51 protein-coding genes (2 of these 51 cut by a window edge) are annotated in these 56,565 nt (G+C 67.2%); 27 read left to right on the top strand and 24 right to left on the bottom strand.

From position 1 onward, the window contains the following. The 3 genes from AC5P8J_RS06485 to AC5P8J_RS06475 all read left to right on the top strand — a co-directional run. Positions 1-1,010 carry the 3' portion of an MFS transporter gene (locus AC5P8J_RS06485; protein WP_155029748.1) on the top strand. Its footprint begins 349 nt before the window's first position, so 1,010 of the gene's 1,359 nt are visible here — the last part of the coding sequence; its start codon lies off the left edge, out of view; its stop codon occupies positions 1,008-1,010. Beyond that, the gene (locus AC5P8J_RS06480; protein ID WP_019660220.1) at positions 1,010-1,396 is read left to right on the top strand and encodes a DUF4440 domain-containing protein; all 387 of its coding nucleotides are present in this window, start codon (positions 1,010-1,012) and stop codon (positions 1,394-1,396) included. Before AC5P8J_RS06485 ends, AC5P8J_RS06480 begins: the two co-directional genes overlap by 1 nt. Positions 1,397-1,609: 213 nt before the next feature. Next, complete coding sequence (locus AC5P8J_RS06475; RefSeq protein WP_494540302.1) at positions 1,610-3,520, top strand: CocE/NonD family hydrolase; 1,911 nt, start codon at positions 1,610-1,612, stop codon at positions 3,518-3,520. A 120-nt stretch (positions 3,521-3,640) separates the two neighbouring features. Here the strand turns inward: AC5P8J_RS06475 and AC5P8J_RS06470 are convergent, their stop codons facing one another. Then, complete coding sequence (locus AC5P8J_RS06470; RefSeq protein ID WP_058981829.1) at positions 3,641-4,594, bottom strand: helix-turn-helix transcriptional regulator; 954 nt, start codon at positions 4,592-4,594, stop codon at positions 3,641-3,643. Between the two features lie 324 nt (positions 4,595-4,918). Between AC5P8J_RS06470 and AC5P8J_RS06465 the strand changes: the two genes are divergently transcribed. The 7 genes from AC5P8J_RS06465 to AC5P8J_RS06435 all read left to right on the top strand — a co-directional run bounded on the left by AC5P8J_RS06465 (position 4,919) and on the right by AC5P8J_RS06435 (position 12,823). Continuing rightward, entirely contained in the window at positions 4,919-5,677 is a 759-nt protein-coding gene (locus AC5P8J_RS06465; RefSeq protein WP_111177316.1) for an SDR family NAD(P)-dependent oxidoreductase, read from the top strand. A gap of 129 nt (positions 5,678-5,806) precedes the next feature. After that, entirely contained in the window at positions 5,807-6,259 is a 453-nt protein-coding gene (locus AC5P8J_RS06460; protein WP_005413774.1) for an MgtC/SapB family protein, read from the top strand. A gap of 222 nt (positions 6,260-6,481) precedes the next feature. Continuing rightward, a complete protein-coding gene (gene lldP / locus AC5P8J_RS06455; protein WP_155029747.1) occupies positions 6,482-8,140 on the top strand; it encodes an L-lactate permease in 1,659 nt (552 codons plus the stop codon). Positions 8,141-8,193: 53 nt separating this feature from the next. Continuing rightward, the gene (lldR, locus tag AC5P8J_RS06450) at positions 8,194-8,958 is read left to right on the top strand and encodes a transcriptional regulator LldR (protein WP_005417039.1); all 765 of its coding nucleotides are present in this window, start codon (positions 8,194-8,196) and stop codon (positions 8,956-8,958) included. A 4-nt stretch (positions 8,959-8,962) separates the two neighbouring features. Continuing rightward, a complete protein-coding gene (gene lldD, locus AC5P8J_RS06445) occupies positions 8,963-10,102 on the top strand; it encodes an FMN-dependent L-lactate dehydrogenase LldD (protein WP_494540303.1) in 1,140 nt (379 codons plus the stop codon). Continuing rightward, positions 10,099-11,805 carry a D-lactate dehydrogenase gene (gene dld, locus AC5P8J_RS06440; protein ID WP_134731511.1) on the top strand — a complete coding sequence of 569 codons (1,707 nt, stop codon included), beginning with the start codon at positions 10,099-10,101 and terminating at the stop codon, positions 11,803-11,805. Before lldD ends, dld begins: the two co-directional genes overlap by 4 nt. Positions 11,806-11,938: 133 nt before the next feature. Next, a complete protein-coding gene (locus AC5P8J_RS06435; protein WP_288040359.1) occupies positions 11,939-12,823 on the top strand; it encodes a hypothetical protein in 885 nt (294 codons plus the stop codon). Between the two features lie 97 nt (positions 12,824-12,920). On the opposite strand, the gene AC5P8J_RS06430 is transcribed toward AC5P8J_RS06435, so the two are convergent. Beyond that, entirely contained in the window at positions 12,921-13,217 is a 297-nt protein-coding gene (locus AC5P8J_RS06430; RefSeq protein ID WP_010485066.1) for an I78 family peptidase inhibitor, read from the bottom strand. A 171-nt stretch (positions 13,218-13,388) separates the two neighbouring features. Here AC5P8J_RS06430 and AC5P8J_RS06425 point away from each other — a divergent pair, with 171 nt between their 5' ends. Both AC5P8J_RS06425 and AC5P8J_RS06420 read left to right on the top strand, forming a co-directional pair. Then, on the top strand, positions 13,389-14,051 hold the full coding sequence (locus AC5P8J_RS06425) for a decarboxylase (protein WP_111099215.1): 663 nt from the start codon (positions 13,389-13,391) through the stop codon (positions 14,049-14,051). Between the two features lie 68 nt (positions 14,052-14,119). Next, positions 14,120-14,896 (top strand): CDP-diacylglycerol diphosphatase, encoded by a 777-nt coding sequence (locus AC5P8J_RS06420; RefSeq protein WP_134731513.1) that lies wholly within the window; start codon positions 14,120-14,122, stop codon positions 14,894-14,896. On the opposite strand, the gene AC5P8J_RS06415 is transcribed toward AC5P8J_RS06420, so the two are convergent. Next, positions 14,893-15,492, bottom strand: a complete 600-nt coding sequence (locus AC5P8J_RS06415; RefSeq protein ID WP_021204478.1) for a GNAT family N-acetyltransferase — start codon at positions 15,490-15,492, stop codon at positions 14,893-14,895. The genes AC5P8J_RS06420 and AC5P8J_RS06415 overlap by 4 nt on opposite strands. 216 nt (positions 15,493-15,708) lie before the next feature. Between AC5P8J_RS06415 and AC5P8J_RS06410 the strand changes: the two genes are divergently transcribed. Next, entirely contained in the window at positions 15,709-18,435 is a 2,727-nt protein-coding gene (locus tag AC5P8J_RS06410) for a TonB-dependent receptor plug domain-containing protein (protein ID WP_495216707.1), read from the top strand. 80 nt (positions 18,436-18,515) lie between these two features. Here the strand turns inward: AC5P8J_RS06410 and AC5P8J_RS06405 are convergent, their stop codons facing one another. Continuing rightward, positions 18,516-19,157, bottom strand: a complete 642-nt coding sequence (locus AC5P8J_RS06405; RefSeq protein ID WP_019660208.1) for a hypothetical protein — start codon at positions 19,155-19,157, stop codon at positions 18,516-18,518. Between the two features lie 182 nt (positions 19,158-19,339). On the opposite strand from AC5P8J_RS06405, the gene AC5P8J_RS06400 reads away from it, so the two are divergent. Then, positions 19,340-20,500, top strand: coding sequence for an amidohydrolase family protein (locus AC5P8J_RS06400; protein WP_049481998.1), 1,161 nt, complete (start codon positions 19,340-19,342; stop codon positions 20,498-20,500). A gap of 78 nt (positions 20,501-20,578) precedes the next feature. Here the strand turns inward: AC5P8J_RS06400 and AC5P8J_RS06395 are convergent, their stop codons facing one another. The 3 genes from AC5P8J_RS06395 to AC5P8J_RS06385 all read right to left on the bottom strand — a co-directional run bounded on the left by AC5P8J_RS06395 (position 20,579) and on the right by AC5P8J_RS06385 (position 22,708). After that, positions 20,579-21,016, bottom strand: a complete 438-nt coding sequence (locus AC5P8J_RS06395; RefSeq protein WP_111099209.1) for a DUF3806 domain-containing protein — start codon at positions 21,014-21,016, stop codon at positions 20,579-20,581. Positions 21,017-21,192: 176 nt separating this feature from the next. After that, complete coding sequence (locus AC5P8J_RS06390; protein WP_494540306.1) at positions 21,193-21,666, bottom strand: DUF3806 domain-containing protein; 474 nt, start codon at positions 21,664-21,666, stop codon at positions 21,193-21,195. 160 nt (positions 21,667-21,826) lie between these two features. After that, positions 21,827-22,708 (bottom strand): LysR substrate-binding domain-containing protein, encoded by an 882-nt coding sequence (locus tag AC5P8J_RS06385; RefSeq protein WP_428708069.1) that lies wholly within the window; start codon positions 22,706-22,708, stop codon positions 21,827-21,829. 122 nt (positions 22,709-22,830) lie between these two features. Here AC5P8J_RS06385 and AC5P8J_RS06380 point away from each other — a divergent pair, with 122 nt between their 5' ends. Together AC5P8J_RS06380 and AC5P8J_RS06375 are read left to right on the top strand one after the other, a co-directional pair. Beyond that, complete coding sequence (locus tag AC5P8J_RS06380; protein ID WP_346470035.1) at positions 22,831-23,532, top strand: ankyrin repeat domain-containing protein; 702 nt, start codon at positions 22,831-22,833, stop codon at positions 23,530-23,532. Between the two features lie 51 nt (positions 23,533-23,583). After that, complete coding sequence (locus AC5P8J_RS06375) at positions 23,584-25,041, top strand: amidohydrolase family protein (RefSeq protein ID WP_494540308.1); 1,458 nt, start codon at positions 23,584-23,586, stop codon at positions 25,039-25,041. Between the two features lie 114 nt (positions 25,042-25,155). On the opposite strand, the gene AC5P8J_RS06370 is transcribed toward AC5P8J_RS06375, so the two are convergent. Then, entirely contained in the window at positions 25,156-26,085 is a 930-nt protein-coding gene (locus AC5P8J_RS06370) for a LysR family transcriptional regulator (RefSeq protein ID WP_206621739.1), read from the bottom strand. A gap of 92 nt (positions 26,086-26,177) precedes the next feature. Here AC5P8J_RS06370 and AC5P8J_RS06365 point away from each other — a divergent pair, with 92 nt between their 5' ends. Further along, a complete protein-coding gene (locus tag AC5P8J_RS06365) occupies positions 26,178-27,371 on the top strand; it encodes an MFS transporter (RefSeq protein WP_111099204.1) in 1,194 nt (397 codons plus the stop codon). A 683-nt stretch (positions 27,372-28,054) separates the two neighbouring features. On the opposite strand, the gene AC5P8J_RS06360 is transcribed toward AC5P8J_RS06365, so the two are convergent. Together AC5P8J_RS06360 and AC5P8J_RS06355 are read right to left on the bottom strand one after the other, a co-directional pair. Then, positions 28,055-28,708 carry a response regulator gene (locus tag AC5P8J_RS06360; protein WP_019659979.1) on the bottom strand — a complete coding sequence of 218 codons (654 nt, stop codon included), beginning with the start codon at positions 28,706-28,708 and terminating at the stop codon, positions 28,055-28,057. Next, complete coding sequence (locus AC5P8J_RS06355; RefSeq protein ID WP_494533717.1) at positions 28,701-31,730, bottom strand: sensor histidine kinase; 3,030 nt, start codon at positions 31,728-31,730, stop codon at positions 28,701-28,703. The genes AC5P8J_RS06360 and AC5P8J_RS06355 overlap by 8 nt, the downstream gene beginning before the upstream one ends. 97 nt (positions 31,731-31,827) lie before the next feature. Between AC5P8J_RS06355 and AC5P8J_RS06350 the strand changes: the two genes are divergently transcribed. From AC5P8J_RS06350 to AC5P8J_RS06320, 7 genes are all read left to right on the top strand, one after another. After that, the gene (locus AC5P8J_RS06350; RefSeq protein WP_019659977.1) at positions 31,828-32,160 is read left to right on the top strand and encodes a hypothetical protein; all 333 of its coding nucleotides are present in this window, start codon (positions 31,828-31,830) and stop codon (positions 32,158-32,160) included. 50 nt (positions 32,161-32,210) lie between these two features. Further along, on the top strand, positions 32,211-32,654 hold the full coding sequence (locus tag AC5P8J_RS06345) for a helix-turn-helix transcriptional regulator (RefSeq protein ID WP_478438316.1): 444 nt from the start codon (positions 32,211-32,213) through the stop codon (positions 32,652-32,654). Further along, a complete protein-coding gene (locus tag AC5P8J_RS06340; RefSeq protein WP_019659975.1) occupies positions 32,651-33,307 on the top strand; it encodes a hydrolase in 657 nt (218 codons plus the stop codon). The genes AC5P8J_RS06345 and AC5P8J_RS06340 overlap by 4 nt, the downstream gene beginning before the upstream one ends. Positions 33,308-33,345: 38 nt before the next feature. Continuing rightward, complete coding sequence (locus tag AC5P8J_RS06335) at positions 33,346-33,735, top strand: DoxX family protein (RefSeq protein ID WP_494539936.1); 390 nt, start codon at positions 33,346-33,348, stop codon at positions 33,733-33,735. Positions 33,736-33,854: 119 nt separating this feature from the next. Then, the gene (locus AC5P8J_RS06330; protein ID WP_494539941.1) at positions 33,855-35,702 is read left to right on the top strand and encodes an amidohydrolase; all 1,848 of its coding nucleotides are present in this window, start codon (positions 33,855-33,857) and stop codon (positions 35,700-35,702) included. Continuing rightward, positions 35,681-36,964 (top strand): alginate export family protein, encoded by a 1,284-nt coding sequence (locus AC5P8J_RS06325; RefSeq protein WP_494533718.1) that lies wholly within the window; start codon positions 35,681-35,683, stop codon positions 36,962-36,964. The genes AC5P8J_RS06330 and AC5P8J_RS06325 overlap by 22 nt, the downstream gene beginning before the upstream one ends. Next, positions 36,958-38,604 carry an MFS transporter gene (locus AC5P8J_RS06320; RefSeq protein WP_494539935.1) on the top strand — a complete coding sequence of 549 codons (1,647 nt, stop codon included), beginning with the start codon at positions 36,958-36,960 and terminating at the stop codon, positions 38,602-38,604. The genes AC5P8J_RS06325 and AC5P8J_RS06320 overlap by 7 nt, the downstream gene beginning before the upstream one ends. Positions 38,605-38,726: 122 nt before the next feature. On the opposite strand, the gene AC5P8J_RS06315 is transcribed toward AC5P8J_RS06320, so the two are convergent. Beyond that, positions 38,727-39,551, bottom strand: a complete 825-nt coding sequence (locus AC5P8J_RS06315; RefSeq protein ID WP_227853808.1) for an alpha/beta fold hydrolase — start codon at positions 39,549-39,551, stop codon at positions 38,727-38,729. Between the two features lie 186 nt (positions 39,552-39,737). On the opposite strand from AC5P8J_RS06315, the gene AC5P8J_RS06310 reads away from it, so the two are divergent. Beyond that, the gene (locus tag AC5P8J_RS06310) at positions 39,738-40,124 is read left to right on the top strand and encodes a hypothetical protein (protein WP_227853809.1); all 387 of its coding nucleotides are present in this window, start codon (positions 39,738-39,740) and stop codon (positions 40,122-40,124) included. 67 nt (positions 40,125-40,191) lie between these two features. On the opposite strand, the gene AC5P8J_RS06305 is transcribed toward AC5P8J_RS06310, so the two are convergent. From AC5P8J_RS06305 to AC5P8J_RS06245, 13 genes are all read right to left on the bottom strand, one after another. Continuing rightward, a complete protein-coding gene (locus AC5P8J_RS06305) occupies positions 40,192-40,905 on the bottom strand; it encodes a DUF2968 domain-containing protein (protein WP_019659968.1) in 714 nt (237 codons plus the stop codon). Positions 40,906-41,004: 99 nt separating this feature from the next. After that, entirely contained in the window at positions 41,005-43,158 is a 2,154-nt protein-coding gene (locus AC5P8J_RS06300) for a TadG family pilus assembly protein (protein ID WP_227853810.1), read from the bottom strand. Between the two features lie 8 nt (positions 43,159-43,166). Further along, the gene (locus tag AC5P8J_RS06295) at positions 43,167-43,625 is read right to left on the bottom strand and encodes a DUF3613 domain-containing protein (RefSeq protein WP_155029726.1); all 459 of its coding nucleotides are present in this window, start codon (positions 43,623-43,625) and stop codon (positions 43,167-43,169) included. After that, entirely contained in the window at positions 43,622-44,512 is an 891-nt protein-coding gene (locus AC5P8J_RS06290; RefSeq protein WP_197575857.1) for a tetratricopeptide repeat protein, read from the bottom strand. Before AC5P8J_RS06290 ends, AC5P8J_RS06295 begins: the two co-directional genes overlap by 4 nt. Beyond that, on the bottom strand, positions 44,512-45,447 hold the full coding sequence (locus tag AC5P8J_RS06285; protein WP_495216704.1) for a type II secretion system F family protein: 936 nt from the start codon (positions 45,445-45,447) through the stop codon (positions 44,512-44,514). Before AC5P8J_RS06285 ends, AC5P8J_RS06290 begins: the two co-directional genes overlap by 1 nt. 25 nt (positions 45,448-45,472) lie before the next feature. Continuing rightward, entirely contained in the window at positions 45,473-46,429 is a 957-nt protein-coding gene (locus tag AC5P8J_RS06280; RefSeq protein WP_019659963.1) for a type II secretion system F family protein, read from the bottom strand. Positions 46,430-46,431: 2 nt separating this feature from the next. Beyond that, complete coding sequence (locus AC5P8J_RS06275) at positions 46,432-47,781, bottom strand: TadA family conjugal transfer-associated ATPase (RefSeq protein ID WP_019659962.1); 1,350 nt, start codon at positions 47,779-47,781, stop codon at positions 46,432-46,434. Continuing rightward, entirely contained in the window at positions 47,766-49,022 is a 1,257-nt protein-coding gene (locus AC5P8J_RS06270) for a CpaE/TadZ family protein (RefSeq protein WP_019659961.1), read from the bottom strand. The genes AC5P8J_RS06275 and AC5P8J_RS06270 overlap by 16 nt, the downstream gene beginning before the upstream one ends. Positions 49,023-49,049: 27 nt before the next feature. Further along, positions 49,050-50,408, bottom strand: coding sequence for a type II and III secretion system protein family protein (locus AC5P8J_RS06265; protein WP_019659960.1), 1,359 nt, complete (start codon positions 50,406-50,408; stop codon positions 49,050-49,052). Positions 50,409-50,426: 18 nt separating this feature from the next. After that, entirely contained in the window at positions 50,427-51,464 is a 1,038-nt protein-coding gene (gene cpaB / locus AC5P8J_RS06260) for a Flp pilus assembly protein CpaB (protein ID WP_494539933.1), read from the bottom strand. 23 nt (positions 51,465-51,487) lie between these two features. Then, positions 51,488-51,964: a TadE/TadG family type IV pilus assembly protein gene (locus AC5P8J_RS06255; RefSeq protein ID WP_494539932.1), complete on the bottom strand. Its 477-nt coding sequence runs from the start codon at positions 51,962-51,964 to the stop codon at positions 51,488-51,490. Further along, on the bottom strand, positions 51,961-52,506 hold the full coding sequence (locus tag AC5P8J_RS06250) for a prepilin peptidase (RefSeq protein ID WP_134731544.1): 546 nt from the start codon (positions 52,504-52,506) through the stop codon (positions 51,961-51,963). Before AC5P8J_RS06250 ends, AC5P8J_RS06255 begins: the two co-directional genes overlap by 4 nt. A 67-nt stretch (positions 52,507-52,573) precedes the next feature. Further along, complete coding sequence (locus tag AC5P8J_RS06245) at positions 52,574-52,765, bottom strand: Flp family type IVb pilin (RefSeq protein ID WP_021204284.1); 192 nt, start codon at positions 52,763-52,765, stop codon at positions 52,574-52,576. Between the two features lie 684 nt (positions 52,766-53,449). On the opposite strand from AC5P8J_RS06245, the gene AC5P8J_RS06240 reads away from it, so the two are divergent. Both AC5P8J_RS06240 and AC5P8J_RS06235 read left to right on the top strand, forming a co-directional pair. Next, complete coding sequence (locus AC5P8J_RS06240; protein ID WP_021204283.1) at positions 53,450-54,430, top strand: AraC family transcriptional regulator; 981 nt, start codon at positions 53,450-53,452, stop codon at positions 54,428-54,430. A gap of 236 nt (positions 54,431-54,666) precedes the next feature. After that, positions 54,667-56,565, top strand: the start of a protein-coding gene (locus AC5P8J_RS06235) for a YadA-like family protein (protein ID WP_495216702.1). The gene runs 3,108 nt beyond the window's last position; 1,899 of the gene's 5,007 nt are visible here — the first part of the coding sequence; its start codon is at positions 54,667-54,669; its stop codon lies beyond the right edge, outside the window.

Below are 56,565 nucleotides of genomic sequence, written 5' to 3'. Positions count from 1 at the left end.
AGGCGGCAGCGTACCGGCAGTGCACGCCCGACCAGCGTGGCGCGCTGACCCGCCGCATCCTGCTGGTTGCGCTGCTGGTACCAGCACTGGCGCCCGCGCTCGGTGGGCTGCTGGTGCAGTGGTTGTCCTGGCGCGGCGTGCTCTGGGCCAGCCTGCCGCTGGCCGTGGTGGCGATTGGACTGGTGCTGGCGTGGATGCCGGCCGATGGCGCGCGCAGTGCGCCGCGCCTGCAGGCCTATGCGCTGTCCACCGCGATGCTGGCGCTGGGCGCGCTGCTGCTGGCGTTGACCTGGCTGGGTGAACCCGGCCATCGGGCCGCCGGTGCCGTACTGCTGTTGATCGCAATGCTGTTGGCGGCGGCCCACCTGCGGTATGCACGGCAGCAGGCGCAGCCCCTGCTGCGCTGGTCGCTGCTGTCCCATCGGGGCCTGCGCCTGGCGATGCTGGTCTATCTGGCAGTGCCCGGTGTGTTCATCGGCAGCCAGCTGGTCAGTACCCTGCAGCTGCACCAGGCCGGTTACAGCGCGGCACGCATCGGCGCGTTGATGCTGCCCTGGGCGCTGGCCTCGGCCGTGGCGATTACTGCCAGCAAACGCCTGCTGGCCGGTTTCGGCCCGGCCACGGTACTACGCGTGGGCATGCTGCTTCAGGCCAGCGGCCTGCTGTTGATGGCGCTGCTGCCACAGCCGGCCTTCGCGTTGGCCGGGCTGCTGTTCGCGCTGATGGGCGCCGGCGGCAGCCTGTGCAGCAGCACCGCGCAGACGCTGGCTTTCCACGGCGTGGAGGGTGAAGCGCTGGGCGATGCCAGTGCCCTTTGGAACCTCAACCGTCAGCTCAGTTTCTGCCTGGGTACTGCCGCCATTGCGCTGCTGCTGGCGCTGGCCATGCAGTGGCTGCCAGCACGCGCCACCAGCGTGGCTCTGGGTCTGGCCGCCGCAATGACGCTGTTGCCGATGGCGTTGCTGCGTCGGCCGCAGAGGATCACCCTTTCGCAACCGGAGAACACTTGATGGCTACGACCGCAGAACATGAAATCCACCACCTGCACGACAAACTGCAGGCCTGGTTCCGGGCCGAGGTGGCTGCGGATGCGCTGGATGATCTGATGGCGCATTTCTGCGCGGACTTCAGCATGGTCGGCATCGCGGGTCGCAGGCTGGACCGTAATGCCGTGCAGGCACTGTTCGCGGGTGGCCATGGCGCGCGGCCGGGGCTGCAGATTTCCATCGAAGCCGTGCAGGCGGTGGATGCGATATCACCGCTGGCGGTGCTGCGCTATCGCGAAGGTCATTCGATCGACGGTGGCGCATCCGCATGGCGGGAGTCGCTGGCGGTACTGAGGCAAGAACAGGGGCGCTGGTGCTGGCTGGCGCTGCATGAGGTAACGGCAGATTGATCGGTGGTGCCGGCCGCTGGCCGGCAACCGTCGTAACGCGCCGCAGGATCATGAAGTTGCCGGCCAGCGGCCGGCACTACCTGTCGTCGGCAAACGTAGCGGCACATGTGCCATCAGTCCTACCCGCATCCACCGCAGAATGCAAAGCCTGCACACACTTCACGGCCCGGGGCAGGAGTAGGCTTGAGGCTTTCCTGCCGGGAGGGGTTGTCCATGCGTGTGCGTGCCGTCGCTGTAGCCATTGCCCTTTGCCTGTCCAGCACCGTGCTGGCCGCCGATACCCCGCCGATGACCCCGGATATCAGCGGCAAGCCCTTCGTTGCCCCGGATGTCGGTCGCGACTACGACAAGCGCGTGGTGATGGTGCCGATGCGTGATGGCACCAAGCTGTATACGGTGATCGTGGTGCCCAAGGGCGCCCACAATGCGCCGATTCTGCTGACCCGGACCCCCTATGATGCTGCCGGTCGCGCCAGCCGCAGTGATTCGCCGCGCATGCGCGACCTGTTGCCGCAGGGTGACGAGGTGTTCGTCGACGGCGGCTACATCCGCGTGTTCCAGGATATCCGCGGCAAGTATGGCTCCGAGGGCGATTACGTGATGACCCGGCCGCTGCGCGGGCCATTGAACAACACCAAAGTCGACCATTCCACCGACGCCTGGGACACCATCGACTGGCTGGTGAAGAACGTGCCGGAGAGCAATGGCAAGGTCGGAATGCTCGGTTCGTCGTACGAGGGTTTCACCGTGGTGATGGCGCTGACCGACCCGCACCCGGCACTGAAGGTGGCCGCACCGCAGAGCCCGATGGTTGATGGCTGGATGGGCGACGACTGGCTCAACTACGGTGCGTTCCGCCAGGTCAACTTCAACTATTTCGCCATGCAGACCGAGAAGCGCGGCAAGGGTACGTCGCTGCCCAGCCTCGGCTACGACGACTACAGCACCTTCCTCCGCATCGGCTCGGCAGGCGACTACGCGCGTTTCACCGGCGTGGACCAGTTGACCTGGTGGAAGAAGCTGGTCGAGCATCCGGCCTACGACGGCTTCTGGCAGGGCCAGGCGCTGGACGCGGTGATGGCAAAGACACCGCTGAAGGTGCCGACCATGTGGCTGCAGGGCCTGTGGGACCAGGAGGACATGTGGGGTGCCAACCACGCCTACCAGGCGATGGAAGGACGCGATAGCGGCAACAACCGCAATTACCTGGTGATGGGCCCGTGGCGACACAGCCAGGTGAACTACAGCGGCAGCGAACTGGGTGCGCTGAAGTTCGACGGCGATACCGCGCTGCAGTTCCGCCGCGACGTGCTCAAGCCCTTCTTCGACCAGTACCTGGTGGATGGCGCGCCGAAGGCCGATACGCCACCGGTGCTGATCTACAACACCGGCGAAAACCACTGGGACCGCCTGAAGGGTTGGCCGCGCAGCTGTGACAAGGGCTGTTCCGCCAGCAGCAAGCCGCTGTACCTGCGCGCCGGCGGCAAGCTGGCGTTCCAGGCACCGGCGGCGGGCGAGGGCGACTTCGAGGAATACGTGTCCGACCCGGCCAAGCCGGTGCCGTTCGTGCCGCGCCCGGTCCGCTTCGGCGACCGCGACATGTGGACCACCTGGCTGGTCAAGGACCAGCGCTTCGTCGATGGGCGCCCGGACGTGTTGACCTTCATCACCGAATCGCTGACCGCGCCGCTGCGCATCGGCGGCGCGCCGGTGGTTCACCTGCAGGCTTCGACCAGTGGCACCGACAGCGACTGGGTGGTGAAGCTGATCGACGTGTATCCGGACCAGGAAGCGTCCACGCCGGAGATGGGGGGCTACCAGTTGCCGGTGTCGCTGGCGATCTTCCGTGGCCGCTACCGCGAGAGCTTCACCGATCCGAAGCCTCTGGCCGCCAACCAGGTGCTGCCGTATCGCTTCGATCTGCCCAACGCCAACCACACCTTCCAGAAGGGCCACCGGGTGATGGTGCAGGTGCAGTCCAGCCTGTTCCCGCTGTATGACCGCAACCCGCAGACTTACGTGCCGAATATTTACCTGGCCAGGCCGGGCGATTACCAGAAGGCCACGCAGCGCGTCTGGCATAGCGCGGCACAGGCGAGCTACATCGATCTGCCGGTGTATTGAGCTGCTCATGATGAAGCCGGGCCATGCCCGGCAGCACGTGGAAGTGCCGGCCGCTGGCCGGCATCCGCGATGGCGCAGGAGCGTGTCGACCAAGGTCGACACCTGCCAGGGCCCGGGCCTTCAGTCCACCTTCGATGGGCCCGTGCGCCAGCGGCTGGGCACCAGTCCGAAACGCTTGCGGAACGCCGCAGCGAAGTTACTGGGATGGCGGTAACCACAGGCCGCAGCGGCCTGTTCAACTGTCCAGCCGTCCTCGCGCAGGCCCTGTTCGGCGTGGCGCATGCGCTGTTCGTGCAGATAGTCGAACACCGAGCTTCCATACTGCTGTGCGAAGTGGCGGCGCAGCGAACTGGGACTCATGCAGGCCAGCTGGGCCAGTTCGATCAGGCTGTGGGCATGGCTGGGGTCGTCATGCAGGTAGGCACGCACGCGCTCCAGCCGCTCGCGCTGGCCGGCGCGCAGTGTGCGTACATGCTCGGTCTGCATATCCTCGGCCTGGAGGCCGACGGCCAACACCTGCAGGGCCACGCCTTCGCGCCACAGCGCATCGATGTCGTCCTGCCAGGGACTGTCGAACAATTGGGCGAGCGTTGGCAGCAAGGCATGCGGAATGGCCCAGTGGCGGCACTGCAGAGGGGAATGAAGGACCCGTTGCAGTGCCGGCAGGCGCAGCATGTCCACGTCCAGATCGGCCGGTACGCTCAAGCTGACCCCGCGCAGGTGGCTGCCACCAGGATGCAGACCGGCCATGGAAACAGGTTCATGGTGACTTGTGGTCATGCCTGTGCCGGCGCGCAGCGTGAACCCCTTGCGACGAGGAAACTGGACATCCACTTCGCCCTGCAGCATCAGGCGGATGGTCAGGCCGGCACCGTGCACAGCGGTGGCCGTGTAGGTGAACCGGTTGTGCACGTCCGAGGCGATCAGGCCCAGGCCACCGCGCAGTGACTGCTCGTGGACGTCGCCACGCCCTGCCCATTGGTCGTCGCGCAGTTCACTCCCTTCGATCCGGTAGTCGTAGCCATGGCGTTCGCCGAAGTGGCGGTAATCAGCAAAAGTGAAATATCGGGACATCGCTCTGCGCAAACACAGGTTGAATTGGATGTGTCGAAGAAACTGGAAGTGTTTCCCATTGTCGCCGCGATTCGCGCGCTTTTGACCTCAATAAGGTCAAAACGATTGGCGATTACGGCCAAAGTGAAAATGCCGCCGAACATACGCCGGCGTTTTGCATGCATATCCGTACGTAATTCCATACATAAACTTCAGTTGAGGTCTTATGGCTGGAACGATCACCTGAAGATGCGATGTCAGCCTGGCCGTCACGGGCGCGCGCGTAGGGTGGGGCGGTTGGCTGTTGCAGGCCACTTAGATACCCCCCACCGACGGAGAACGCAGATGATTGACTACCAACTCACCGGCAAGACCGCGATCGTGACCGGCGGTGTGTCCGGCATTGGTCTGGCCGTGGCGCAGACCCTGGCGGCGTCCGGCGCGCGGATCTCGGTCTGGGACTTGAAGCAGGATGCGGTTGATGCCACCGTGGCGCAGTTGCGCGATGCCGGTGCACAGGCGATTGGCATCGCGCTGGACGTCACCGACGATGCAGCGGTGGAGGCGGCGGTGCAGCGCACCATCAAGGAACTCGACGGCCTGCACGTGGCGGTCAACAACGCCGGCATCAGCGGGCCGGCGGCCAGCAGCGGCGATTATCCGATTGATGGCTGGCAGCGCGTGATCGATGTCAACCTCACCAGCGTGTTCCTGTGCCAGCGTGCGCAGATCCAGGCCATGCGCGCGGCCGGCACGGGCGGCAGCATCATCAACATGGCCTCGATCCTGGGCCAGGTGGGCTATGCCGGTTCCACTGCGTACGTGGCGGCCAAGCACGGCGTGGTCGGGCTGACCCAGACCGCAGCGTGGGAACATGCGGCTGACGGCATCCGTGTCAACGCAGTGGGGCCGGGCTTCATCAGCACACCGCTGCTGGAGAAGATGGACCCGAAGGTGCGCGCCACGCTGGAAGGGCGGCACGCGTTGAAGCGGCTGGGTACGCCGCAGGAAGTGGCCGCGTTGGTAGCCTGGCTGGCCAGCGACGATGCCTCGTTCGCGACCGGCACGTACTACGCCATCGATGGTGGCTACCTCGCGCAGTGATGCGCTGAACGCGGGTTACGGGGTCGCCGGGCATCGCCCGGCGCTACCGGGTGAACGCACTGTGGGGTGGCCTTCACCTCTGTGCCACGCATTCCACGCGACGCTCAGGGAAATTCCCGGAGCCTGCCCATGGAACTTACCCAGGATGTCTCGATCCTGCTGCGCGTAGCCGCAGCGATGCTGTTCGGCGGTGTGCTCGGTGTCGAGCGGGAAATGGGCAAGCACGCCGCCGGCCTGCGAACGCACATGTTGATCGCCGGGGCCGCCGCGTTGATCGTCGGTCTCGGCGACTCGGTGGCCGAACATTTCCAGCAGGAGCGTTACCGCGACCTGTTGCAGGTCGATCCGGTACGCCTGATTGAAGCGGTGGTGGCCTGCGTCGGCTTCGTGGCCGCCGGCACCATCCTGCGCGGCTCACGCGAGGACCAGGTCAGCGGCCTGACCACGGCCAGCTCGTTGATCATGGCGGCGGCCATCGGGATCGCGGTGGGGATCAGCAAGTACGTGATCGCCATCGGCGTGAGCGTGCTGTGCGTGCTGGTGCTGGCGGTGATGCGGCGGTTGGAGAAGCGGATTTCGTAGGGAAGGTCGCGTTGCCGGCCAGCGGCCGGCACTACCATGAAGTTTGTAATGGTCGGACCAATATGAAGGCTAGCCCTATGGTCTAATAGGCTCGTCGTCGGAGTGGCGGTTAAATCTGCTACAAGTGGTCTGATCGAAATCATCAATGGTAATACCAATGATCGACGGCCACGGCGACCCACCGCTTGCGGTGGGCTCCTCCGTTCCCAGTCGAGAATCTTCATGCAGCCCTGGCAACACCTGTACGACCCCGCCGGCAACCTGTGGTTGTCCAGCCTGATCGCGCTGCTGCCGATCGCGTTCTTCTTCGTTGCCCTGGCCGTGCTGCGCATGAAGGGCTGGCTGGCCGGCACGATCACCGTGGCCATCGCGCTTGGTGTGGCGCTGTTGTTTTACCGCATGCCGTTGGCCCAGGCGCTGGGCGCGGCCGGTTTCGGCTTCGTCTACGGCCTGTGGCCTATTGCCTGGATCATCATCGGTGCGGTGTTCCTCTACAAAGTTTCGGTCAAGACCGGGCAGTTCGACATCATCCGCGCTTCGATCCTGTCGGTGACCGAAGACCAGCGCCTGCAGATGCTGATGGTCGGCTTCGCCTTTGGCGCCTTCCTCGAAGGCGCGGCCGGTTTCGGTGCGCCGGTGGCGATCACCGCAGCGTTGCTGGTCGGGCTGGGCTTCAAGCCGCTGTATGCCGCCGGCCTGTGCCTGATCGTCAACACCGCGCCGGTGGCGTTCGGTGCAATGGGCATTCCGATCATCGTGGCCGGGCAGGTCACCGGCCTGGATGCATTCGAGATCGGCCAGATGGCCGGCCGCCAGCTGCCGTTCCTGACCATCATCGTGCTGTTCTGGATCATGGCGATCATGGATGGCTGGCGCGGCATCAGGGAAACGTGGCCGGCGGTGCTGGTTGCGGGTGGCTCGTTCGCCATCGCGCAGTACCTGACCTCCAACTTCATCGGCCCGGAACTGCCGGACATCACCGCGTCGCTGGCGTCGCTGGTGTGCCTGACCCTGTTCCTGCGCCGCTGGAAGCCGGTGCGGATCTTCCGCTTCGATACCGAAACCAGCGCCGAGGCGGCCGCACAGGCACTGGAAGCCCCCCGCTACAGCGTTGGCCAGATCGCCAGGGCGTGGTCGCCGTTCCTGATCCTCACCGCGATGGTCACGCTGTGGAGCATCAAGCCGTTCAAGTCGCTGTTCGCGGGGGATGGCCCGCTGGAAAGCTGGGTACTCAAGATCCCGGTGCCGGGCCTGGACCAGATGGTGCAGAAGATGCCGCCGATCGTGGATGCACCGTTGAGCTACGAAGCCGTCTACAAGTTCGACTGGTTCTCGGCCACCGGTACCTCGATCATCCTCGCTGCGGTGATCGCGATCATCGCGCTGCGCATGCCGGCCCGTTCGGCGCTGCGCACCTTCGGCGAAGCCGTGCGTGAGCTGCGCATGCCGATCTACTCGATCGGCATGGTGCTCGCCTTCGCCTTCATCGCCAACTATTCGGGCCTGTCGGCGACGCTGGCGCTGGCACTGGCGCACACCGGCGACGCGTTCCCGTTCTTCTCGCCATTCCTGGGCTGGCTGGGCGTGTTCCTGACCGGCTCGGACACCTCGTCCAATGCCTTGTTCTCGGCACTGCAGGCCACCACCGCACAGCAGATCGGCGTGTCCGACGTGCTGCTGGTGGCGGCCAACACCACTGGCGGTGTCACCGGCAAGATGATCTCGCCGCAGTCGATCGCCATTGCCTGCGCGGCGGTCGGCCTGGCCGGCAAGGAATCGGATCTGTTCCGCTTCACGGTCAAGCACAGCCTGATCTTCACCACGATGGTCGGCCTGATCACCCTGGCCCAGGCTTACTGGCTGACCTGGATGATTCCCTGAGCCATGCGCGGCTGGCCGACCACCCGCTGCGCGCTTCGGGCCACAATGGCGCCATGAGCACGCAACGTATTTCGGACAAGGTGGCTGCGCAGCTGCGCGGCCTGGTGCAGGAACAACAGCTGCGGCCGGGCGACCGGCTGCCGGCCGAGCGCACCCTGGCGGTGCAGCTGGGGGTCTCGCGCACCGCGCTGCGCGAGGCCATCGCGCAGCTTGCCAGCCAGGGTCTGTTGACCGCACGGGTCGGTGGCGGCACCTACGTGGCCGAGCCTGCGGCACGCGCGCGGCAGGCGCTGGATGAACCGCTGGCGCCGTACCTGCCGCTGTTCCAGGGCGACCCGGAATACCGCTTCGACGTGCTGGAGATCCGCCACGCGCTGGAAGGTGCCACCGCCTGGCATGCGGCGCTGCGTGCCACCGACGAGGACCGCGCGCGCATCGCACAGGCCTTCCAGACCATGATGGACGCGCACGGCAAGGACGACCCCACCGGCGAGGCGGAGGCCGACGCGGCCTTCCACCTGTCCATCGCCGAGGCCTCGCACAACCTGGTGCTGCTGCAGGTGATGCGCGGGCTGTTCGAACTGCTGCAGACCAACATCTCGCAGAGCCGCGAAAAGCTCTACACCTCGGCGAGGACCTTCTCGCCGTTGTCCGACCAGCACCGCGAGATGATGGATGCGGTGCTGGCGGGCGACCCCGAACGCGCGCGCGCCGCCGCGCATGCCCACCTCGAATTCGTGCACACCACGCTGCGCACCCTCGATGACAACGAAGCCCGGCGTGCGCGGGCCTCGCGCCTGCCTTCCCCACACGGTTGACCCCATGATCATCTCCGCCTCCACCGATTACCGTGCTGCAGCGCAACGCCGGCTGCCGCCGTTCCTGTTCAACTACATCGATGGCGGCGCGTATGCCGAGCACACGCTGAAGCGCAACGTTTCCGACCTGTCCGACATCGCGCTGCGCCAGCGCATCCTGCGCAACATGTCCGACCTGAGCCTGGAAACCGAGCTGTTCGGCGAAAGACTGGCGATGCCGGTGGCGCTGGCGCCGGTCGGCCTGACCGGCATGTATGCCCGGCGCGGTGAAGTACAGGCAGCGCGCGCGGCCGACAGCCGCGGCATCCCGTTCACCCTGTCCACTGTATCGGTGTGCCCGATCGAGGAAGTGGCACCGGCCATCCAGCGGCCGATGTGGTTCCAGCTGTATGTGCTGCGCGACCGCGGCTTCATGCGCAATGCGCTGGAGCGGGCACAGGCTGAGGGCGTGACCACGCTGGTGTTCACCGTGGACATGCCGGTGCCGGGTGCGCGCTACCGCGATGCACACTCCGGCATGAGCGGCCCGAACGCCTCGCTGCGCCGTATCGGCCAGGCCATCACCCATCCGCACTGGGCGTGGGACGTGGGCCTGTTCGGGCGCCCGCATGACCTGGGCAACATCTCCACCTACCGCGGCAACCCGACCGGGCTGGAGGACTACATCGGCTGGCTGGGCAGCAACTTCGATCCCTCCATTTCCTGGAAGGACCTGGAGTGGATCCGCGAATTCTGGAAGGGCCCGATGGTGATCAAGGGCATCCTCGACCCGGATGACGCGCGTGATGCGGTCAAGTTCGGTGCCGATGGCATCGTGGTCTCCAACCACGGTGGCCGCCAGCTGGACGGCGTGCTGTCCACCGCACGCGCACTGCCGGCCATCGCCGACGCGGTGCAGGGCGACCTGAAGATTCTCGCCGATTCGGGCATCCGTACCGGCCTGGACGTGGTGCGCATGCTGGCGCTGGGTGCCGATACCGTGCTGCTGGGTCGCGCCTTCGTCTATGCGCTGGCTGCGCAGGGCGAAGCCGGGGTGGCCAACCTGCTGGACCTGATCGCCAAGGAAATGCGCGTGGCGATGACGCTGACCGGCGCGCGCCGCATCGCCGACATCGGCCGCGATTCGCTGGCCAGCCTGCCATGAGTGACCACGGTGCGGTGCTGGCGCAGTTGCGCGATACGGTCGGCGGTCGCCATGTACTGACCGGTGACAAGGCCACGCGCCGCTTCCGTCGCGGCTACCGCTTCGGCGATGGCCCGGTACTGGCGGTGGTGCGTCCGGGTACCTTGCTGGAACTGTGGCACGTGCTGCAGGCAGCGGTGCAGGGCGGCGCGGCGATCATCCTGCAGGCGGCCAACACCGGCCTGACCGGCGGCTCGACCCCGGACGGCGATGACTATGGCCGGCCGATCGTGCTGGTCAGCACGCTGCGCCTGACCGGCATCCAGTTGTTGAACGAAGGCCGCCAGGTGCTGTGCCTGCCGGGTGCCACGCTGGACCGCCTGGAGCAGACGCTGGCCCCGCTGGGTCGCGAACCGCATTCGGTGATCGGCTCGTCCTGCATCGGTGCCTCGGTGCTGGGCGGCATCTGCAACAACTCCGGCGGTGCGCTGGTGCGCCGCGGCCCGGCCTACACCGAGCTGGCACTGTATGCGCAGGTCGATGCGCAGGGCCAGCTGCAGCTGGTCAATCATCTGGGCATCGCGCTGGGTGATACGCCCGAGCAGATCCTGCAGCGCCTGCAGGCCGGTGACTACACGGCCGCCGACGTGGGCGATGGCGACGGCCGTGCGGCTTCCGACCCACGCTATGCCGAGGAAGTGCGCAAGGTCGACGCCGATACCCCGGCACGCTTCAATGCCGACCCCAGCCGCCACTTCGAGGCAGCGGGATCTGCCGGCAAGCTGGCAGTGTTCGCGGTGCGCCTGGACACCTTCGAAAAAGAGGCTGCAGAGGTCTTCTATATAGGCAGCAACCGCACCGACAGCCTCACCGCGATCCGGCGCCAGCTGCTGACCGGCTTCGAGCGCCTGCCGATTGCCGGCGAGTACATCCACCGCGATGCCTATGATATCGGCGAGCGCTACGGCAAGGACAGCTTCCTGCTGATCGACCGCCTTGGCACTTCCCGCGTGCCCGCCGCGTTCGCGTTGAAGAGCCGTGTCGATGGCTGGTTCGAGCGGTTGGGCCTGCGCGGCGTGACCGACCGTGTGATGCAGGTGCTGACGGGCCTGCTGCCCTCGCACCTGCCCAAGCGCATGGGCGAGTTCCGCCAGCGCTACGAGCATCACCTGTTGCTGAAGGTCTCTGCCCAGGACGCTGCGGAAACCGAGGCCTGGCTACGCAGCTTCTTCGCCGGCCACGAAGGCGGCTATTTCCACTGCACGGCGGAGGAGGGACGCAAGGCGTTCCTGCATCGCTTTGCCGTGGCCGGTGCCGCGGTGCGCTACCGTGAAGTGCATCGTGACCAGGTGCAGGACATCGTCGCGCTGGACATCGCGCTGCGACGTGACGATGCCGACTGGTTCGAACAGCTACCGGCGGATATCGACGCGCGCCTGCTGCACAAGCTGTACTACGGCCACTTCCTGTGCCACGTGTTCCACCAGGACTACATCGCGCGCAAAGGTGAAGACCCGATGGCGATCGAGCATGCGATGTGGGCGCTGCTGGACCAGCGTGGCGCCGAGTATCCGGCCGAGCACAATGTCGGCCACCTGTACCCTGCCAAGCCTGCGCTGGCGGGCTTCTACAGGCAGCTGGACCCGAGCAATACGTTCAACCCGGGCATCGGCCAGACCTCGAAGGCCAAGGGGTGGGGTGGCTGCGACTGTAGTGGGCATTGACGGATACAAACTGGCTTTGCTGTAGAGCCGAGCCTATGCTCGGCTGCTCTTTCCGACAGACAGCAGTCGAGCATGGCTCGACTCTACAACGGCAGCGGTTACCATCTGGATCCCACGAGCAGGAATCTCCTCAATGCCCATCATCGTTGCCCGCACGACCATGGGCGTCGCATTGCTGGCGACCCCGCTGCTGGCACTGGCCCAGAGCGCGATCCTGCCGCAGCAGCGCGATGCCGCCGGCAACGTGATGGAGCCGCTGGGACAGGTGCTGATCGCGAGTGAGACTGGACCGTCGGGGCTTTATGACTGCACGCGGGACGGCAACTGGTGCATGCGCGTGCAACCGGTTGCCGAGGAGGGTGACCGGCCGAGCGTGCTGGAAGTGCTTGAGAAGGTGCAGGGCCGGGGCAAGCCGCACACCTACCACGTCAGCATCGACGTGCCGCAGGAAAGCGAGCTGTCGCTGTGGCCATGGATCGTGCGCCTGGCCCCGGGCGTGGGCAGCGATGAAACAGTGACCGACCCGCAGCAGCGCACCCGCCAGAATGTGCTGGTGGGCGGCATCGTCACGTTCAGCACCATGTACTCCGGTGGCGGTGCCGATGCGTCCACGCTGCAGTTGGCACGCGTGCGCCACCTGCAGGACGACATCCAGGTGGACGACGACGTGCTGACCGTGCCATGGCTGGGCAATGCGATGATCCGCGCCTGTTTCAGCGAGCAGGACAGCAAGCAGCGTGCAGGTGCCTGCCACGACGAATACGGCTTCTCGGCGAAGCTGGCGCTGGACACGGCTGCCGAGGGTATGCCGGTGCTGCGCTACCAGACCGTGGCGACCCGGTTCCCGGCCGGTGTTTCGCGCTTCGAGGATTCGCTGGCCAAGGGGCCGCTGAAGAAGCAGGATCTGCGCACCGAACAGGACCCTGTGTGTACCTACACGCGGTTGTTCCACTTCCGCGAGGGCATGTTCCACCCGGACCAGGCGCTGCCGGACTGCGCCGGCTATACCGAACCCTGAAGTGTAGAGTCGAGCCATGCTCGACTCGGGTTCTCGCGTGGCCGGACCAGAGAGCAGCCGAGCGTGGGCTCGGCTCTACAGAAGCCTGTGGCGGCGCTTACTCGCAGCGGGTGGCGGTGATGACGTTGTCCTTGTCCACGAACACGCGCAGGCGGTCCTGGCGGATGTCCTTGGTGGTGATGGTGCTGGGGCCGATCGGGTTGACCAGGCCGGCACCACTCTCGCGGGACAGGCGGCGGATGTTGGGCTCATTGGCCGGCTGGCCGATCGCCCAGCCCAGCTGGCTGGCGTCGCAGCGGCCGCTGCCTTTGACTTCCGGGCCAGGGGTGCTGACGCAGGCCGACAGCAGCAGGGCAGAGGCTGGCAGCAACAGGGACAGACGGAATGCGGACATGCGAGCGCTCCTGCGCAGGGGAAGATGACGGGAACGATAGCACCGGGCGTGCGAAAGGCGTCAGCGATCCGGTCATTGCCGGCACAGCGTGGTCATTGCATAGTGGGAGCAATGGCTGGCAGTACGCCAGCAGGCAGGCCGGGCCCTTCCGGCGCAGGTGTTGGGTACGGTATGACGTCAGGCAGTTTCCGCGGCAAGAACAAGACGATGACGGCGCTGACGCTGTCGCTGTCGTTGCTGGGCGTGGCGTCTGCCGCCTCCGCTGCCGATCCGGAACCTGCGGCGGTCGAAATCCCGGTGTTCGGCGCCTGGCGCAACCTGCAGACCGAAGCGGGCTACGAGCCTGCGCAGCGTAATCTGGCCTTTGCCATGCTGCCGCAGGCGGCGACCCGTGGCGACCGTTTCGCTATCCTCGACCGTGAAGGCAAGCGGACGGTGTGCTGCCTGCAGGTGGCCAGCCCCTCGCTGGGGGTGGCCGCGCTGCGTGAGCAGTACCACCTGCCGCAGGCCTGGGTGACCGACCTGAGCAATGGCCGCAGCCCGGTACGTCCCTATGTGCCGCACGTCTATGCGATGCAACGGGTGGACGAACTGGCCGACTACAGCTTCGCCGACGTGCCGGGCGCCTACAGCGACCTGGGCGGGCTGCTTATTCCCGAAGGTGCCGCGCTGGAGGCCGACGGCAGCGCCGTCCGCCTGGGAGACATTCGCTATCCGCTGCATTTCCAACGCCAGCCGCATGCTGATGACGATGGTGCGCTGGACCGCTACAGCCTGCAGGCGGGCGAGGGCGGGGCACCGATCGTGGTTGAAGTGCCGTTCGGCACCTACTGATTGCAGCAGCGCACTGGCTAGAATGCAGCGCGGCGCTGTGTGCCGTGCCTGTTCCGTGAGTTGTTTCCGTGTCCCTGCGCCCCTTCCTGCTGCCGTCCCTTCTGCTCTTGTCTGCCTGTGCAAGCGCGCCGCCGCCACCGGCTCATGCCGATGCGCTGTGGCGGTTGATCGAGCGTGACTGCCGTGGCGCTGGAGGGCCGCGGGGTGACTGCCTGCGGGTGGAGCCGGCCGCAGACCGCCGCGATGTGCTGGTCAAGGACGCGCACGGCGACTACCAGTTCCTGCTGATGCCGCTGGACAAGGTCAGCGGTATCGAGAGCCGCAGCCTGTACCAGCGCGGTGCACCGAACTACTTCGCTGCGGCCTGGCAGGCGCGCAGCCATACCGAGCAGGCCTTGCGGCAACCGCTGCCGCGCAACGTCGCGAGCCTGGCGTTGAACTCGCCGCACGGCCGTTCGCAGCACCAGCTGCACATCCACGTGGATTGCCTGCGTGCCGACGTGCTGCAGGCGTTGGACGCGCATGCCGTTGCCCTGGGCAGCCGCTGGGCACCGCTGCCGGTGCCGCTGCGTGGTCATCAGTACCAGGCCCGCCTGTTGCCGGGCGCGGAACTGACCGCCAATCCGCTCAATCTGCTGGCCTATGACCTCGCCGGCGTGGACGACGTGGGCCAGTGGAGCCTGGTGGTGGCGGGACGGGATACGGTGCAGGGTGGCCCGGGTTTCATCCTGCTGGCCACCCGTGTGGACCCCGGCACCGGTAACGAGGCCAGCGCTGAAGAGCTGCAGGACCACGCCTGCGCGGTGCTGACCGGCGCAGGCGCATCGCTGGAGCGGGTCCGCTAACTCTCGGGGTGCTGGCGGCTGCGCCAGACCGGCGCGGTCAGCGCCAGCAGCTGGCGATCCTGCCAACCGTCCAGATCCAGGTGATGGTCGCGCAGCAGCCCTTCCTGTTCGAAGCCGAAGGCGTGCAGTGCAGTGGCGAACGGGCTGCTGCAGTCCGGTGGCAGCATCACGAACAGGCGGTGCACGCCCACATCCTCGAACAGGAACGGGCACAGCGCCCGCAGCGCTGCATCCGCGTGCGGGTGCCAATGCTGCAGCGACAGCAGCTCGGCGCAGCGCGTCTGCAAGCACTGCAGGCGGACATGCAACTGGTCCAGTACTGTGCCGTGCTCGTCATCGAATACTCCCAGCATCAGCTGATCGTTGTCCTGCTCCAGCCGCGAACGGTGCATGTGGGCCAGGAAGCGGGCTTCCTCGTCGATACCCGCCGGATGGCGTCGGCCGCGCCGGCGGCGATCATCGAACAAGCGCCAGCGCGGCAGGTCGGTACGCTGGAACGGGCGCAGGGTGACCGGTGCGGCCTGCAGTTGCAGCAGGTGACGGCGCAGCACCGGCCGCAACGGGGGGAGAAGCGGGGTGGGATACGGGATCATCATCCCCGGCACGATGGCCGTGCCCGCCCCCCTGCACCATTCAAAACATTGCAAAAATGCGGTGAGCGGCGCCGGGGGACTGATTCGGTTCAGGCATAAGGCCATCAGGCCTGGTCATTTCCGTTGAAACCACCCATTCAGGACACTTTCGTTACGGGATCGTTATGTGCCCCACAGGCCGCTCCCGCTACCACCCGCCCAACTCCCCCCAGGAAGCCCATGTCCGCCTCCCCCAAGGCGCTGCGCCCGCGTCCGCTGGTGCTCGCACTGTCGTCCCTGATGCTGGTTTCGCTGCCGGCCTTCGCGCAGGAAAGCGCGCCCACCACATTGCAGGAAGTGAAGGTCACCGGCTCGCGCATTCCGCGCGCCAGTGTCGAGGGGCCCTCGCCGGTGACGGTGATCAGCCGCGAGCAGATCGACGCGCAGGGCTACCGCAATGCCTTCGATGCGCTGAGCGCGCTGACCGAGAACACCGGCAACGTGCAGGGCGAGGACTTCGGCAATACCTTCACCCCGGCCGCCAACACCATCAACCTGCGCGGGCTGGGCCCGAACCGCACGCTGGTGCTGGTCAACGGCCGCCGCCAGGCCGACTATCCGCTGGCCTACGAGGGCTCGGTGAACGTGGTCAACCTGGCCAACATCCCCAGTGCGCTGATCGAGCGCATCGAGGTGCTGGCGGTCGGTGCGTCGGCGGTGTACGGCTCCGATGCCATCGCCGGTGTGGTCAACATCATCCTCAAGGACCGCTTTGAGGGCGTGGACGTGAACGTGCGGGCCGGCGGCACCCAGCAGGGCGGGGGTGACAACCAGCGCGCGCAGGTGGTCGGTGGCAGTTCCGGCGAGCGCTGGGATGCCCTGTTCGGCTTCGAGTTCGACGTGCGCAAGGCGATCCATGCGCGCCAGCGCGATTTCATGGACTCGCTGGATGATGACCCCGCCGGCAAGGCGCCGCAGGCGACCGCGATCGCGTATCGCCGCAACGCCGCTACCGGTCGCAACATCGATCCGGGCGCCAATGGCTGCGACGCGGCGTCGGACATCTATGGCGGCAGCGTGTTCCGTGCCTTCAACCCGCGCCAGGGCTGGTACTGCGGCAGCAACGAGGCCGCCGCCAGCTACTGGACGGTGCAGACCGAGAAGCGCAACCTCAACGGCTACGGCCTGCTGACCTTCCACGTCAACGAGACCACCGACCTGTTCGCCGATCTGGCCGTGGGCAGTGCACGCATCACCAACAACACCCGTGCGCCCACCTGGACCTCGGCGCGCAACTACTTCTACAACCAGACCACCGGCAACCTGGAAAGCTGGTACCGCCGCTTTGCGCCCGAGGAAATCGGTGGCCTGCCGCGCAACGCCAACCGCTTCCTGGAAAACTCGTGGTCATTCAACGTCGGCGCGCGCGGCCAGATCGGCGACAGTGGCTGGGACTATGAGGCGGTGTACAGCCGCTCGCGTTACGAGAACCGCACCCGCCGCCCGGTGCTGCTGGCCGGTATCAACGAATACCTGCTTGGCCCGAAGCTGGGCGTGCGCAATGGCGTAGAGGTCTATGCGCCGGATCCGGCGCGCCTGTTCCAGCCGCTGAGCCCGAACGAGTACCAGAGCCTGTCCGGCTACCAGGAGAGCCGCAACGCGGCGTGGCTGCAGACCTTCAGCGCCAGCGTCAACGGCCGGCTGTTCGCACTGCCCGGTGGCGACGCTGCGCTGGCCGCGGTGGTCGAGGCTGGCAGCCAGGGCTATCGCAATCGACCGGACCCGCGACTGGGAACCGGCGAGTTCTGGAACACCAGTGCAGGCGTCGGCGCCGGTGGCGAGCGTGACCGTTACGCCGCAGGTGTGGAGCTGCAGCTGCCGTTGCTGCAGTCGCTCACCACCACCCTGGCCGGGCGCTATGACCAGTACCGTGCCGGTGGTGAGCACATCGGCAAGGCGACCTGGAGCTTCGGCGTCGAGTTCCGCCCGATCGAGAGCCTGCTGATCCGTGGTACCGCTGCCACCAGCTTCCGGGCGCCGGACATGAACTACGTGTTCGCGACCGAGACGCGTGGTTACAATCCGGGCATGACCGATTACTGGCGCTGCCGCACCGCAGGCCAGTCGTATGACAACTGCGATTACAACGGCCTGTCGATCGACTACAGCAACCGCGCCAACGCACAGCTGCAGCCGGAAACCGCCAAATCCTATGGTTTCGGCGTGGTCTGGTCGCCGCTGTCCGGGCTGGATTTCAGTGCTGACTACTACGACATCCGTATCGACAATGAGGTCACCAGCCTCGACACCAGCCGTATTCTTCGTGATGAAGCCGATTGCCGCCTGGGCCGCACGTTGGGTGGCGAAGCACGCGATATCGGTTCACCGCTGTGCCAGGACGCGCTGTCGCGGGTGATCCGCAACCCGTCCAATGCCACGGTGCAGCCGGACCAGGTAACCCGCGTGCTGATCAACCCGATCAACGCGGCCTCCGAATCGGTGCGCGGCCTGGACCTGAAGGGCAACTGGCGTTTCGATGCCGGCCACTATGGCCGGTTCACCACGCGCCTGGCCTACACCGTGGTGCTGGAGCACAAGTACCGGCAGTTCTCCGATGATCCGGAGCGTGACATCCGCAATTCGCTGGATGACTACCAGTGGCGCAGCAAGGCCAACGGCAGCATCACCTGGAACCAGGGTGACTGGACCACTACGCTGTACGGCAACCGCTTCGGCTCGCTGCCGAAGACCGATGGCAGTGGCCGCATCGCGCCGTACATGACGTACAACGCCAGCGTGTTCCGCCAGTTCGGCGAGAACCTGTCGGTGGGCGTGATCGTCAACAACCTGCGCGACAGCCGCCCGCCGGCGGACAGGAACGGTGGCGGCTGGCCGTTCTACCCGGTCGGCAACTACGACCCGTATGGCCGCCAGTACTGGGTGCAGCTGGACTACCGGTTCCGCTGATCGGGCGGGCAGACAGAAGGCCCGGCAATGCCGGGCCTTCTGCTGTGTCCCTATCCGCTGTGATGGCGCGCGCCGGCGGCCTAGGGCAGTGCCTGCTGCAGGTACGACTCGATGACGTAGCTGAAAGGCTGCTGCTGGCGGTCGCGCAACAGGGCACGCACCTCCAGGACCACGCCGCGGTCGCCTTCGCCCCGCGGCGGCCAGAACGTCTGGTCGGCCAAGGTCTGGCGCTGGAAACCGAGCGGGCCGACCACGCGACCGAAGGGTTCGTCGGTGCTGTCCAGCACCTGGTTCATGGCCGGGCTGAGATGGCCGGGCAGGTACCAGTTGTCGGCCTCGGACAGCACGCGGCTGCCGCAGACCAGCTGCACCCGGCGATAGCGCAGCTCGGCGCCGGGTGCTGCACCCAGTGCCTGCAGTACGTCGGCCGGGGCCGGCTTGTCGTGACCGTGTATGCGCACCGCGCGGACCCGCGCCTGTTCGGCCAGGCCATGTTCGGCACACCAGTGTTCCAGCGTGGCAGTGGCGCTCTGCCCGGACAGCACGCGCTGGTGCAGGCGCTCGACCAGTGCAGCCGGGGCAATGCGCTGCTGGCCCGGCGGCGACTGCAGCGGCGCAGCGGCCGCCGCATCAGTGGCGGACAGGCTGGCGATCGGGGCGGCGGCAAGCAGGGACGCGGCCTGCCAGCGGCGGAGACGATCGTGGCGGTCGGACGGGCCCATGCGGCATCACAGCGGAAACAGGCGCCCATGTTACCCGTTCAGGGGTGTGCACGGCGTGGCTGCGACCGGTTGTCGCAGGGCAATCATCGTTCTGGTGAATGCGTACCATCCAGATATTTCGTTGGTCGATGGCTGCGGCGAGGCGCACGATGGCGCCATTCTTGGCATTCCGGGAGTTCCCGATGACCCTCCAGTTCGTCCATGGCGGTGTCGACCGCGACGGTGCGCCACTGCATTTCCATGTCCGTGATGGCCGCATCAGCGGCCTCAATGACGAGGCCACGCCGGCAGAAGGGGCGGAATGCGTCGACCTGCAGGGCTTCGCGGTGCTGCCCGGGCTGGTCGACGGCCACATTCACCTCGACAAGAGCTTTGTCGGCGACCGTTGGCACCCGCACCAGCCGGTGAACAGCCTGCGTGAGCGGCTGGCGGTGGAGAAGGCGGCGGTGGCGGATGCGGCACCGATGGTGGACCGTGCCGAGGCGCTGATCCGCCAATGCAGTGCTTTCGGTACCGTGGCGATGCGCTGCCATGTCGATATCGACGCCAGCACCGGTCTCGGCCATCTCGAAGCAGTGCGCGAGGCGGCGCTGCGCTGCGCCGACATCATGCGGATCCAGCTGGTGGCGTTTCCGCAGGCCGGGGTGATCTCCTGTCCCGGCACCGCCGCCGTACTGGAGCAGGCGCTTGCTGCGGGCGTGGAGGTGCTCGGCGGCATCGACCCGACCACGCTCGATGGTGATGCCGAAGGCCAATTGGCGCTGCTGTTCGGCCTGGCCGAGCGCTACGGCGTGCAGCTGGACATCCATCTGCACGAGCCCGGCGAAACCGGCCTGGCGCAGCTTCTGCGCATTGCAGCGCGGACGCGGGCCGCCGGCCTGCAGGGGCGGGTTGCGGTAAGCCATGCCTATTCGCTGGGCGACGTGCCGCTGGCGCGCGCGCTGCAGGTGGGCGAAGCACTGGCCACGGCGGGTGTGGCGATCATGAGCAATGCGCCGGGCGATCATCCGTTCCCGCCGCTGCGCGCGCTGCATGATGCCGGTGTGCGCGTGTTCGCAGGCAACGACAACATCCGCGACTGCTGGTGGCCTTACGGCAACGGCGACCTGCTGCAGCGGGCGATGTTGCTGGGCTACCGTTCCGGCTTCTACACCGATGCCGACCTGATGCTGGCGCTGGACATGGTCACCACCCATGCCGCGCAGGTGATCGGCCTGCCGCAGCATGGTATTGCCGAAGGCCGGCCGGCGACCTTCGTGGCCGTGCGTGCCGACCACGGCCCGGCCGCCGTGGCCGGGGTGCCGGTGGAGCGCAGGGTGGTGGTCGACGGCCGCTGGCTGTAGATCCACGTCATGGCGTGGACGGCACCATCGCGCGGTCTCATTCATCCACGCATGGCGTGGATCTACCCCGATATGCCGTCAGGCGTAATCGTCGGCGCGGGTAGCGACGAACTCTTCCAGCCACGCAAGCAGGTGGGCGATGTCGATGATCTCGCCCTGCTCCACGCGCTTGAGCAGCAGGGTGCTGGCGCCGATCTGCAGGCTGCTGTCGGCATAGCGCAGCACCGCGTCGATGCCCCAGGCATCGGTCACCTGCATCCAGGCCAGGCCCGGCACACGCTGTGCCAGAGTGTCACCGAATGCCACGCCCAGTGCTTCCCAGCCATCGCAGTCGGCGCGGTCGATCAGCTCGGCATCGACCACGCGCTGCAATGTGCTGGGGGCCAGCGGCCATTGCACCGGCAACGTCGGGAAGCTGGCGGCCACGCGCGCGGCGATCAGCGAGCGCTGGTGCTGCAGATGCGTCTGCAGTGCAGCAGGCAGGGGATCGAAACGGGTGGGAATTTCGTCGGACATGCCAAGGCGCCGTGGAGCACGGAAACAAGAGTCACTGTAGCCGGCGATGTAGTGCCTTGGCGTGGCAGGTCTGATCAGATATCGATGATCAATGCGCGAACTCTGATTGCTCCCGCAGGTGCAGCATCAAGGTCCGTATACGTCATTCTGCGCGGCTTAATTGTTCGCTCATGGGCTCAGCTGGGCTTGAGCGCCTGCTGGATGATGAGCTTCTCGAGGGCTTCAAGCAGATGATTGATCTCGATGACCTGGCCTTCTTCGACGCGCTTGATCAACAGGGTGACGGCGCTGACGATGCTATTGGCCTCTCCATAGCGGAGAACCGCATCGACGCCCCAGGCATCCGTTACTTGGGTCCAGGCAAGTTCCGGTACACGCTGTGCCAGACAGTCACCGAATGCGACCCCCAGTGCTTCCCAGCCGTCACAATCATCGTGATCGATCAGCTCTGCATCGACTACGCGTTGCAGCGTGCTCGGCAGCAGCGGCCATTGAACAGACACGGTGGGGAACGCAGATGCGACAAGGGCAGCAACCTGTGCACGCTGCTGCTGCATGTGCGCGATGAGTGCAGGTGGCAGCTGATCGAACCGCATGTCGGCTTCGTCCTTCGGAGCAGGAGTCAAAGTAACCTGGTACGTGCTGGTCATAGGTGGGGTAATCCGGAGAAGGGCGTTCCACCCTATCGCCCAGACTTCGGGGACGCCATCGGTGGGCCTTTTGCGACAAGCGTGCATTTGCTGGCGCACGAGCGCCCTTTCCGATGCCGGAGGGTCGTTTCCATCCACGCATGGCGTGGATCTACTGTGGTCAGTCCGGTTCGCGCCGTACCTGCCGCCACAGCTCGCTGGCCAGTGCCCGCACCGCATCATCGGCGTCGGCACGATGCAGCAGGCCGATCTCGTAGTTGTCGACCACCGGCAGCCCACGCTCGCCATCGATGATGCGGTGCTCGCGCGTGACCGCGCGGCGCGGCAGCAGGCTGATGCCGATGCCATCGGCCACGGCGCCCTGGATGCCACTGAGCGATGAGCTGGTGAAGGCGATGCGCCAGCGCAGGCCCAGCGCTTCCACGGCGTGGATCATCTCGTCGCGGTACAGTCCGCGCGGCGGGAAGGTGACCAGCGGCAGCGGGTCCTGCTGCAGGCAGCTGCTGCGCAGGCTGTCGATCCAGTGCATCGGCTCGCGCCGGCAATGCACCGCCTGGCGGCTGTTGCGGCGTTGCTTGACCAGCACCAGGTCCAGCTCACCGTGGTCGAAGCCCTGCGCCAGGTCGCGGCTGAGGCCGCTGCTGATCTCCAGCTTCACCTGCGGGTGGCGACGGCTGAAGGCGGCCAGCATGCGGGTGGTCTGCGGGTTGACGAAGTCCTCCGGTACGCCGATGCGGACCGCGGTTTCCACCGTCGCGCCGGCCAGCGCCTGTGCCATTTCCTCGTTCAGGTCGAGCATGCGCCGCGCGTAGCCGAGCAGGGTGTGGCCGGCATCGGTGGGGTGCACGTCGCGATGGCCGCGCTCGAGCAGGCGATGCCCGGCCAGTTCCTCCAGCCGCCGCACCTTCTGGCTGACCGTGGACTGGGTCGAATGCAGGCGCGTGGCCGCCGTGGTGAAACTGCCGCAGTCGGCCACCATCACCAGCGCCCGCAGCAGGTCCAGTTCGAACAGGGTTCTATTCGATTTGGCACTGTCTTGCATTTGAACATTTCACTTCTGGATACCCAGGCCGACTTCTACCATGCAGGACAGGGGCCGGCAATGCCCGGCTGTTGCTACCGTCGCACGGCGTTCCGTGGCGACGGACATGAGGAGACACTGTCATGCGCGTCCATCATTCCGCTGGCTGGCCTGCGCCGTTCACGCGCGTGCTGCTGTTGTGCCTGCTGGCCATGGTCACCCCTGCCTGCACCGCCACGTCCAGGGCCGACGCAGACGCGCGCCTGCGGGATGCCGCCAGCCGCGGCGACGCCGATGCGGTGCGACAGGCGATCGAGGATGGCGCCACGCTGGAGGCGCGCGATGGCCAGGGCCGCACCGCGCTGCTGCTGGCCACGCACGGCAACAACGTGGATGCCGCGCGTGAGCTGATCGAGGCCGGGGCGGACGTCAACGCCAAGGACGCGTTGCAGGACAGCGCCTACCTGTACGCCGGCGCGCGCGGCCTGGATGAGATCCTGGCGATGACCCTGGCGCATGGCGCCGATCTGCGCAGCACCAACCGCTATGGCGGCACCGCGCTGATTCCGGCCGCCGAGCGTGGCCACGTCGCCACCGTACGCATGCTGCTGCGCGCGGGCGTGGCGGTGGACCATGTCAACCGCCTGCACTGGACCGCGCTGCTGGAAGCGATCCTGCTCGGCGATGGCGGTGCGCGCCACGTGCAGATCGTGCAGCTGCTGCTGGAGGCCGGTGCCGACCCGGAGCTTGCCGACGGCGATGGCGTGACGCCGCTGACGCACGCGCGCCAGCGCGGCTATGCCGGCATTGAGACCCTGCTGCGCCAGCACGGCGCGCTCCGCTGAATGCAAACCCCTTCCACCCGCACGCTGGGCGTGCCCATCAGGATGCTGTCCATGTTCCGTTCCCGTCCGTTGTCCCTTGCCATCCTCCTTGCGGTAGCACCTCTGTCGGCGTCTGCCGCCGAGCGCGCCGACCTGCTGATCCGCAATGCCACCGTGGTCGATGTCGAGCACGCCAGCACCCTGGCCGGGCAGAGCGTGGTGATCCGCGGCGAGGACATCGTCGCCGTCGGTCCAGATGCGCAGCTGCGCAGCCAGTGGAGCGCGGCCCGCCAGATCGATGCCAAGGGCAAGTACCTGATCCCGGGGCTGTGGGACATGCACGTGCACTTCGGTGGTGGCCCGGCGCTGATCGAAGAGAACAAGGCACTGCTGCCGCTGTACATCGCGCACGGCATCACCACCGTGCGTGATTGTTCCGGCGATCTGCCCGAGCAGGTGCTGCAGTGGCGTGGCGAAATCGCCAAGGGCACGCTGTTCGGCCCGCGCCTGCTGAGTTCCGGCGCGAAGATCGAAGGCATCAAGCCGGTCTGGAAGGGCACGATCGAAGTGGGCAGCGAGGCCGACGCCGACAAGGCGATCGCCCGCCTGCAGCACGACAAGGTCGATTTCGTGAAGATCACCGACAGCACGCTGAAGCCGGAACTGTTCCTGTACTCGGCCAGTGCCGCGCGCAAGGCCGGGTTCAAGGCGTCGGGCCACATCCCGATGGCGCTGACCGTGGAGCAGGCGGTCGATGCCGGCCTGGCCTCGATCGAGCACCTGGACTACGCGTTCAAGGCCGGCAGCAAGGACGAGGCGCAGATTGCCGCCGACTTCGGAGCTGGCCGCATCGACCGTGCCGAAGCCAACCGCCGCCTCGACGCCAGCTTCGACCGTGACACCGCAATGCGGGCCTACCGTGATTTCGCCAAGCGTGGCGTATTCGTGACCCCGACCCTCAACGGCGGCCGCATCCTCGATTTCCTTGACCAGGATGACCACGCCAACGACCCGTACCTGGCCTACATCGGCCCCGGCCTGCGCGCGACCTACCAGTGGCGCGTGGACCGCGCGGCGAAGGCGACGCCGGCGCAGATCGAAGCGCGCCACGCGCAGTACCACCAGGTGGCCGCGGTGCTGCCGATGCTGCAGGAGGCCGGCGTGACGATCATCGCCGGTACCGATGCGGGCTTCCTCAATTCGTTCAATTTCCCGGGCATCGCCCTGCACCAGGAGCTGCAGCTGTTCGTGAAGGAGGGCCTGAGCGCGCCGCAGGCGCTGTCGGCCGCAACCCGTTCCGGCCCCGCCTGGTTCGGCCAGATGGACCGTTACGGTGGTGTCGCGCAGGGCAAGGCCGCCGATCTGGTGCTGCTGACCGCCGACCCGCTGCAGGACATCGCTGCCACCGAGAAGATCGACAGCGTGATCCTGCGCGGTAACGTGTATGACCGCGCCGCGCTGGACAAGATGCTGGCCGACACCAGGGCCAAGGTCGCGGCGTGGAATGCCGAGGCGGCGAAGGCCAATTGAGGGTGGGGCGGGGCGGAATCCACGCATGGCGTGGATCTACCGGTTGCCGTCCGGGCATCCATACCCGCGATCAGCAGTAGATCCACGCCATGCGTGGATGATGCGGCCGATGACCTAACGCGGTGCCGGCCGCATGCCATGCAGCTGCGGCAGTGCGGCCTTCATCGCATCGATGAAGGCGCGCAGCCGCGGCGGCTGCTGGCGCGCGGCAGGAAACACGACATGCACCGGCAGTGCCGGCGCCTGCCAGTCCGGCAGCAGCTGCACCAGACGCCCTTGGGCGAGGTCGTCGGCCACCAGCCAGGCCGAGACCACCGCTGCGCCCAACCCGGCGCGTGCAGCCTGCTGCACCACGAACAGGTTGTCGCTGAGCAGGCGCGGGCTGATCGAAAGGGTATGCGCGCGCCCCTGCGCGTCATGCAGCAGCAGGCGTTCGCGGTAGTAGGTGACCAGCGAGATCCATGGCAGTGCCTGCGCCTGTTCCGGCGTACTGACCGCCGTGGCGTCCACCAGCGAGGGCGCTGCCACGACGATGCGCGGCACTTCGGCCAGCGGCAGTGCCACCATGCGCGGTTCGTCGACCGGTCCCACACGCACCGCGCAGTCGATGCCTTCGGCGATGAAATCCGGGCGACGATCTTCCAGGATCCACTCCAGGCTCAGCTGTGGGTGCTGGGCGAGGAACGCGAGCATGGTCGGAAGCAGCTGCGCCTGGCCAAAGGCATGCGGCACCATCACCCGCAGGCGTCCGCGCAGCGTTTCCGGTTCGCCGTTCAGTTCGGCCTGCAGCGACTCCCATTCGTCGACCACGCGTTGTGCATGACGCTGGCAGCGCAGGCCGTCCTCGGTCAGTTGCAGGCCGTGGGTGGAGCGCTGCAGCAGGCGCAGGCCGAGCTGTCGCTCCAGTGCCTGCAGGCGTCGGCTGACCGTCGGCTGGGTGGTGCCCAGCTGCAGGGCCGCAGCAGACAGGCTGCCGGCATCGACGATGCGCAGGAAGGTGCGCAGCAGATCCAGGCGATCAGCGCCGGTGGCGAGGTCATTCATGCATGTGGCGTATGAAATATATGTGCCAGAGCCTACTACAGACGTCTGGCGAATACAGGCAGGATACGCCCACTTCCTATCCGGGCTCTCCCATGTCTACCCCCTCGCTGTCTGTTGCGGCCGCACCGGCGACCGTACCTTCCACCCCGTTGGTGCTGGCAATGGCTGCCGGTGCCGGCTTCTCGGTCGCGTCGCTGTATTACAGCCAGCCCATGCTGGGCCTGATAGCCCAGGACCTCGGCGCAGGTGAGCGCGCCGCCGGCCTGGTGCCAACCCTGACCCAGCTCGGCTACGCACTGGGCATCCTGCTGCTGGCACCGCTGGGCGATCGCTTTGACCGCCGCCACCTGATCCTGTTGAAGTCCGCGCTGCTGGCGCTCGCCCTGGGCGCAGCAGCAATGGCCGGGCAGCTGCCGGGCCTGCTGGTGGCCAGCCTGCTTGTCGGGCTGACGGCCACCCTGGCGCAGGACATCGTGCCCGCAGCGGCGGTGCTGGCGCCGGACGCGCAGCGCGGCCAGATCGTCGGCCGGGTGATGACCGGCCTGCTGCTCGGCATCCTGCTGTCGCGGGTGGTCAGTGGCGTGGTGGCTGAAGCGTGGGGTTGGCGCACGCAGTTCGTGCTGGCGGCGGTATCGGTGGCGGCGATGGGCGCGGTGATGGCGCGTGCGCTGCCGCGCTTCGCGCCGACCAGCACGCTGCGCTATCCGGCGTTGTTGGGTTCGTTGTTGGCGTTGTGGCGCGAGCAGCCGCAGCTGCGCCGTGCGGTGGCCAGCCAGTCGCTGCTGGCCGTGGGATTCAGCGCGTTCTGGTCGACCCTGGCGCTGATGCTGCATGCCCGCCTGGGGCTGGGTAGTGCGGCGGCGGGTGCGTTTGGTATTGCGGGTGCGGCCGGTGCACTGGCCGCGCCGTTTGCCGGCCGTTTTGCTGATCGACTGGGGTGCCATGCGGTGGCACGGCTGGCGATTGCGGTGGCGCTGCTGGGCTTCGGCCTGCTGCTGGCCGAAGCCTGGTTGCCGGCCGCCGCGCTGCTGCCGTTGCTGGTGGTGAGTGCGCTGCTGTTCGACTTCGGCTTCCAGTCGGCGCTGGTGGCGCACCAGACCCTGGTCTACGGCCTGGTACCGCCGGCACGCAGCCGGCTCAATGCGCTGTTGTTCACCGGCATGTTCATCGGCATGGCCGCCGGCGGTGCGCTGGGCAGCTTGGCGCTGGCGCAATGGGGATGGCACGGCGTGGCCTGGTTGGCGGTGGTGTGTGCGGGCAGCAGCCTGCTGCTGCGTTTGAAGTAGGGGGGTGTTTGGCAGGGCTTGCAGCCCTGCACCTGCTGGAGGCAACAGCAACAGCAACAGCAACAGCAACAGCGGGGTTACTGTAGGGAGGCGGGGTGGGTCCGGTTGCGGGGGACGCCGTGAATCCCCAGTCCGGCCGCTGGGCGTTCGGGCGCTTGCGAAGCAATGCTTCGCAAGCGAAGCGCCCTCACCCATGGGGGCTCGGTCGCGCCTTGCTCGTGTGCGCTGTCCTGCGCACACGGCAAGACCGGGGTTGGGCGTCCTGCCCAACCCGCCCGAGGCATGCCTCGGGCCCATGGCGCTCACGCCCCCGCAACCGGACCCACCCCGCCTTCGACAGGTTCCTGCGGTCTGTTGGAATGGCTCTTGGGGTCAGATCCGTTTTCCTTCGGAAAACGGATCTGACCCCTGATTGATTTCGATATCTGACAGAAGTGTCGACCAAGGTCGACACCTACCAACCGCCATCGGAATCTGTCAGAGGTGGGGCGGTGTCGGAGTGCGGGGTGTCAGCCGCATGGATGCGGCTGCCAAGCTTACAGGGACGTACTTGCAGCGTCCCCGCACTCCGACACCGCCGCGCCATCCCACGGAGAGCCCGCTTTTGATTTTGCTGTTGAGGTTGCCGGCCAGCGGCCGGCACTACCGCGGGTGCAGGGCTGCAGGCCCTGCCGAACCCCCCCCTAATCGTGCCCGCTGTCGTCCAGGCTGATGATGCCGCGCCGCAGCGCCTGGGTGACCGCATGGGTGCGATCACCCACGCCGAGCTTGTCCATCAGGCTTTTCATGTGCGCCTTCACCGTCTGCTCCGAAATCTGCATGCGCTCGCCGATGCGCTTGTTCGACAGCCCTCCGGCCACGTGCCGCAGTACCTCGGTCTCGCGCGGTGACAGGCGGTCTTCGATCACATGCGCGGCGATGCTGGCGGCCACCGCTGGAGGAATCGGCGCACGGCGGCCACCGGCCACCATGCGGATGGTGTCGACCAGTTCGTGGCGCAGCATGTCCTTGAGCAGATACGCGCTGGCGCCGGCCTGCAGTGCCCTCACCGCACGTACGTCACCGCGATAGGTGGTCAGCACGATGATGCGGGCGCGTGGGTCCAGCGCGCGGATCCGCACGATGGCTTCCACACCATCCAGGCGGGGCATCTGCAGGTCCATCAGCACGACGTCAGGCTGCAACTGCTGGTAGCGTGCGATGGCTTCTTCGCCATCGGCGGCTTCGCCGAGCAGGCGCAGGTCGGCATGAGCGCCCAGCAGTGCCGCCAGGCCATCACGCAGCAGCGGGTGGTCGTCGACCACCAGCACGCCGATCGGGGCAGGGGACTCAGTCATGGTTTTCTCTACTCCAGGGCCAATGCCAACGCGATCGGCGGCGCTGATACAGCCGCCGGGCCGGAACTGCCAGCGCGACTTCGGTACCCAGCCCGGGGCGGGTCCACAGCTGCAGTTCCGCGCCGAGGCGCTGGGCGCGCTCACGCATGCCCTGCAGGCCCCAATGGCCATGGCCGGCATTTTCGTGGGTGATGCCCACGCCATCGTCGCGCACGTGCAGCAGGAAGCAGCGCGTTCCGTAGGAAAGTTCCACTTCGATGGCGCTGGCGTTGGCATGACGCAGCGCATTGCGGATGGCCTCGCGCCCGATCAGGAACACCTCTTCGGCCGCGTCGGCCTGCAGCGGTGGCGTCGCGCCTTCCACGGTCAGGCGCAGGGGATTGATGCCATGCCCGGCGTATTCGGCGTGCACGTCGGCCAGCGCCGAAGCGAGGTCGCGGCCCGCGAACGGCGCCTCGCGCAGCGCATTTACCCGCTCGCGACCCTCGGCCAGGTTGCGCTCGGCCAGCTGCATCGCTGACTCAAGCTGGCTGCGCACCGGTTCCGGCGTCTGCGCTGACTGGCTGATCGCGTGCAGGCGCAGGATCAGGCCCTGGCTACCCTGCAGCAGGGTGTCGTGCAGGTCGCGCGCGATGCGTTCGCGTTCGCCGTTGCGCTCCTGCAGGCGCGCGCGGAACAAGGCTGCCAGCTGGCCGCTGCGGATGCGTACGGCCAGCACCAGCAGTGCAAGCACGGCGGCGGTGCACAGCAGCTTGAACCACAGGGTCTGCATGAAGGTGGGAGCGATGCGGAAGCTGCGGCTGGCCGGTACGGTGCTCCAGATGCCATCCTCGTTGGCGGCTTCCACCTCGAACCGGTAGCTGCCGGGCGCGAGGTTGGTGTAATACGCACGTGTGCTGCTGCCAGCGTCCTGCCAGCCGTCATCCACGCCCGACAGGCGGTAGCGGTATCGGTTGCGCTCCGGACGTGCCAACGACAGCGCCACGTAATCGATCTGCAGCTGGCTGGTGCCGGCCGGTAGGCGCAGACCATCGCGTAGCGGCGCGTGCTCGCTGCCATACAGCACCTCGCCGATGCGCACGCTGGGAGCCATCGTATTGACGTGCGAGCGGGTGGTGTCCAGCCAGGCCAGGCCCTGGTTGGTGGCCAACCACAGCAGGCCGTCGTCGGCCAGCGTTGCGGTGGCGATCGGTCCGCTCTGCAGGGCAATGCCCGGCATGCCGTCAGCTGCGTCGAACAGGCGTGGCATGACCGGCAGGCCGCTGCGCACGGCGCGGCGCAGCAGGCCGGTTTCCAGGCGAACCAGGCCACGGCTGCCGTTGAGCCACAGGTATCCATGTGCATCGGTGACCATGCCGGTGATGCCTTCCAGTACGCCGGCCATGTCAGTGCGCACCGGAACGAAACGGCCATTGCCCAGGCGTGCTGCCAGCCCGGCCTCGCCGGCGATCAGCAGAAGGTCCCGGTGGTGCAGCATCGCGGTGATCGGCCCTACCGACAGGCCGTCCCCGGCGTCGAAGCTCTCGGTGCCATTCGCACCCAGGCGGCGCAGGCGGCCATCGGCATAGCCGAGCAGCAGCTGGCCATCGGCATCCAGCGCGAGCGATGAGCAGGCCTGCTCGGGCAGGCGGATTTCACGTTGCCACTGGTCATGCTGGTAGTGCAGCACCCCGCGTTCGCCGGTGCAGACCCAGGCCTGTCCGTCATCGGGGAACAACAGGGCATGCAGCGGCTGCCCGGTGAACGGCGCCGGCAGCGGGATCAATGTGGTGTGCCCGGCGACCGTGCGCGCGAGGTTGACCCAGTCGAACTGCCAGATCGGTGTGGGTGCCTGGCGCGCGGCAGCCTGCAGCTGCGTGGCGCTGCCATCGAGCAGGGTGCGCCGCAGGTCGTAGGGCTTGAGGTCTTCGCCATAGCCATACACGCGGCCATCGCTGGCCCGTACCAGCGAGCGGTAGGGATCGCTTGGACCCACCGCCAGGGTGTGCACGCTGCGTGCGCGGAAGCGGTTGAGGCCGAGATTGGTGCCAATCCAGAGATTGCCTTCGCGATCGACGATGATCGGCACTGCCGATGTGGCAGTCAGTCCTTGCGGCGAATCGAAGCGTTCCATGCGCACGGCCCGGGTGCCGTCGAAGGTGATGCGGGCGACGCCGCCGTGCGGGCTCATCGTGGCCCACAGCGCGCCATCGGCAGTGAACTGCAGGCGCGCAGCAACCAGTTCCGGCAACCGCCGCGCCTCACGTTCGCCGGCCGCCAGCAGACCCTGCGCGTTGGCCAGCGGCGAGGTGCCTCTCACCCGGTCGGCCAGCCACACTTCACCCTGCGGGCTTTCGGCCAGCGTCGCCATCTGCGAGACCGCGATGCCGGTGTCCTCGAACGCGGCCTGGCCCGCCGCGCGCATCCAGATCTTCAGGCCGGCCAGCACCCAGAACCTGCCCCGGCTGTCGTGCAGCACCCACTGCACACGGTGCTCGGGCAGGCCGGCAGCGGCCGGCAGTGGCTGCCAGCGGTGTCCGTCAAAGCGGCGCAGCCCGCCATTGATCGCCGCCCAGAGTTGGCCATCGCGATCCTGGCTGAAGCGCGGCACCACGCCGACCGGCACCCCTTGCTCACGGCCGTAGCTGTGCAGCCGTCCCTGCGCGAAGCGGCTGATGCCGGCCTGGAAGTAGCCGATCCACAGGGCGCCGTCGGCGGCATGCGCCAGCGTGACCATGTTGGTGGACGGGAACTGGCTACCGACGGGCGCTGCCTGCCGTTCGAAGCGACGGCCATCGAAGCGGTACAGGCCCGAGCCGGTAGCCAGCCACAACAGGCCCTCACGGTCCTGGGCAATGTCCCATATATCGCCTGGGGCGCCCTGGCCGACACGCCAGGCCGTATGTTCGTAATCGGGCAGCCCGCCGCTCACCGGCGGGCGCTGCACGGCGAGGGCGGGCAGGGCGGTCAACAGCAGCAGGCACGTCAGCAGCGTCGGCAGGCAACGCAGGAACGGGAAGGGGCGGCCACGCATGGCGCGCATTCTGGCAGGTGCGGGGCAGTCCGGGGTGACCCGAACGGGGTAGGCGGTGGCCGCTGCGGTCGGCTATCACGCCGGCATCTCCTCCTGGAACCTGGCCATGCAGCGCCTGTTCGTGATGTTCCCTGATCGGGGGCCGGGCATCGGCTTGCTGTGGTTCCGGCTGTGCGTGACCGCCGCGCTGTGCGCGCCGGATGCTCAGGGCAGTGGGTGGTCGGCGCTGTGCCTGCTTGCAGCGGCCATGCTTGCACTGGGTATGTTGACGCCACTGGCAGCGCTCACTGCGGCCGTGGGCCTGTTCGCGCAGCAGGCGCCCTGGCCACTGGTGGCATTGCCGCCGGCGCTGCTGCTTGTGGGGCCGGGGGCCTATTCACTGGATGCGTGCCTGTTCGGGCGCCGCCTGCTCGGCCGTCGGCCTCCCCCATTCGGGTAGGTGCCGGCCTCGACCGACGGGGGTAGGGCATCGCGCAACGGCCACGCACCATGGGGCACCCCCTCGCGGCGCCCCGCATGGTCACCGTCACTCCGCCCGATCCGCCCGCCGCGCCACTGGCACCGCAGCAGGCCGCCGCACTGCAGCGCGCCCTGCGCTATGTCGATGAGCATCTGTCGCATCCGCTGCGGGTCACCGAACTGGCGGCCGTCGCCTGCGTCAGCCGCTTCCACCTTGTGCGCCTGTTCCGTAGCGGCACCGGCGCCAGCCCGCTGCGCTATGTGCGCCGCCGCCGCATCCAGCGCGCCTGCCAGTTGCTGCCGGGTGCGCAGCTGCCGATGGCGTGCCTGGCCCAGCAGCTGGGCTTCTTCGACCAGAGCCATTTCGTCCGCAGCTTCCGCGCGGAGACCGGCTGCAGCCCCGGCCAGTACCTGGCCGGCGATGCCGCCCTGTCGCTTCCCCTTGATCGTGTTTCCAACGGAGTCCATCCATGACCCATGCCACCGCCACGCCCGCCCCGGCACTGCTGTCGCCCACCGACCATGCCCTGGTGCTGATCGACTTCCAGTCACAGATGGCGTTCGCCACCCACACCATCGATATCTCGACGCTGCGCAACAACGTGTCGCTGATCAGCAAGGGCGCCAAGGGGTTCAAGGTGCCGGTGGTGCTGACCACGGTCGCCGAAGCGTCGTTCTCCGGGCCGATGTTCCCGGAACTGCCGCAGATCTTCCCCGGCCAGCCGGTGTTCGACCGCACGTCGATGAATACCTGGGAAGACCGGCCGGTGATCGACGAGATCAACCGCATCGGCAAGCGTCGGCTGGTGCTTGCCGGCCTATGGACCAGCGTCTGCATCGTCGGTCCGGCGCTGTCTGCGCTGGCGCAGGGCTTCGAGGTCTACGTGATCACCGACGCCTGTGGCGATGTCAGCGAAGAAGCGCACGAGCGTGCGATCACCCGCATGGTGCAGGCCGGTGCGGTTCCGATGACCAGCGTGCAGTACCTGCTCGAGCTGCAGCGCGACTGGGCGCGGGGTGAAACCTACGACCTGACCACCGGCATCGCCCGCGACCACGCCGGCGGCTACGGCATCGGCATCCAGTATGCCAAGCGCATGTTCGGCGCGCAGGAAGGCGGGCACTGAGCACGCTGGCCGGCCATGGCCTTGACCTGGCCCTGCTGATGCTGCGCGTGGCGGCAGGAGGCTTCCTGCTGCCGCACGCGCTGGGCAAGCTGTTTGGCTGGTTCGGCGGACCGGGGCTGGCCGGCTTCGCCACCGAGCTGCGCGGTTTCGGGCTGCCGGCAGTGGCGCCGTTGCCGCTGCTGTTGGCCCTGTTGCAGGTGCTGTCCGGGCTGGCCGTGCTGCTGGGATGGCAGACCCGCATTGCCGCGCTTGCAGCGGCCGCCTTCATCGGCTTCACCGTGCTGTTGGCCCTGCCCAGGGGCTGGTTCTGGATGCGCGGTGGCAGTGAGTACCCGTTGATGTGGACCACGGTACTGCTGGCCATCGCGCTGGCCGGGCCCGGCACCTGGGCACTGGACGTCCATCGCCTTCCGGGAGACCTCGCATGAGTCACGATCCCCTCGACCACGGCCGCCGCGCCGTGATGCTGGCCAGCGGCGCCGCGGTTGCGCTCGGCCTGGCCGGTCGTGCCGCTGCCGCACTCGATTCCACTTCCAAGGAGCGTCGCATGAGCACCCTGGTCATCCGCAATGCCCGCATCACCACCCTCGACCCTCAGCAGCCGCACGCCCAGGCACTGGCCGTGCAGGAGGGCCGCATCGTCGCCGTCGGCAGCGACGAGGAGATCATGCGCGGCTGGGGCAATGAAGCGACGCTGATCGACGCGCAGGGCAGGCGCCTGCTGCCCGGCCTCAACGACAGCCATACCCACCTGATCCGTGGTGGCCTGAACTACAACCTTGAACTGCGCTGGGACGGCCTGCGTTCGCTGGGCGACGCCCTGGACATGTTGAAGGCCCAGGTCGACCGCACCCCTGCACCGCAGTGGGTGCGCGTGGTCGGTGGCTTCACCGCCGCACAGTTCAACGAGAAGCGCCTGCCGACGCTGCAGGAGCTCAACGACATCGCGCCGGATACGCCGGTGTTCCTGCTGCACCTGTACGACCGCGCGCTGCTCAACCGCGCCGCGCTGCGTGCGTGCGGCTACAGCAAGGACACACCGGATCCGCCGGGTGGCCAGATCGTGCGCGATTCGCTGGGCAACCCGACCGGGCTGCTGCTGGCCAAGCCGAATGCGCTGATCCTCTACGCGACGCTGGCCAAGGGCCCGCGCCTGCCGATCGAGTACCAGGCCAACTCGACGCGCCACTTCATGCGCGAACTGAACCGGCTTGGCATCACCTCGGTGATCGACGCCGGCGGTGGCTTCCAGAACTACCCCGAGGACTACCAGGTCATCGAGCAGCTGCATCGCGATGACCAGCTGACGGTGCGCATCGCCTACAACCTGTTCACCCAGAACAAGGGCAGGGAAGTGGATGACTTCCGTGGCTGGAGCGAGATCCTGCAGCCGCGCCAGGGCGATGACCTGCTGCGCCACAACGGCGCGGGCGAGATGCTGGTGTTCTCCGCCGCCGACTTCGAACTGTTCAACGAGCCGCGCCCGGAACTGCCGCCGGAGCTGGAGCCCGAACTGCACGACGTGGTGAAGCTGCTGGTCGAGAAGCGCTGGCCGTTCCGCATCCACGCCACCTACGACGAGAGCATCACCCGCATCCTGGATGTATACGAACAGGTCAACCGCGAGGTGCCATTCGATGGCCTGCACTGGTTCATCGACCACGCCGAGACCATCACTCCGCGCAATATCGAGCGCATCCGCGCGCTGGGTGGGGGTATCGCCGTGCAGCACCGCATGGCCTACCAGGGCGAAGCCTTCGTCGAGCGCTACGGCGTGCAGGCGGCACGGCACACGCCGCCGGTCAAGCGCATGTTGGCCGAGGGCGTGCCGGTGGGCGCAGGCACCGACGCCACCCGCGTGGCCAGCTACAACCCGTGGGTGGCGTTGTCCTGGCTGGTGACCGGGCGCACCGTGGGCGGGTTGGCCCTGTATGGCGAGGAAAACCTGCTCGAACGCGAGCAGGCGCTGCGCCTGTGGACCCAGGGCAGCGCCTGGTTCTCCGGCGACGAAGCAGTGAAGGGGACATTGAAGGTTGGTCAGCTGGCCGACTTCATCCTGCTCTCGGCCGATTTCTTCCGCGTCCACGACGCGCAGATCGCCGACATCACCAGCATGCTGACCGTGGTCGGCGGGCGCATCGTGCACGCCGACGGCGATTATGCTGGGCTGGCGCCGCAGCTGCCGCCGGCGATGCCGGACTGGTCGCCGGTCAACCGGTTCGGTGGTTACCACGTTGGTGGTGCCGCCACCGGATTGGCCGCTGCCCATCGCCACCATCACGGTGTGGCCTGCAGTACGCATGGTGCTCACGGTCATGCCGCGCAACATGCGGCGCCCACCGATGACCTGACCGCCTTCTGGGGCGCGATGGGATGCTCGTGCTTCGCGTTCTGAGCCTGGCGCTGCTGGCCGTGCCATGGATGGCGCTGGCCTGCGAGGGTGGCCATTGCACTGGCGCCGGCGGCGGCCAATTGCGGTGGGACGCCTCGCTGCGCCTGCGTGGCCTGTACTACGACCCGACCCGGTTCGGCATCGGTGGCAGTGAAGATGGCTACGGCCTGCTGCGCGCGCTGGCCTCGGCCACCTATGCGGAGGACAGCTGGCAGGCGAAGCTGCAGCTTGGCCTGCATGCCGAGAATGGCAAGGCAGGCGGCCCTGGCCGCACCGACCGCAGCGCGCTGGACGTGCAGCAGGCGTACTGGCGCTGGCAGCGTGGCAGCTTCCACCTGCAACTGGGCCGGCAGGAAGCCGGCTATGGCAGTTCGCGGCTGTTGTCGGTGCGCGATGGGCCGAACATCCGGCTGGCATTCGATGGCGCCCGTGCAGGCTGGAAAGGCCGCCCCGGCACGCTGGACCTGATGGCGCTGCGACCGCTGGAGAACCGACCCGGCGCCTTTGATGACCGCGGCGAACGCGGTGCCCACCTGTGGGGCGCGTATGCGACCACCGCGCGTGGTCGTGGCCCAGGGCAATGGGATCTGTACCTGCTGGACTACCGTCGTGAAGGCGCGCGCTTTGCGGCGGGCTCCGGTACCGAGCGGCGGCAGACCCTCGGTGCGCGTTGGTTCGGCCAGTTCGGTGCGCTGGACTGGAACAGCGAGCTGGTGGCGCAGGGCGGTGAACTGCAGACGGTTGCCGGCACGCTGGATGTCCGCGCCTGGACGCTCGCCACCGACACCGGCTGGCGCTGGACCGAGCGGCCGCTGCAACCGAGGCTGGGGCTGAAGGCGGATATCGCCAGTGGCGACGGCAAGCTGCATGACGGCCGCCTGGGAACCTTCAATGCACTGTTCCCTAAATCGGCCTACTTCAGCGAGGCCAGCCTGCTGGCCCCGGCCAACCTGATGGACCTGCAACCGACCCTGACCCTGCGCCTGCATCATGCGGTGACCACGGAACTGGGCGTACAGATGGCGTGGAAGCAGCGTCGTGCCGATGCGGTCTACACCACACCGGCACCGCTGCTGGCGTTGCCGGGGAGCGCCGGTGGCGCGCGCCGCATCGGCACCCAGTACAAATCTGAAACCCGCTGGCAGGCCAGCAAACACTGGCAATGGCAGCTGCAGCTGGCCTGGGTCGACGCCGGTCCTGCACTGAAGCAGGCCGGAGGCCAGGACACGCTGTTCGCCTCGATCGTTGGAGCATGGCAATGGTGAACGCAACCGCGTCGCAACACTCCACACAGGCCGCAGGCGCCTGGTCCCCGCTGAAGATCCAGATGTTCCGTTCGATCTGGCTGGCAATCCTGGCCAGCAACATCGGCACCTGGGTCAATGATGTAGCCGCCGCCTGGGTGATGGCCGAACGCACCGGTTCGCCGTTGATGGTGGCCCTGGTGCAATCGGCCACCACGGTGCCGATCGTGCTGCTGGCGCTCGCTGCCGGCACCCTGGCCGACATTGTCGATCGCCGGAAGTACCTGCTGGCGACCCAGGGCTGGATGCTGCTGGTGGCCGCAGCGATGGCCGCGTTGACCGCGATGGACCTGCTGACCCCGCAGTTGCTGGTGCTGCTGACCTTCTGCATGGGCTGTGGTGCGGCGATGGCAATGCCCGCGCAGGCCGCCATTGTCTCCGAGCTGGTACCGCAGCCGATGCTGGCCTCGGCGGTGGCGCTGAACTCGATCGGCATCAACATCGCGCGCTCGATCGGCCCGGCCATTGGTGGCGTGATCGTGGCGCAGCTGGGTGCGGTGTGGGCATTCGGCTTCAACGCCATCACCTTCGCCGCGATGCTGTTCGTGGTGTGGGGCTGGACGCGTGATCCCAAGCAGTCCAGCCTGCCACCGGAAGGTTTCGGTGCCGGCTTGAAGGCGGGCCTGCGTTACGCCAGCCGCGCCGGGCGGCTGCAGGCGGTGCTGATCAAGTCGGTCGGCTTCTTCTTCTTTGCCGCGGCGATGAACGCGCTGTTGCCGGTGGTGGTGCGTGGGCAGATGCATGGCGGGGCGGGGCAGTACGGCATGCTGCTGGGCTGCATCGGCATCGGCGCAGTGGGCGGTGCGCTGCTGCTGCCGAAGCTGCGTGCGCAGCTGGATCGTGACCTGTTGGTACTGCTGGCGACCTTGTCGCTGGCCCTGAGCCTGGTCGGGCTGGCGCTGACCCGCAGCTGGTACGTGCTTCCGACGGTGATGCTGGTCAATGGATTTGCGTGGATCACCGTGCTGTCGTCGCTGCAGATCGCTGCGCAGACTGCGGTTCCGGCATGGGTACGTGCGCGTGCGCTGGCGCTGTACATCATGGTGTTCTCTGCCGGCATGGCCGCCGGCGGCCTGAGCTGGGGCGCGCTCGCACAGCGTACGTCGCCGGAGCTGGCGTTGCTGGTGGCTGCCGCAGGTGCGGTGATCGGCGGATTGCTGGTGTGGCGCGTGCGCATTGCTGGCACCGAGGATCTGAACCTGCGTCCGGCCGGGCACTGGCCGGCGCCGGAACTGTCGGTGCCGGTGTCGAATGATCGGGGGCCGGTGCTGGTTACCATCGAGTACCGCATCGACGATGCTGACCGTGCCACGTTCCAGGCGCAGATGCGCGCGCTGGGCACGATCCGTCGCCGCGACGGTGCGGTGGTCTGGGGTGTGGTCGAGGACGTGGCCAGCCCGGGCATCCACTTGGAGTATTTCGTGACCCCGTCGTGGCTGGAGCACCTGCGCCAGCACGAGCGCATCACCGCGGATGACAAGGCCATCCAGGAAGTGCTTCGGGAGCTGCATCGCGGCGAGCGCGCCCCCGTGGTGCGTCACTTCGTGGGAGGGCATGACCCGCTGCCAGCCGCCGTGCCGCATCACCACACCGACATCTGACCCGCAGGTGGCAGAGCCGGCCGCTGGCCGGCTCCGCGTGATCACGATGGATGATCGGGTTGCCGGCCAGCGGCCGGCACTACCGAAGGAGCGGCGGCGCCCTGGGGCGCCACCGCGGGACATCATTTGCGCGCGAACGCCAGCAGGTCGGCGTTGAACTGGTCGGCGTGGGTGATGGTCAGGCCATGCGGCGCACCGGCGTACACCTTCAGTTCGGCATCCTTGATGATCTGCGAGGACAGCTTGGCCGAGGCATCGAACGGCACGATCTGGTCGTCATCGCCGTGCACGACCAGCGCCGGCACGTCGATCTTCTTCAGGTCCTCGGTGTAGTCCACTTCCGAGAATTCGTGCACGCAGTCGTACTGGCCCTTGACGCCACCGAGCATGCCCTGCAGCCAGAACGCATCGCGCATGCCCTGGGTGACGTTGTTGCCATCGCGGTTGGCACCGAAGAACGGTGTGGTCAGGTCCTTGAAGAACTGCGAGCGGTCACCGCCCGTGCCCTTGCGGATGCCGTCGAAGACCTCCAGCGGGGTGCCGGCGGGGTTGGCATCGGTCTTCAGCATCAGCGGCGGCACCGCGCCGACCAGGACCACCTTGGCCACGCGCGCGCTGCCGTGGCGGCCGATGTAATGGGCCACTTCACCGCCGCCGGTGGAATGGCCGACCAGGATCGCGTCCTTCAGGTCCAGCGCTTCGATCACCGCGGCCAGGTCATCGGCATAGGTGTCCATGTTGTTGCCGTTCCAGGTCTGGCTGGAGCGTCCGTGGCTGCGGCGATCGTGGGCGACCACGCGGAAGCCGTTCTGGCCCATGAACAGCATCTGCGGATCCCAGGCATCGGAAGACAGCGGCCAGCCGTGGGCGAAGACGATCGGCTGGCCGGTACCCCAATCCTTGTAGAAGATGCGGGCGCCGTCGGCGACGGTGATGAAGTTGCTCATTGTGGTTTCCTTGGCGGAAGGGAGGGACGGCCCCGGCGTGGATGCCGGAGCCTCCGGCAGTACAGCGCAGCGCCAGAGCGGCGACTTGCACGGCTGTGCTGGATTGCGCCGGATGTGACGCATACCGCTCTAGCACGAAGCCGTTCCGGCATTGACGATGGCGGCTGCCCTGTCGAGGAGCCTGCAATGTCGAATGCGTTCTGGAGCCTGTGGGTGTGCCTGCTGCTGACCACGGCGGCGCACGCCCGGACCAACGTCTACAAATGCGTGGACGGGCCGCATCCTGTCTACCAGCAGACGCCGTGCCAGGGGCGTGCGCAATGGCGCTGGGAGGTGCCGCCGGAGCCGCCTTCGACAGGTGCGACCGTGGCCAAGCCAGCGAGCTCGGCCTCAAGCCGTCCGCGTGTGGTGCAGCAGGGGCGTGCGCGGGCCGCTCTGATACCCATCAGCACCGATCCCGCCGCCTGTGAGCACGCGCGGCAGCAACGCGGGAAGGCGCTCGCCCAGGCCAAGCGCCTGGACTTCGTACAGCGGCGGCAGCTGGATGATGCGGTGCATGACGCGTGCCGTTGAATCCAGGTGCCAGAAACGACAACGGCGCCCAAGGGCGCCGTTGAGAGCAGATGCCAGGTGCCGGACCTCAGCGACCGTCGCTGGCCGTCGCCGGTGCCGGCGAGGGCACGCTGTCCGGTTTGGGCAGGCTCAGCTCCGGGTTGCCCTGTTCGGCCTGCAGGATCTGGATGCGGCGCTGCAGGGCGTCCAGCTGGCTGTTCGTGCTCTGCACGTCGCTGCTCAGGCTGACTGCCTGCTGCTGGGCCTGCTGCAGGGCCGCGCTGACCTGGGCCGACTGCGCCTGCTGCTGTTCCATTTCCTGCTGCAGGGTGCGCAGGCGTTCCTCGTTGTAGGCCACCAGGCGCTCGGTATAGCGCTTGCCGGCTTCCAGGCGGGTGGTGTCGATGTAGACCTGGGCAAGCTGCTCGGACTGTTGCGCGAAGGTGCGGTAGACACGCTCGGCGTTGTCGACGGCGTCAGTCTTGATCACCCGCCAGAAATTCTTCTCCTGGAACAGGGCGACGTAGTAGGTCAGGGTGTTGGCGTTGAACAGCAGGCTGGCGCCGTAATTGCCGTTGTAGGTGGTGCGCAGCTCGGTCAGCTGGCGGGCATCCATCAGCTGCTTGAGCTCGTCAACGGTATTGCGCACCACCGGTGCGCTACGAGCGGCCGGCTCTGCGGCAGCTTCGCGGTCGCCACGGGCAGCCATCGCCGCTGGTGCCACCAGCATCATGCTCACGGCCAGCAGTGCCGCGCCGTACGCGCGCCGGGCGAAGACCGCGCCCCCTGAAGTTTCTCGCATGTCTAGACCATCCACGGATGAGTGTGGGTTGAGATGAAAGTGGTTCCCCGCCGGGAGTCTAGCATGTGCGCGGGCGCCGCCAAGGGCGCCCGTCACGGGTCAGTAGACCAGCTGTGCGGCGCTGCACTGGATCGACTGCACGTTGACGTCGGTGCGCCCCAGCTCCAGGCCCAGCACGCTGGCCAGCAGGTTGGTCAGCAAGGTGCCGACGCTGTTGAGGACCGGGCGCAAGGCGGACAGGATCGGCTTCAGCAGCGTGCACAGCAGGCCACTGCAGCTGACCGTGCCATCGGGGTTGGTGACGCCGGTGCCGCCGGTGCCGTCAAGGAACCCGGCCGGCGCGGTCTGTATGTACGAGGCCAGGTTGTTGCGCACGCAGCCGTTGTAGTCGATCAGGTTGCCCAGCAGGCTGTCGCAGCGGTTGATCAGCAGGCCGCCCACCAGCGAGCCGAGCAGTCCATCGAGCACGCCCAGTCCTTGACCGGTGACCGTCACCTTGAACGCATCCCAGACCGGACCGTCCTTGTGGCAGGTGGACAGGTTCAGCAGGCCACAGGCGTAGGGCAGGCCTCCGGGTACGGTCCAGCTGTTGAGCGGGGCCAGTTGCCGGCTGGCGTCGCCATCGCGCAGCAGTGGAATCAACTTGTCCACCTCATACCGGGTGTTCGGCGGGAAGGTGGCCTGCAGGTAACGGTCGGCCAGGGCCTTGGCTGTGTCGTTGGCACTCATGCCCTGCTTGGGTGAACTGAGCATGCCCGACAGCACGCGCAGCAGCTCATTGACAAGGTCGGATACTGCGTTGCCGAGAGCAAGTGGATTGATGCGCGTCGAGCCGGTTTCGCCAGCGGCCAGGGTGAGGTTCTGCGAGCTGGTCAGGGCCGGCAGCGTGATCTTGTCGTTGATCAGGGGTTGTCCGAGCAGTTTCAGCAGCTGTTCGTTGTTCAGCGTCGCGTCGCAGACATTGTTCTTCGAGAAACGCTGCGATGGATCGACGTTGCCAACGCAGGCCCGCAGGACCGACGAATCCACCTGGATGGTGGCCCTGGGTGGATTGGCGCCACACTGGATTCCGGTCAGCGTTCCCATTCCGTTGGCGACATCGACATGCAGCGGCAGGTGCAGGCGCGTGCCCAGCAGGTTCAGAAGTGGCCCCAGTGCGAACAGGTTGTTGCTGTCCACGTCTGCCACCAGCCTTACCTGCGCGTTGTAGGCGCGGCTGCCGACACCGCCGATGGCGATCGATGGCGGCTCGACCACGCCGGCCTGGATCTTGATGCCCAGCAGGTCCAGCCCCTTGACCGCCACGCCGTTGCCATCGTTGGCGATGGAGATCGCAGTGTTGATCAGGTTGAGCACGTTGATCTGTGACTCCAGTGCACTGCCGACCGTGCCGTCGGGCGAGACGACTTCGGCGAACAGGCCGCCGCCGCCGGACTGGCTGCCCAGCACGATGTTGAGCTTGTTGATGTCCAGCTGGGTGGCAACCAGGTCGGACAGGGCGCGCAGCTGCACGCCCACCGTGGAGTCGCGGCCGACCACGGTGGCGGTGGCGTCGACCAGCTGCGCCAGCGAAACCTTGTTGACCGACAGAAGCCGGTTGAAGTCAGCCACGCTGAGGTTGGCGCTGACCGGGATGTTCAACGCCTTGAGCAGGCCCGATGGCGTGATGTTGGCCTGCGCCAGGCCGTCATAGGACAGCACGGTGGCGTTGGTGACATCCAGGCCGACCAGGCGCAGGGTTGACAGCAGCACCGAGTCGCCGTTGGCACGCAGCAGCTGTGAACCCACCGCAAACACGGCCGTCGGTTCGGAACGTCGGGCCACGGCCTCCACGCTGACGGTGGGCAGGGTGGTGTTCTGCCCGAAGAACGGCAGCACGCTGCGCTGCGCGACGACCTGCACGGCATTGCGTGGGTTGCTGGCATCGATGGTGGTGACGAAGCGGTTGGCGGTGGTGCGGTTGGCGCTCCAGTTGCCGCAGCGGATCTGCAGGCTCCCTTCGAACGTGTTCTGGGTGAGTGCGCTGTGCCGCGCAGCGCTGTTGTCGCTGTTGTCCGAGGTGCACAGCTCCAGTCGTTGCGCTCCGGCCAGTGCGGCCAGATCAGCAACTTTCTGCGCATCGCGCTTGGCCCAGAACAGGTAGCCGATCTCGATCAGGCCCAGCATCGCCAGCAACGCCAGCATGACCAGCATCATGGTGATCGACATGCCGCCCCGTGCGCGGCTGAAACTGAACTGGCGTGGGCGTTTCATGGCCTACCTCAGCGTCCGGATGAGGATGATCCCTTGGACTTGGCGACATCGGTCTCAAAAAAGTCCGGGATCTCGTGTTCGAAGCTCTTCATGTAGCGTGCGTAGCTCAGCGTCGCCTGGTCGCCGAGGATCGGCAGGTGCTGCCCGGCCTGCTGTCCGGACGCCTGCAGGCGGAACAGGTTGCGCGCGGTATCACCGATCTGGCTGCGGCCGGGTCGCGCGGTTGCAGCGTTGCCGTCGGTGATGTCCACTGCAGCAGGCGCCGCCTGCGGCACTGGTGCGGGCCGGGCCGCCAGGTCCACGGCGGGCAATGACTCGGACTGCAGCGGCTGCGCAGCCGGCGCTGCCGGTGTGCTGCCGCCAAGCATCTGTCCGGTGAGCGGCTGTTGCTGCGCCTGCACTGCGGCGGCCGGCAGCAGGCAGATCAGAGCGGGCAGCAGGCGTCGGGCCAGGGGCGTCGCGGTCATGGTGTGTTTCCGTTCGGGTGGTCGGAGGCGCTGAAGCGTTCCAGCATCGAGGGCGGCAGGCGCTGTGGGTCGCGTTCGTCGCGGCTGTCGCGGCGCGGTTCCGCCGCCAGTCGCGTGACGCCGCGCGGGTTGTTGGCGGCGTCGCTGTCGACAGCGCGCACAGGGGGCGGCACGACCGCCGCAGCAGCCGCTGCGGCCTGGCGCTGCTGCAGGCGGGCCCGGATCTGCGCCGCCTGCTGCTGGATGCTGAGCCGGGTGTCCTTGTTGAGGTTGGCCTGCTGGGCGAGGCGCTCGGCGGTGGCGGTGTCGCCACGCAGCACCGCCCACAGGGCGAGGTTGGCGGTGGCCTTGGCATTGCCTGGGGACAGTTCCAGGGCCTTGGCCAAGGGTTCGCGCGCGCGCTCGAACTGCCCGGCGCGCAGCCTCGCATAGCCCAGATCGCCGAGATAGCTGGTATTCAACGGTTGCAGTTGGGTTGCCCGCGCCAGCGCCTGCTCGCTGCCGGCGTCGTCGTCTCGGCGCGCGGCGATCAGGCCGAGCCCATGCGCGGCTGCGGCGGCCTGGGGGCCGCTGGAAAGCGCGCGGTACAGTGCGATCGCGGCATCGGCCTGGCCGGTCTCTCGCAGCGCATCGGCCTGCAGCAGCCGCAATGCCGGCGGGTCGCCGTAACGCTGGCGGAAGGCGTCGACGTGGGCGAGCGAGGCATACCACGCGCCTTGCTGCTGCATGCGCTCGATCAACTCCAGGTACGCATTGCGGCTGTCCTGCGGTGCCGGTTCGGGCGCAGCCAGGCTGGGCGCGCGCAGGTACTTCGGCGTGGTCGACCCACAACCACTGGTGATGGCAGCGAGGGCAAGCAGCAGGCAGGAGGTGCGCAGGGCAGGCATCAGGGCGATCCCATCTTGGACAGGGTAGTGGCCAGCGCGACCAGCGCCGGCCCGGCGAGCACCAGCATCAACGCTGGCAGCAGGGTCAGCATCATCACCACGGTCATCTTCACCGAGAGCTTGCCGACCTTTTCCTTCAACGTGTTGCGACGCTGCTCGCGCAGGCGGAGGCTGAACTGCCGCAGGGGCTCCTGCACCGCACCGCCATGGGCATGCACCTGCAGGATCAGCTGCATCAGGCTGGTCAGGTCATCGTCGGCATAGACTTCGCTCAGCCGCCGCAGGGACTGCGCGCGCGTGCGGCCATGGGTATAGGCGACATTGGCCTCCTGAAGTTCGCTGCCGAGTACCGGCAATGCATCGCGAAGCTTGTCGCCGAGCGTCTGCAGGCTCTGGTCCATGCTGAAGCCTACGCCCTGCAGCAGGCGCAGCAGGTCGATCAGCAGCGGCAGCTCGGTTTCGACTGCACGCCGGCGCCGCTTCACCCAGGAAGAGAGAACGAATTTGGGCAACAGCAGTCCAGCGGCCAAGGCACCGATGATCACCATGATCCTGGCCAGCCCGGTGACGCTGCTGAATGTCAGCACCAGTGCCAGCACCAGCACGGCCAGCAGCAGGCGCAGGCCGAGGTAGATGGCCGTACCGCGACGGGTGTTCCACCCGGCCAGATCCAACAGCAGCCGATCTTCATTGGCCAGCAATGCCGTTTCCAGGCGGCCGCCGCTGAGGGCACGGCCGAAGCGTTCGAGCCAGCCCAGCGAATCGTGCCGTGCAGGTTCGGTGTCACGGGACGTCTCGCGCGGCTGCAGGGCGGTCTTCAACGTGGCCGTTGTACGCTGCTCACGATGGCTGCGTATCCAGCCGCCGATACCCAGCAGGGCGATGCCGGCAGCCAGCACGAGCAGGGAGAGGGCGAACCAGACGCTGGCGCTCATCGGTCGTCTCCGGCGGGGCGGGGGTTCATAGCGATTTGGCCAGGCGATACAGCAGGAAGCCGCCGACAAGCTCCATGCCCAGTGCAAGCAGCAGGATCTTGTGGCCAAGCGGATCGTGCAGCACCGGCTGGAAGAAGTCCGGGCTGGCGATCGCCATCAGCACCGCGCAGGCCGGTGGCAGCAGGCCCAGCACCCACGCAGACATGCGTGTCTCGGAGGTCGTCGCCGAAAGCTCCTGCTGCGCCTGTTCCAGGTCGCGCATGAAATCACCCATGCGCTGCAGGATCTGGTCGGAGCGCCCGCCGATGCGCACGCTGACACCGATCACCACCGACAACACCTTCAGCACCTCCATGCGATAGGGTTGCGCGGCCTGCGCGAGTGCACGGTCCAACTCCATGCCGCTGCGCGCAAAGCGCACCGTGGTGTCCAGCAGCCCGCGCAACGGCGCGCTGGTCTGCATCGACGCAACCTGGAACGCGGCCTGCAGGCTGTTGCCCAGTGCAGTCAGCCGCACCAGGTTGTCGAGGAAGTCCGGCAGCTGATGCAGCAGTTGCGCACGCAGCTTCGTGGTCCGCCGCATCACCCACAGCCAGCAGCCAAGCAGGTACAGCAGCAGGGTCAGCGGAAACATCCACGCGGTGCCCAGCCGCGCCATCGCTACCACCGACAGTACCAGCCCCGGTACCAGCAGCATGATGGGGATTTTCCAGCCGGTCTGCAGCCCTGCGCGCTGCAGCAGGCCATCCAGCGGCAGCACGCGGCGCCCGGTGCTGGCGGGCCGCGCCGGATCGTTGGCAGCGGTGACGGACGGCCCGGCGGGTGCCCCGCCCGTGGCGCTTCCGCGCGAAAGCTGCTGCTCGGCGTGCCGCATTGAAACCTGGCGTTGTTCACGGCTGCTGGCCGTGCCCCACAGCCAGGCTGCCAGCGCCAGCAGCACCGCGATGATGCTCAACATGCCCAGCAGCGCGCCGGTTCCCATGCTCAGAAGTCTCCGTAGAGCGATTCGCGCAGCTGTTGGCGGAACGGCTCCAGCTTGTGCGAGTGTGGATGGAAGCCCAGCCCGACCCAGCGATCAATCTCTTTGCCGTTGCCGTCGATCTGCAGTTCGTGGCGGAACATTTCCTGGGTGGTGATCAGGTTGTCGCTGACACCGGTGATCTCGGTGATCGATACCAGCACGCGGCGGCCGCTGCCCAGGCGCGAGATCTGCACGATGAAGTCGATGGCACTGGCGATCTGCCGGCGCAGGCTGTCCTCGCTGCCCTGGAAGCCGGCAAATCCAGCAAGCATCTCGATCCGGTACAGGCAGTCGCGTGGTGAATTGGCGTGGATGGTGGCCATCGAACCGTCGTGGCCGGTGTTCATGGCCTGCAGCATTTCCAGCACCTCGGCGCCACGCACCTCGCCCACCACGATGCGATCAGGGCGCATGCGCAGGCTGTTGCGGACCAGATCGCGGATGCTCACCGCGCCATGGCCTTCGGCGCCACCGATGCGGCTTTCCAGGCGGACCACATGCGGGTGGTTGAGCGAGAGTTCTGCGGTGTCCTCGACGGTGATCACGCGCTCGTTCGCGGGGACGTAGCTGGCCAGGGCGTTCAGCAGCGAGGTCTTGCCGGAGCTGGTGCCGCCGGATACCAGGATGTTGCAGCGGCCCAGCACCATCGCCTTCAGCAGGGCGTGCATCGGTTCGTCGAAGGTGCCCTTGGCCAGCAGTTCATCGGGAGTGAATGGATCCTTGCGGAACTTGCGGATGGACACCATCGGTCCGTCCACGGCCAGCGGCGAGATGATCGCGTTGAGACGGCCGCCGTTGGGCAAACGCGCATCGACCATCGGGTTGGAGTCATCCAGGCGGCGCCCGAGCGGGGCCAGGATACGTCGCAGGATGCGCAGCAGGTGCGTATCGTCGGTGAATCGCTGGGTGGCCCGCTTGAGCTGGCCACCCTGGGAAACATGCACATCCTTGAAACCGTTGATCAGGATGTCTTCGATGGACGGGTCGTGCAGCAGGTCGTCCAGCGGGCCAAAGCCGGTCAGCTCCTTGACCAGGCCGTCGGCGACCACCTGCATCTCTTCTTCGTTGATCGGGATGCGCCACTCCTGGATGAAGCCCACCGTCTGCACCTGCACCCAGCGGGCGATGGTGTCGGGCGCCCAGGAATCGATGTCGATGCGCTCGTCCTCGATGCTGTTGAGCAGGTGCTCATGCGCTGCCGACAGCACCTTCTGGTACTGCTCGGTCTGCGCGAACGGCTGATGGCCCGGCGTGCTTTCGGGCAGCACCGGCCGGGCAACGGCATGCGGGAAAGGGGTTACCTTGTCTTCCATTGCGATCCACCCAGGGCAAGGGAGAGTCTTTCCCGCAGGCCCTGCGCCTGCACCCGGCAAGCGGCCGGGTCCAGGCGCGAAACCAGTGGGGCGAGGGCACGCAGATAGGGGTCACGCGGCGCATCCTGCAGCAGCAGGTGGCCCTGGCTCGCTGACAGGCGCACGCGGGGGCGCTCGGGAAGCGTGGCCAGCAGGGGCACCTCGAAGCGGCGCGCAATCTGCTCCGGGCTCATTCCGCTGCTGTCATCGTGGCGGTTGATCACCAGCTGCAGCCGCTTCTCGCGTTCGCGTTGCCCGGCAAGGTGCTTCAGTGCCTGATCGAGCGACACCAGCGTGGCGATCGAGGCATCTGTGACCAGCCAGATCTCGTCGGCTTGGTCCAGCAGCAGCGGCGGCAGCTGGCGCACCGGGCAACCGCCGGCATCACACAGCACGCTGGCGAACACGGTGCGCAGGCGCTGCAGCAGCGCACCCGGATCGGACGGCGGCACCGCGTCGCTTCCGCTGGCGCGGTCCAGCAGCACCAGCCCGGAATCGTGCCGGGCCATGGCCGTGCGGGCGAGGGTGGCGTCGATGCGGCTGGCGTTGCGCAGCGCGTCTTCGTAATGGAAGCGGCTGTCCAGGTTGAGGTACAGCGCAAGGTCACCCGAAGGCTGGGCCAGTTCCATCAGCAGGCCGTCCTGCTGCACTGCCTCGCCCTGTGCCAGCGCACGGGTCTGCTGTGCCAGCACCGAAAGGTGCGCGGCCATCGTACTGGTGCCGACCCCGGCGCGCACGCCCAGCAGGACGATCAGGCGCGCCTTGTGCGCGTGCTGCGCGGCGGCAGCTGGTCGTGGTGACAGGGCACGACGCAGTGCGGCCTCGACACCGGCGTTGTCGCTGTCCAGGTCCAGTACGTCACGCAGGCCCGCCCGCAGTGCGATGACGACGCCCTCTACCTGTCCGGCACTGGTGGCACCGACGGCAACCAGTGCGAGGTCCGGTTCTGTCTGTTGCAGTTGCTGCGCCAGCACGCTGGAGGCGGCGGCATGCTCGGGGCGGAAGTCGAGCAGCACAAGGTTCTGCGGCCCGCGGTGCAGGTCCTGGGCGGAGGTCGGGGCGCTGCTGTCCTGCCAGTGCAGGGTGGTGGTCGGCGGCAGTTTGGCCGCCAGCCGGGGCAGCAGTTCGCGATCCATTCCGTACAGGACCAGGTTCATCGGCGGTCCTTGCGGATGCAGCGGCTGGGCAGTGGCGTAGGGCATGGGCGTGGTATCGCAGGCATCATGGAATCAGCGTGAGAAGCCGGGTACCGGGTCCTGGCTGATTGGACCCAGCAGCCAGGCACCCCATTCGGGCATGTGCGGCTTGGCTTCGCGGTCGCCGGGCAGTGGCAGTTCGGTGTTGCGGGCCAGCGGCTTCACCAGGCGTGGCGTGACGATGATCACCAGCTCCTTGTCCTGGCGCTTGTAGTCGAAGTTGCGGAAGAACGAGCCGATGACCGGCAGGTCACCCAGCAGCGGAATCTTGCCGACGCTGGAAACCACGTTGGAACTGACCAGGCCACCGATCACGAAGCTCTCGCCATCGCCCAGCTCGACCGTGGTGTCGGCGCGGCGGGTGGTGATCGATGGAATCTGCACGCCATTGAGCGCGATGGCGTTGCTGTAGTCCAGGTCGCTGGCTTCCGGCGCGACTTTCAAGGCGATGCGGTTCGGCGCCAGTACCGTCGGTGTCACGGTCAGGCCGATGCCGAAGGGCTTGTAGGTGATCGTGGTGGTGCCCAGCCCCTGCGGCTCCAGGATTGGCAGCTCGCCGCCGGCAAGGAAGCTGGCGCTCTGGCCGGACAATGCGACGAGGGTAGGTTCGGCCAGCACGCGCGCCATGCCATTGCTCTGCAGCAGGTCGACGTCGGCATTCCACAGGCCCTTGGTCGAGCCGAACACCAGGCGGAACGCCGAAGAAATGGGCGATTCGGCTTCGTTGCTGGAGTTGCCTTCCTGCATGCCGGGCAGGATGCCGGTGTTGCCCGGCAGCTGGCCGCCCGGGCGGGCGAATCCGTAGGCGAAGCTGCCATTGCGGTTCTGGAAGCTGATGCCGATCTGCTTCAGAGCGGTCTTGTTGAATTCGACCACCTTGACCTCAACCTGCACGACGCCGCCGCTGCTTACCGTCGATGCGTCGGCAAGCAGTCCGTCCTTGCCCAGGGCCATCGCGGCGGTCTTCTGTTCCTGCATGTGCGACAGCACACTGTCGGTGCTTCCCTGCAGCAGGCCCTGATTGTCCTGCTGGGTGAACACCAGTCCGTTCGCGCCCGCGTCGGCCGCGCCCTGCACCGCGCTTTGTACCCGCACCTGCAGGCGCTGTGGCTCGGCCTGCTTGCGGTGCCAGAGCAGGAGCGTGGTGGTGCCCGGTGCCTTGCCGACCAGCAGTGCCTGGCGCTGGCCGCGCAGCATCACGATATCGGCCACGCCCGGGTCGGCAATGGCCACCCGCTCCAGGTCACCCGGCAGGGGCCAGGGGCGCTGCTCGCGCGTCTGCAGTACCAGGTCGTCGGCGGCCACGCTCGTCGCCGGTGCCAGCAGCACCAGCAGCAGGGCCAGCCAGCGCTGGCGGGGGGAAGGGCGTGGACTGCGGCGACGTTCGGTCATGGATGCGCTCGATGCAGGTCAAAGGGAACCACGGGGGGCGGAGCTGTCACCCCGGATGATTTCGATACCCGATGCGCGCGGGGCGCTGCGCCGGGGTGCGGGTATGCGTGCCGTGGCATCCTGGGTGCTGCGGGCCGGCGTGTTGCTGCGGCCGGCCAATGCATCACCGTCGATGCCGGCGTAGGCGTGATTCTCCGGCCGTTGCAGCGCAAGCTGCTGTTCCGCATCCAGCCCCCGCAGCGGATCGATCACACCGCGTGCCTGCGGGAACAGCGCCAGATCGGGCTGGCCGGGATCGGCAGGGTTGCGCAGGGCCAGGAACAGTTTGCCCTGCTGCGCACCCAGCAACAGCCGGTTGGCGTCGGCCACCGGTACCGCCAGTACCGCGCTGCGTGCCGGCTGGGTGGTCTCGCTGCCCGTGCTCTGGGTGCTGCTGCTTCCGGTGATGTCGGCGGCGCGTGGATCGTTGCGCGCATCGGCTTCAGTGCTGGCGACAGCGCCAGCGTTGGCCAGGGCGATGTCCTGCTGGCCATAGCTGAGCACGCGCAGGCGCGACAACAGCAGGCGCGTCTGTGCTGCATCGGCCGGCCCGCTGGCGTTGGGTTGGGCGTTGCGCAGGTTGAGGAACACGTCGACAAAATCGCCCGGCACGATGCGGTTGCCGGCACCCACCAACTCGTCAACCGGTACCGCGAGTGCGCGCTCTCCGGGGCGCAGCTGCAGCGAGAATCCCTGCGCAAGCGCATTGCTGCTGATTGCCGTGCCTTCGGCAATGTCCTGCACCGGCACCTTTCCCACCACGGCGGAAATGCTGGAGGCGGCACCGGCAATCGGGGCGCTGCGCTGCGCCAGGCGCAGTCCATTGGCAGAAATGGGTTCGCCGGCCGGCAGTCGCGCCACCGCCTCCACCACGGTGATTGCCTGGGCTTCGCTCTGCGCGGCCGGGGCAGCCGTGGCCGGCGCGGCTTGCCTGCGCCCGATCATCAGGGCGATGACCGCCAGCAGCACGGCCAACCCGATCAGGGCGACGGCGGCGATGCGGGTCAACTTGAGCATGGAACCGTCTCCTGTAGCGATCGTCAGTTGCCGCTGCCGAGGTCGAGTTGCGCGACCGCCACGCTGCGGATGGGAGCCCGCATTACCCACTTGTAGAGCGTGGCGGTGCCGGGCAGGAAGGGATGGCTTGCGTAGTCGTAGCTGACGGTCACGGTCATGCACTGGGCGCTGGCCAGTCCGGCGCAGGGCGCCTGCGCGGAAACCAGGATGGCGTTGCTTCCCCCATTGCTGCAGTCGACGGACTGCCCGGAGAAGTTCAGCAGCCACTGCATCGAGCTGCGCGCCGCAATACACGCCGCGGTACGACGTTCATTGGCGCTGCCATAGCGCAGCGATGCGCGCGCACCCTCGGCCGAAGCGGTTGCCAGCGTCTGCTGGGCCGCCATGATCATCACGCCGGAGAACGTAAACAGCAGCAGTGGCAGCAGGCCCAGCATGAGCATCAAGGCGAACTCGATGCTGGCCGCACCACGTTGCCAGCGCGGGTTGGGGGTGTTCATGGCACACCTCCATACGTAGTGATGAGGATCCAGGCGATGGCCGACACGGCCAGGTAGGCTGCATAGGGAATGCCATGGCGTCCCTGGCGGGCGTTCTGCATGTCGCGCAGCGCCGGGTGTGAATGCCACTGCGAACTGGCCCGGTTCAGCTGGGCTTGCAGGCCGACGGGCAGTACTGGACCCACCCGGCGTGACGCCAGCACCAACGCGGCATGTGCGCCCGCTGCGAGGCTGGCCGCGATCCAGATCGGCAGCAGTGTCTGCCAGCCCAGCATCAATCCCAGCACGGAAAAGAACTTGACATCCCCGGCGCCCATCCAGCGCAACGCATGGAACGGCAGCAATGCGACCAGGCCGAGCGCCGCGCCGGCAACGTGGGAAGCCCACGGCAGGCGCGGCGCGTTGAACTGTCCGGCGATGAGCACGACAACGGTGATCGCGCATGCGGACAGCAGCCAGGCGTTGGGCACCCGCCGGGCGTACAGATCGCTGATCGCGATCCGCAGGCATACGCCGATGGCCAATAAACCCAGCAGTGTCATCGCACACTCCGTCGCCCGTCAGTGGACGCTCAGCAGTTGCTGTCCCTGATCCAATCCAGGAGGCGGCTCAGGCGGGCGTGCTGCCTGAAGCCTTGTTGGCAAGCTTGGTGAGATTCTCAAAGAGCGTGCTGAAGAATGTCTGGATCTGCGTACTGCCCAGTGCGATCAGCACGCCCGCAATCACAGCGGCCAGCAGCCCGTACTCGAGCGCGGTGACACCATCTTCTTCCTTCAGGAACTTGCGGATCGATGCGTTCATGACGATTGTCTCCCTCTACCTGTCTGCTACAGGACACCTGTTGGGCGGTGGCCCGGCTCCGCCGGGATCGTCCGTGGACCTCCGCACGTCCTGGCGGAGGAGGCAAGGCGGGATGGACCCGCTGTGCTCAAGCAGGGTGATCGCTTCCAGGCGGGACGCCGTTCGCACAACCGCGACCGTGCGGCGCGGGGCCGGTGGTCGACGTGTCGAGCGATACGTGCATGGTCATGCTGTCCCCCTGGGTGCGGTCATTATCAAAGACCGGATCACCGTGTTATCGACTTTGCCTGAATGGCGGCCGGCTGCAACCGGAACCTATATGCAAATTCGGCAGAATCCCTTCGGTCCTTAATTTTTCACGCGGGTTCTGTGACGGAAATCCGTTCGCTCGCACAACGATTCATCGACGTGCAGATAATGTGATTTTGGTTTCAGTCGAATGCGAGAACTGTGCCAATCACGTCAGCATGATTTTCACGTCTGTATCCATCCTATTCAACGCGGGGCAGATGTTTACCCCGCTGAATTATCGGGCATACTCGTATTCAAGTACTCGCGTTTCTTTTGGGGTGCGTGCGTTGGCGGCGCGCATCCCGGTGATGGAAGAGATTCCATGAGAGGCGCGCGCCCTGTCAGGCAGTGGGGGCCGTATCGCACGACGGATAATCGGGGGACGACACTGTCATGGTCGATGGTGGGGTAGGAGACAGCGACGACAGCGGCCTGCGGTCGATCGACCTGGCGACGCTGAGCGGCGTGCTCCGTGTATGTGATGTTGAACTGCTACTGCTCGATGGCAATGGGCCACGGGCGGCCTTCGCTTCACGCGTGCACGAGGAGGCGTTGTTCTGCAGCATCAGCTGTGGATTCCATTGCCGTGGACGATTCATGCTGCCGCCGGACTGGGCGATGCTCGGCTATCTGCACGCCACCGATGAGACGCTGAGCTGGTGCCATGGTGTACCGCTTGCGGCGGGTATGGCGTTGACCGTGATGCCGGAGGGCATCAGCGAGTTCACCCTGAGCCCGGGCACGCACATGACGCTGATGCTGGTGCCGGCGGCGCGCGTGCAGCGCAAGCTGACCGAACTGAGCCTGCGCAGCACGCCACCGGCTGGGCAGGCACTCTCGTTGTTCAGCCTGGCCAACGAAGCAGCGCCGTTGGCGCGCCATTATCAGCAGCTGCACCTGCAGCTGGGGCAGGGTTCCGGCCTGCAGCCGGAAGAAGCCGAGCGGCTGCTGCATGAGCATGTGCAGGCACTGCTGGGCGCGGGTACCGCCGACCGCCCGGGCTGCAGCCGTGCGCGGCGCACACATTATCTGATTGCTCAGCGTGCCGAGAATTTCATGCGGCTCAACCTGCGCCGCAACATCTACATGAATGAAATCTGCGATGCCGCTGGCGTCAGCGAGCGCGGCCTGCGTTATGCATTCGAGGACCTGTTCGGCACTTCGCCGAACCGGTACCTCTCCATGCTGCGCCTGTGTGCCGCCTGCCGGAGCCTGTCGATGGCCGATTCCAGCCGCCGCTCGGTGAAGGCCATCGCGCTCAGCTGCGGGCTTTGGGACCTCTCGCGCTTCGCTGACAATTATCGCAAGGTATTCGGCGAACTGCCGCGCGATACCCTGATGCGCGCGCCCGCGCAGATCGGCCAGCCGGCCTGAGCCAAGGTCCCGCAAGGGTTTCCACGGCATTCATGCCGGAATTGCGCATCCGTTTGCCGATCATGCTGCCGCTTCTGCATAGACGGCTGCCGATTCCGGCCGTGGATTTGCCGGAATGCGCGATTGCCGTGCCGGATTGAAGTGCGCCACCGCCGTTGCAAACGCTGAAATGTCAGTCACCTGCCTAACGGCAAGTCCACTGACATTCCAGTTGTTCGCCTACGGGGGAAATGCTCATGAACCGCATCTACCGGCGTGTATGGAACCGCCAGCTCAATGCTCTGGTTGTGGCCTCGGAACTGGCCACCGGCGACAGCGGCGGCAGCGCCGCCCGCGATCCGCGCAGTGCACTGCTGATGCCGACCGCACTGGCCCTGGCCCTGCTGTGTGCGCTGGCCAGCGGGCATGCAGGCGCAACCGAATCCAATCAGTCGCTGCGCGACCTGCAGGCGCTCGCAGCCAAGTACGCGCAGCCGATGCCGGTCAAGGTCGACGCGGAAGTGGCGCTGGCTGCCGCATCGCGCCAGGCGCAGAGCAGTCCGGCGATCAGCGCTGACGCGCGTGTCGGCCTGCAGCTGAGTACGAACTCGCTGCCGATCGTACGCGACGTGCTGCCGGCCACCGTGCAGGTGAAGCTGGCGGCGAGCGCTGCGCCGAAGCAGGTCGCGGTTCCTGCGCTGGCTGCCGATGTCCGCGCCAATGTCGGGCTGGGTCATGCAGCGTCCCATGTGGCGAAGATTGATGCATCGCTGGCGGCCAACGTTGCGCCGTCCGCGCATGCGCCGCTCGGTGTGGCTGCGGATGCCCAGGCGAAGGCCGGCGTTGGCATCGCCGGTACCCAGGTGGCCTCGATCGATACCGGTGCCAAGGCGGCCGCCGCTGTTGCTGGCGCACCGGCTGGCTCGCTGTCCGGCCTCAAGGCGTCCGTTGACGGCAAGGTGGATTCGCAGCTGAAGCTGGCGGGCCACCAGATCGACGGCCAGGGGCAGGTCAAGGCGACGGCGGCGGTCACGCTGCCGGCCAAGGAGGAGCTGCCGGGCGAGACTCATGATCGTGCGATCACCGCGGCCTTCGATACCGGTGTTGCCGGCAACGTGCGCGTGCAGGCGCCGGGTGGCCACGAAGTCGTGGCCGACCGCAATCTGAAGCTGGCCGGCCAAGCGACCGTGGCGGCGCAGAACAGCGCGCTGGGCGTCGATGGCCTGGTGGGCGGCGTTGTCGGCGCGGCAGGCGGCGCCGTAGGTGGCGTGCTTGATGGCACCGTAGGCAACACGGTTGGTGCGGTCGGCGGCGCCTTGCACGGCACGGTTGGAACGGTAGGCGAAGCACTGGGCAGCACGCTCGATGGCACCGTTGGAACTGTCGGTAGCGCGGTGGGTGGTGCAGTGAACGGGGCTGTTGGCACGGTTGGCGCAGTTGGCGGCACCGTGGGTGGTGCACTCAACGGCACGGTCGGTTCGGTCGGCAGCACCGTCGGTGGCGCGCTCAACGATGCAGTTGGCACCGTCGGTGCCGTTGGCGGTGCCGTTGGCGGCACGCTCAACAGTACAGCGGGTGCAGTGGGCAGCACCGTCGGCGGTGTACTCAACGGCGCTACAGGTGGCAGCCTCGGCGGCCTGGGTGGCCTGCTGGGCGATACGCTGGGCAATGTCGGCAGCGCCGTAGGCAACCTGCTCAACGGCAACCTCAACGGCACCATCGGCAATCTCGGCAGTGCCGTAGGCGGGCTGGTCGGCGGCACGCTTGGCGGGCTCGGCCTGACCCAACCCTCGGCCATACCGCCCACCAGCCCAAAGGCGCCGGCGCCGGCCGACCCGAACGCGGGCCTGATCATCGGCACCGGTGGCCTGGTCGGCAATGTCGGCCAGCTCATCGGGCCGACCACCAGCAGCCTGTTCGGCGGCGACGGCTACCTGAGCAACGGCAATCTCAAGCTCAGCAACGCCAACGTGATGCAGACCTACTCGACGGTCAATGTGCTGGGCCTGCCGGTGGTCAACCTGTCGCCGGTCGGTAGCACCCTCAATGGCCTCGGCGGCGCCGTCACCGGCGGCAGCTCGCACCTGACGCTCATTGGCGGCGTTACCTCGGACAGTTACATCTACAACATCAACAACGGCAATCCGGGTGGCCTG

Source organism: Stenotrophomonas sp. YJH_SMC_37, assembly GCF_059370035.1.
This window is presented reverse-complemented; position numbering and strand designations above follow the sequence as displayed.

Coding starts and splice junctions, on each gene's coding strand:
- AC5P8J_RS06355 (WP_494533717.1), bottom strand. CDS start 31,730: ATGCGCGCCATGCGTGGCCGCCCCTTCCCGTTCCTGCGTTGCCTGCCG.
- AC5P8J_RS06275 (WP_019659962.1), bottom strand. CDS start 47,781: ATGGAAGACAAGGTAACCCCTTTCCCGCATGCCGTTGCCCGGCCGGTG.
- AC5P8J_RS06415 (WP_021204478.1), bottom strand. CDS start 15,492: ATGATGATCCCGTATCCCACCCCGCTTCTCCCCCCGTTGCGGCCGGTG.
- AC5P8J_RS06395 (WP_111099209.1), bottom strand. CDS start 21,016: ATGTCCGACGAAATTCCCACCCGTTTCGATCCCCTGCCTGCTGCACTG.
- AC5P8J_RS06375 (WP_494540308.1), top strand. CDS start 23,584: ATGTTCCGTTCCCGTCCGTTGTCCCTTGCCATCCTCCTTGCGGTAGCA.
- AC5P8J_RS06245 (WP_021204284.1), bottom strand. CDS start 52,765: ATGAACGCATCGATCCGCAAGTTCCTGAAGGAAGAAGATGGTGTCACC.
- AC5P8J_RS06480 (WP_019660220.1), top strand. CDS start 1,010: ATGGCTACGACCGCAGAACATGAAATCCACCACCTGCACGACAAACTG.
- AC5P8J_RS06310 (WP_227853809.1), top strand. CDS start 39,738: ATGTCGAATGCGTTCTGGAGCCTGTGGGTGTGCCTGCTGCTGACCACG.
- AC5P8J_RS06390 (WP_494540306.1), bottom strand. CDS start 21,666: ATGACCAGCACGTACCAGGTTACTTTGACTCCTGCTCCGAAGGACGAA.
- AC5P8J_RS06305 (WP_019659968.1), bottom strand. CDS start 40,905: ATGCGAGAAACTTCAGGGGGCGCGGTCTTCGCCCGGCGCGCGTACGGC.
- AC5P8J_RS06290 (WP_197575857.1), bottom strand. CDS start 44,512: ATGCCTGCCCTGCGCACCTCCTGCCTGCTGCTTGCCCTCGCTGCCATC.
- AC5P8J_RS06435 (WP_288040359.1), top strand. CDS start 11,939: ATGCCCATCATCGTTGCCCGCACGACCATGGGCGTCGCATTGCTGGCG.
- AC5P8J_RS06270 (WP_019659961.1), bottom strand. CDS start 49,022: ATGCCCTACGCCACTGCCCAGCCGCTGCATCCGCAAGGACCGCCGATG.
- AC5P8J_RS06430 (WP_010485066.1), bottom strand. CDS start 13,217: ATGTCCGCATTCCGTCTGTCCCTGTTGCTGCCAGCCTCTGCCCTGCTG.
- AC5P8J_RS06350 (WP_019659977.1), top strand. CDS start 31,828: ATGCAGCGCCTGTTCGTGATGTTCCCTGATCGGGGGCCGGGCATCGGC.
- dld (WP_134731511.1), top strand. CDS start 10,099: ATGAGTGACCACGGTGCGGTGCTGGCGCAGTTGCGCGATACGGTCGGC.
- AC5P8J_RS06330 (WP_494539941.1), top strand. CDS start 33,855: ATGAGCACCCTGGTCATCCGCAATGCCCGCATCACCACCCTCGACCCT.
- AC5P8J_RS06285 (WP_495216704.1), bottom strand. CDS start 45,447: ATGAGCGCCAGCGTCTGGTTCGCCCTCTCCCTGCTCGTGCTGGCTGCC.
- AC5P8J_RS06410 (WP_495216707.1), top strand. CDS start 15,709: ATGTCCGCCTCCCCCAAGGCGCTGCGCCCGCGTCCGCTGGTGCTCGCA.
- AC5P8J_RS06265 (WP_019659960.1), bottom strand. CDS start 50,408: ATGACCGAACGTCGCCGCAGTCCACGCCCTTCCCCCCGCCAGCGCTGG.
- AC5P8J_RS06465 (WP_111177316.1), top strand. CDS start 4,919: ATGATTGACTACCAACTCACCGGCAAGACCGCGATCGTGACCGGCGGT.
- AC5P8J_RS06280 (WP_019659963.1), bottom strand. CDS start 46,429: ATGGGAACCGGCGCGCTGCTGGGCATGTTGAGCATCATCGCGGTGCTG.
- AC5P8J_RS06240 (WP_021204283.1), top strand. CDS start 53,450: ATGGTCGATGGTGGGGTAGGAGACAGCGACGACAGCGGCCTGCGGTCG.
- lldR (WP_005417039.1), top strand. CDS start 8,194: ATGAGCACGCAACGTATTTCGGACAAGGTGGCTGCGCAGCTGCGCGGC.
- AC5P8J_RS06475 (WP_494540302.1), top strand. CDS start 1,610: ATGCGTGTGCGTGCCGTCGCTGTAGCCATTGCCCTTTGCCTGTCCAGC.
- AC5P8J_RS06325 (WP_494533718.1), top strand. CDS start 35,681: ATGCTCGTGCTTCGCGTTCTGAGCCTGGCGCTGCTGGCCGTGCCATGG.
- lldP (WP_155029747.1), top strand. CDS start 6,482: ATGCAGCCCTGGCAACACCTGTACGACCCCGCCGGCAACCTGTGGTTG.
- AC5P8J_RS06250 (WP_134731544.1), bottom strand. CDS start 52,506: ATGACACTGCTGGGTTTATTGGCCATCGGCGTATGCCTGCGGATCGCG.
- AC5P8J_RS06380 (WP_346470035.1), top strand. CDS start 22,831: ATGCGCGTCCATCATTCCGCTGGCTGGCCTGCGCCGTTCACGCGCGTG.
- AC5P8J_RS06320 (WP_494539935.1), top strand. CDS start 36,958: ATGGTGAACGCAACCGCGTCGCAACACTCCACACAGGCCGCAGGCGCC.
- AC5P8J_RS06400 (WP_049481998.1), top strand. CDS start 19,340: ATGACCCTCCAGTTCGTCCATGGCGGTGTCGACCGCGACGGTGCGCCA.
- AC5P8J_RS06405 (WP_019660208.1), bottom strand. CDS start 19,157: ATGGGCCCGTCCGACCGCCACGATCGTCTCCGCCGCTGGCAGGCCGCG.
- AC5P8J_RS06360 (WP_019659979.1), bottom strand. CDS start 28,708: ATGACTGAGTCCCCTGCCCCGATCGGCGTGCTGGTGGTCGACGACCAC.
- AC5P8J_RS06300 (WP_227853810.1), bottom strand. CDS start 43,158: ATGAAACGCCCACGCCAGTTCAGTTTCAGCCGCGCACGGGGCGGCATG.
- AC5P8J_RS06460 (WP_005413774.1), top strand. CDS start 5,807: ATGGAACTTACCCAGGATGTCTCGATCCTGCTGCGCGTAGCCGCAGCG.
- AC5P8J_RS06365 (WP_111099204.1), top strand. CDS start 26,178: ATGTCTACCCCCTCGCTGTCTGTTGCGGCCGCACCGGCGACCGTACCT.
- AC5P8J_RS06470 (WP_058981829.1), bottom strand. CDS start 4,594: ATGTCCCGATATTTCACTTTTGCTGATTACCGCCACTTCGGCGAACGC.
- AC5P8J_RS06315 (WP_227853808.1), bottom strand. CDS start 39,551: ATGAGCAACTTCATCACCGTCGCCGACGGCGCCCGCATCTTCTACAAG.
- AC5P8J_RS06295 (WP_155029726.1), bottom strand. CDS start 43,625: ATGACCGCGACGCCCCTGGCCCGACGCCTGCTGCCCGCTCTGATCTGC.
- AC5P8J_RS06370 (WP_206621739.1), bottom strand. CDS start 26,085: ATGAATGACCTCGCCACCGGCGCTGATCGCCTGGATCTGCTGCGCACC.
- cpaB (WP_494539933.1), bottom strand. CDS start 51,464: ATGCTCAAGTTGACCCGCATCGCCGCCGTCGCCCTGATCGGGTTGGCC.
- AC5P8J_RS06340 (WP_019659975.1), top strand. CDS start 32,651: ATGACCCATGCCACCGCCACGCCCGCCCCGGCACTGCTGTCGCCCACC.
- AC5P8J_RS06255 (WP_494539932.1), bottom strand. CDS start 51,964: ATGAACACCCCCAACCCGCGCTGGCAACGTGGTGCGGCCAGCATCGAG.
- AC5P8J_RS06425 (WP_111099215.1), top strand. CDS start 13,389: ATGACGTCAGGCAGTTTCCGCGGCAAGAACAAGACGATGACGGCGCTG.
- AC5P8J_RS06345 (WP_478438316.1), top strand. CDS start 32,211: ATGGGGCACCCCCTCGCGGCGCCCCGCATGGTCACCGTCACTCCGCCC.
- AC5P8J_RS06385 (WP_428708069.1), bottom strand. CDS start 22,708: ATGCAAGACAGTGCCAAATCGAATAGAACCCTGTTCGAACTGGACCTG.
- lldD (WP_494540303.1), top strand. CDS start 8,963: ATGATCATCTCCGCCTCCACCGATTACCGTGCTGCAGCGCAACGCCGG.
- AC5P8J_RS06335 (WP_494539936.1), top strand. CDS start 33,346: ATGCTGCGCGTGGCGGCAGGAGGCTTCCTGCTGCCGCACGCGCTGGGC.